Source organism: Micromonospora sp. NPDC049891, from assembly GCF_040660295.1.
Taxonomy (GTDB): domain Bacteria; phylum Actinomycetota; class Actinomycetes; order Mycobacteriales; family Micromonosporaceae; genus Micromonospora.
Map to the genome: position 1 here is coordinate 1 of NZ_JBFAML010000011.1, position 54,739 is coordinate 54,739.

Here is a 54,739-nt window from a genome sequence, read left to right on the forward strand (position 1 = left end):
GCACCAGCATCGGCAGGCAGCCCATCAGCGGGTTGGCCTTCTCCACCCGGTAGAGCTCGACGAGTTCCTTCTGCAGGGTCTCGCGGTCGTCGCGGTGCCTGGCCTGGAGTTCGGCGATCCTCGGCTGCAACGCCTGCATGGCCCGCTGCGACCGGATCTGCTTGACGAAGACCGGAAACAGGATGATCCGGACGGTGAGCACCAGGAAGACGATGCCCAGCACCCACGACCAGGTGGTGCCGAGCGCGGACGCGTCGCCGAGCAGCCGCTGCCAGGCGGTGTGCCAGAACAGCAGGATCGCGGAGATGGCGTGGTAGATCATGGACATGGAACACCCCTCGAGATGCGACTACGACTGAAGTGAGCAGGAACTGTCACCAGCGGTCGCCGACGAGCGGCAGAGATGGGTGAGGTGAGGTGAGGCTCAGGCGACCGCGAGGATCGCGGCGGTCGGTGCTCTGGGGCGGGCCCGGCCGGCAGCGTCCGGATCGCGGTGTCGGGGGACCCCCATGCGGCCGGAGCGCTCTCGCAGCATCCGACGGGTGATCCGCAGATCGGGATCGGCCATCGCCCCCGGGAGCAGGACCGCGGCGGCGAGCAGGGCGGTCAGCAGTACGCCGGTCACCGCCGCCGTGCCGGAGAGCATGCTGGCGGCACCGGCGTCGGCCAACACGCCGACGAGGTACCAGAGCACGCCGAGCCCGATCACAGGGCAACCATATCCGGCCCACGCCAACGTTGGTGTCCAGGATGTCGGCGGTGCCCGACGCGGCCGGGAGCGGTACGGGACACCGCGTCAACCGTGCGGGTCCGGTTCGGCACGAAGGGCGGCGGTGGCCCGTACCGCCTTGACGATCGCCGGGATCGCGCCGATCAGCAGGACCAGCGCCCAGACGAGCGCGATGACCGCGAAGACGAGGGCGCCCAGCGAGTCGAGGATGCTCACCAGGATCACCGGCACCAGGTGATGCAGGAACTCCAGCACCACAGTGCAGAGCAGGCTGGTCAGGATCAGCAGGACCAGGCCCTTGTTCTGCAGGAACTTGGGTTGGGCCACGATCAGCAGCCCGGCCCAGGCGAGCTTGAGCAGCAGCGCCAGGCCGAGCAGCACCGCGGCGTCACCGACCGGGAAGAACCCCCACAGCGCCAGGTACGCCAGCGTGCCGAACGGTGGGGCCAGGAACAACGACACCATGATCGTCAGCTCGATGAACGCGAACACCAGCGCCAGCAGGGCCACGATGATCAGGACGATGGAGAAGATCAGGGTGGCGACGCCCTGGATCCGGCCGTGCAGCCGGTCCGGCAGCACCAGGCCCAGACAGAACAACCCGGTCGTCCAGAGCGCCGCCGCGTCGACAAGCGCCAGGTAGCCGGTACCACGGCCGGACGGCTCGCTGACCTCCCGTACGTCACCGACCTCGACACCGAGGTCGGCGGCGCTGCCGGCCAGTTCCGCCCCGGCGTCACCGCCGCCCAGCAGCAGCCCGGCCCCCACCTCCACGCCGACCGCCAGCACCAACGCCAGCATCGCCAACAGCAGGAACGGCTTGCGCAGCGCACCCATCCCGACCTCCCGCCTCAGTCCCGCGCGATGGTGACGAGGCACCCGACCGGACAACTCACAAGCACCGTGGTTTCCCGATCGACGGCGACGCGGGCCACGGCACCGCTGCCGTCGGCGGCCGGATCCACCTCGTCGGTGACGGTGAAGTCGGCGTCACCCGGAGCCGAGGCCCGTACCCTGAACGCCTGCGGACTGCGCAGCACCAGGGTGCGCAACCCACCCGGATCGGCGATCCGCAGCTCACAGCGACCGTTGATGACCAGCTGCCCGGTGGCGTCGGCGCAGTCCGCGTCCACCCCGGCCGGATCGACGACGCTTCGCCCGCCGCCGGCCCGGCCCAGCAGGTCGACAAGCGGATGCCGGGCCGCCGGATCACCCTGGTCGTCGCGACCCGCGCCCACCGCCACCGCGAACAGCACCACAAGCAGTACGCCCAGCGTCGCCAGCAGCGCCTTCTGCTGCCCGCTCATGTCGGCACTCCGCTTCGCTGCGTGCCGTCATGAGGCACCACCGCGCTGAGTTGATGATGCGCTCGCTGCCGCTCGCTCATGTCGGCACTCCGCTTCGCTGCGTGCCGTCATGAGGCACCACCGCGCTGAGTTGATGATTCGCTCGCTGCCGCTCGCTCATGTCGTCCTCCGCTCACCCTCCCGCCGGCCGACCACCTGGTCCATGTCCCGGACCGGTGCCGGACCGTCGACACCGGAACTGTCGGTCATCGCCTGTCGTCCGGTGCGACCTCGGTGAACCGGAGCATGTCGATGCCGGCGAAGTAGCGGTTCGTGCTCTGCGTCTTGCCGATCGCGACCAGAGTGATCTCATGCGTACCGGGGCCGAGCCGCACCCGACCCACGTCGACCCAGTCGGTGATCCGCACCGTCGGGGTGAACCCGATGAACGGGTCGCCGACCTGCCGGCCGTCGATCAGGAAGACCGTGTTGGCGTAGTCGAACGAGGTGGTCAGTACGGCGGAGAACTGCCAGGTCGCCTCGGCCGGCAGCTCCATCGTCACGGTCACCCGGTCGTTCACCGCACGGCCGAGGAAGAACAACTGGGCGTCCTGCGACCAGGTCACCTCGCAGCAGTTCTCCTGCACCATCACGGTGGCCCCGGAACCTGACGGCGACTCGACCCGGGCCCCGGTCACAAGCGTCTCCGCCTCGACCGTCACCACCTGCGCCTGCGGTGGTGGCTCGTCGTCGCGGGCCACCAGGAACACCACCACCGCCGAGACCACGAGCACCAACGCCGCCGCCGCGGCGATCCAGGGCCAGGGCGTACGCTTCGGCGGCGCCACCGCGCGTACCTCGTAGGTGACCCGGCCGCTGGAGCGGGAACTCTCCTCCGGCGCCGTGTTCGCCGAGTACGCGAACCCGGTCATGTCGTAGCGCCGGGGCGGCGTACCCGCCGGCACGGCCAGGCGGACCAGGAACGACACGGAGCCCTGGCCCGGTACCACCCGCTGTGGCTCGGTGACGGTGAACCACGACCGTTGCGTGCCCTCGCCGGGTGCCACGTCGAACACCACGGTGTCCGGCGCGACGCCCGGGTTGGAGACGGTGAAGGTCAGCTCACCGGCGTTGCGGACGTCCAGGGTGAACTGCTCGGCGGCGGCGACGACTGTCCATTCGGTGGTCATGACGGCTCCTCGGGAGCGGTGACGGGGGAGGCGGGAGCGGGCGGGCCGACGGTGGGCGACGGCACGCTGGCCCGGCCGACCGCCCGTTCGGACGGCACATCCTCGACCGTGATCTCGGCGGTGACGGCGGCCGGCTTCTCCGCCGCCACGATGCGGTCGACCAGGGCCAGCTGGTCGGCGGCGTCCGTGGGCACCCGGACGACCAGGTGGAAGGGTCGTTCGGCCGGCTCGTCGAGGACGAAGCCGGTGACCCCGGTGGCCAGCTCCAGGGCGGTCCGCAGACCGTCCGGTGTGCCCCGCCAGGCGGCGAGTGCGGCGCCGTGCGCCACCAGATCGCGCAGCCGGTTCAGCGGCAGCGGCAGGGGGACGTCCCGCCGGGGCGCGGTGACCAAGTGGTCCATCGCCACCCACCGGGCCAGGTACGCCACCATCGGCGCCGGAGCCTGGTACGGCGCGAAGAGCGCGTCGACCTCGGCCAGCACCGCCTCGTCCGGGGCGTGCAACGCCTCCATCACGTCCAGCAGCGCCCACAGCACGCTGCCCGGCACGGCTGCCCGCTGGTAGGCCGCGGGCAGCAGCCGCTCAATTGCCGCTCGTCGCATCCTGCCGCACCACCTCGATGTCGTGCTCGCCGGAGCAGAGCAGCCAGGTGTCCGGGACGGTCACCACGTCGGCCGTGGACTGGTTGGCGCTGGCCGACCACTCCACCGCCTGGTCACTGCGGTGCACGCCACGTTCCCCGCCGGCCAGCACCAGGCGCTCCGTCGCGCCGGTGGCGGCGACCGCGTCCACCGGCATGAACCGCGTCCGGTCGCGTAGCGGCAGCCCGCAGTTGACCGACACCGACGTCCACTGCGGTTGGGCGGCGAGGGTGTCCAGCCGGAGCACCCCGCCGCTCTGCGTCGCGGCCAGCGCGAGCGAACCGCTGAAGGCGAGGTCCCGGCAGGTGCCGCCGAGCCAGCCCGCCGACAGCGCCTGCCACTTCACATCGGACTCGAACAGCCGGGCTCGGAAACAGCCCTGGCCGGGTTTGTTCGGGTCCGGTTCACCGGCACCGCTCCACAGCAGGGTGGCCGGCCCGTCGTACTGCACGGCGAGCACCCGGTTGTCGACGTTGGCCAGTCCCACGTGGCCGAAGCTGCCGGGGCGGCCGGCGTTGTTGGACAGGTACACCCCGAAACCGGCCTGGGCGGCCACCGCCACCCCGGCCGCACCGCGCTCGGAGACGAACGCCCGCACCGCGTAGAAGCCCCGGTCCGCGTCGGCCGGATCGACAAGGATCTGCAACGGCACCGCACCCGGCAGCAGGGACACCTCGTACAGGCCGGTGTCGGTGGCGACCAGCAGCGCTCCCGCGCCGTCCCGGTCGATCCAGGCCAGGTCACCGATCCGCGAGTCCAGGTCCGCCAGCAGCGACCACGTCTCGCCCAGGTCGGTGCTCAGGTGCACCCGGGAACCGCCGCCGGTGCGTACCGTCGCCACCGCCACCGAACCGGCCCGGGGCACGATGCCCGGTCGCACCGGCGCGGGCGCCGGCACCACCCGCTGCACGGTCTCCCCGTCGAAGCGTCCCGCCGGTTCCCAACCGGCCCCCGCGTTGGTGGAGCGGAACAGCACCGCTCCGCTGCCGGCGTACCAGGTGCGGGGCTGGTACTGGTCGGCTGCGAGGGTCCGCACCTGCTTGTCCGGTGCCTCGTCGACCTCGAAGCGCACCGACTCGACGTAGCGCACCCCCGGCTCGGCGTGCTCCAGCAGGCGGTACACGTTCGACGCGCGCAGCGGCTCGCCGAACGCCCAGCCGGTCGGGTTGAGCGTGGTCGGCAGCGGGCTGAGCGTCTGGTGCAGGCGGTCGTGGATACGCCGGCGTACCGCGTCGACGTCCTCCTCCCGGCGGACGACCACCCGGCCCCGGATCGACACCGCCTTGTACCGCGCCCAGGTGGACCGGCAGGTGGTGCCCAGCGAACGGCGGCGTTCCAGGTCCGCCTCGACCCGCAACCGGACCTCCTCCACCTCGTGGTCGCGGAGCACCGCCACCGGCAGTTGACCGCCGGGCCGCGCGTCGTCGGGCACGTGCGGCACCAGTACCACCTCCACCTCCCCGGGCCGGGCGAAGCTGTAGACGGCGGCCCGGGTGAAGGCACGGGCCCGGCTCACCCCGCCGGAGGCGGTGGCCAGCACCTCGAAGTCCCGGGCGGTCACCGCGCGCTGCTGGGCGAAGAAGGCGTACGGCCCGCGCAGCAGCACCGACTCCATCGCCTCCATCTCCCGCCCACCGGCCGCCGGCAGTGGGTTGACCACCTTCACCCCCGGCAGCGGGTCACGCAGGCTGGTCAGGGTGCCGGCGGCCACGTTGCCGGCCGGCCCACCGCCCGCGCGGTACCACAGCCGGACCTGCCGCCCGGCCGGTGGCACCGCCGCCACCGCCCCGTCGCCGAAGGCCAGCGTCCCGCCGTCGGGACGCAGGTCCAGCGCCGGGGCGAACGTGACAGTGCCGGAGCACCGGTCCACCAGGTACGCCTTGTCCTGCGGGCCGAGGCCGGCGAAGCTGTCCACCGGCCGCCAGATCTCGAAGGTGCGCCCGTCGTGTTCCCGAGCCGCGGCGCCCAGCTCCACCGAGCCGGCCGGCACCTCGACACCGAGCAGCAGGTCCAGCGGTTCGGCGGTACGCGCCAGCGGCGCGTGTCCGGCGCGCAGCACCTGCCCCGGCTGCCCGGTACCCACACCCAGCAGTTCCGCCTCCACCGGCTCGCAGTGGTGCATTCGGACGGTCACCTCACGCTGCCCGGCGGCGAGCAGCGCCGGCTCGCAGGTGACGAAGACCACCGGCCGTGGGTCGGCCCCCCGGGCGGCGGCCACCCGGGTGCCGGCCGGGATCCGCAGCAGCGCCTCGTCCGTGCCGGTGCGGGTGAACCGGACGTCCGCCCAGGCCGCCGCCGGTGGGTGCCGGGTCACCCCGAGCAGGTTGAGAAAGGAGACGTACGCCTTTTCCGGCAACTGGTTCAGCCGGTAGATCATCACCTCGGTGAGGTGCGCGAACGCCTCCAGCAGCGCGACACCGGGGTCGTGCGCGGACAGGTCGGTCCACCCGGGGCAGGACTGTCGGATCCGGTCCCGGGCCTCGGTGACCAGTTCAAGGAAGGTCCGGTCGTCCAGGTGCGGCACGGGCAGCGTCATCGTGCCTCCTCGGTGTCGGCATCGGGACCGGTCGTCGGCCCGGCGGACGGGTCGTCGGCGGCGGGCAGCAGGTCGACCGAGAAGACCAGCTGACCGGGGGTGAGGCTGGCCCGGATCCGGTAGTCCAGCCGGATCACCAGACGCCACGGGTCGTCCGGATCAGGTCCGGCGTCGACGTCGAGCACGTCGACCCGGGGTTCCCAGCGCGCGATGGCGGCGCGGACATAGTGGATGGCCAACCCGGCGGTGGTGTCGTCGTTGGGCGCGAAGACCAGCCGGTGCAGGCGTGAGCCGTACCCGGGTCGCATCAGCCGCTCGCCCGGCGTGGTGGACAGCAGCAGGAACAACGCCTGGCGTACCGTCTCGTCGCCGTCGGTCATCGCCAGGCCGCCGGCCGCGGTCAACCCGAGCCCACCGCCCTGACCCGGGTCGAAGCCGGCACCGACGAACCGGATCGCCCTCACCTGTCGGCCCCCACGAAACGCTGCCGGGGATCGCGTACCCGGTAGGTGAACTGACCCGGTGGGCTGCCGTTGGTGAACCCGGACAGGTGCGACAGCACGACCCGTCGGCCGCCGACGCGTACCCAGTCGCTGTAGCCGGCCCGCACCGCCTCGGTGCCGGTGCACGGCTTGACCGTGGTCCCGTAGTTCGGGCACGCGACGATCTCCCGGCCCTTCGGGTCGTCGGCGACCAGCACCGGTACGCCGGCCACCGTGACCCATTCCTGGGACGCCCGGTTGCGGACCCGGCCGTCGTGGCTGCACCTGATCACCGAGTCGCGGTGGATCCAGCGCATCAGCTGCCTCCTTCGTGGTGGGCGCGGGCGAGCACCCGGGCCCGTTCGGCCGCGGTCTCCGGGTCCTCGACGGTCTCGGCGTGCAGGAAGTCGACGCTGCGGGCCCGGACGACCATCGCCCGACCCGGCGCGGACAGCACCAGATCGGTCGCGGCGTGCAGGGTGGCCAGCTGCGGGGTCAGTTCCAGCCAGCTGCCGGCGTCGGTGCTCAGTCGCAGGCTGCGCGCCACGTCGTCGACGACCACCTGCTGACCACCGGCGGTACGCAGCGACCAGCGCCGGGCCCGCCCGTCGTCGATCCCGGTGTCGTACGGCTCGACGGTGCCGAACAGCGAGCCGAGCACCACTCCGGAGGCCGGCTCACCACCGGGCAGCACCACAAGCACGCTGTCCTGCGGATCGGGCAACGCGACAAGCCCCTTGCCCCGGCCGGCTCCCGGACACAGCACCGCCAGCCAGCCGGCGTCCGCGTCGCCGTACGCGGGCAGTTCCACCCGTACCCGGCCCAGGCCGTCCGGGTCGGTCACGTCGGTGACGGTGCCGAGAGTGACCACCGCCGGTGCCGGCGAACCGGTACGCGGTGCTGGTGGCGGCATTGTGGAGAAGCGGCTCAGGTGACCGTTCGCGTCGACGGTGTGGATCGCCTCCGTCAGCACGTACGTGCCGGCCACCGGCTCGGCCACCCCGGTCAGGCGGATCCGACGGCCGGGCCGTAGCGCGGGATTGCCCTCGGCCGTGCCGTCGGCGGTGACCAGGGCGGCGGCCCGGGTGTCGAGCCGGGCCTGGGCCAGCGCGGCGATCTCGTCGTCGCTGCGCCCCGGCTGGTCCAGGGCGGTACGGGTGCCGTCGGCGCCGACGTCGGCCGGATCGGGATCCACCGGGGTGCGCCGCCCGCAGCGGGGGCTGCCGACGCGCTGGGCGATCGCCTCGGCCCGCTGCGGGTGCCAGCCCAGCGCCGCGCTCTCCCCGGCAGCGCTGTCGGCGTTCACCGACAACCGCAGGCCGTGCACGTCGCGGCCCAGCTCCAGGGGGATCGCTTCGCCGTGGCCGTCCAGCGTGACCAGTCGCAGCACGTCACCGTCGAGGCTCAGGTGCAGCCCGGCCCGTCCGGCCACCTCCACCAGCAGATCCAGGTCGCTGGGCCGGTGGTGCGGCAGGCGGTCCAGCTGCGGCCCGTCCACCTCCGCCTCGACGCGCAGCCCGAGGTCGGCGCAGAGTTCCGAGGCCAGCTCGGCGGCGGTGACCGACTCGAAGACCCGGATCCGTTGCCGCTTGCGCAGCCGGTGCAGCAGGTCGTACCCGCGCACCCGCAGCGTGGCCGCGCCGTCGGCGGCGTACTCGACCTCGACGGCGGTGACCTCTCCGGTGAACAGTGCCTCGGGGTGCCCGTCGAGGCGGACGTCCAGGCTCGCGCCGACGTGCACCGGTCCCGTCAGTGCGGCGGTGCCGGGGCTGGTACGCAGCGCCACCTCGCACTGGGTGGGCCGGTTCAGGCGGGCGGCCACCCGTACCGAGGTGACCCGGCCGGCCACCGTGTCGGGCAGCGATCTGCCGTCGAGCAGCACGGTGAGCGCCCGGGGCGCGGCGGCGGTCACGACCCGGTCCCGGGAGAGGTGGCGGATGCTGTCGCCGCCGGTCCGGTGCCGGGCAGCGGCGGTACGGCGAGAGCGGTGCCGGCGGGCACGGCCAGCGGGTCGGTGATCCGGTTGTGCTCGGCCAGCAGCCGCCAACGCAGCGGGGAGCCCAGCGCGTCGTGGGCGAGCAGATCGAAGCGTACGCCCGACGTGTCGGTGTCGGCGGTGCCGTCGCCGGCGGCCACCACGGCCGTGCCCGGGGCGACGGTGGGGGTCTGTGCGGCGGACAGTTCCTCGGCGAAGCCCTCCTCGGCGCGGCGGGCGTCCTCCGCCACCCGGACCAGCTTGAGCCGCAGCCACGAGCGGCGCGGCGAGCCGGTGGCGGTGAACGCGTCGAAGCGCTCCGCCACGGCGACGATCACACCGGGCACGTTCCAGGTCTTGCCCCAGACCATCCGCACCAGCGGTGGACGGAGCCAGCCGTGTTCCACAGCCGAGTTCTCCGCCAGCATCCACAGTGGTCGGGTGAGCGCCCGGACGTCGGTGGGCCGCACCTGCCCCTCGGCGAAGTCGATGTCAAAGAGCAGGTCCAGCACGAGTTCGGTGCGCCCACCGCCGGTGAACAGCAGCGGATCGTCGGCCAGCCCGGCACCGGTGAGCTGGCCGTCCGAGCCACCCCGCTGACGCACCCCGGCGAGGCGGGTCACCTGCACGGTCTCCGGGTTGAGCAGACAGTCGATCCGTTCGCCGGTGTCGATGAGGAAGGCCACCCGTTGCATCAGTCACCTGCCTGTTCGCCGTCGAGCCGCCGCATCCGGTGCTCGTCGCCACCGACCGGCTCGGACACCGTCCACAGCGCCCGGTCGTCGGGCAGGGCCGGCCACGGGTCGGGCGCGGTACGCCCACCCCGCGCCGGCTGTGCCGACTCCAGTTCCGGCCAGCGCAGGTCCGCGCCCACGGGCCAGCGTCCGTCGCCGGTGGGAAGCCCACTGCCGGGCCAGCGTCCATCGCCGTTGAAAGGCCCGTTGGGGCGGTCGCCGGGTCGGATCCGGTGTCCCGCCCAGCCGTCCCCGCCCGGCAGGCGGATGTCGGCTGTCCGCTGGTGTTCGGCCACCAACCGGAGCACCGCGCGGTGCTCCGGTACGGCCCCGGTCGGGCGCGGCTCCGCAGTAGTCGGCGGCGGCCCGGCGTTCCACCGGTCCCGCCCGGCGGAAGGCGGGCCGGCCACGTCAGCGGGCTGGCCCGCTGGTCCGGCGGGCCAGCCCGCTGCCTCGACCTGCCGGCTCGCAGGGCCGGTGTGCGGGGCCGGTGTGGGCGCCGGGGAGTCCGGAAGCGAGGGCCCCGCCGTGGCCGGAGCTGCTCCGGGCCGCTGCGGAATGATGCGGAACCGGGCCCTGGTCGTGCCCCGGTCCGTCCCCGCCGATCTCCACGCCGGCTCGGCCGGGCCTCGATCCGGTGCGGGCGTCGCAGCCCCGTCGTGGGTATCCGTCGCGGCTGTTGCCGCCTCTTCCGCTCCCCGGACCCTCGTCGCGCGGCGCCACCGTTGGCGGACGTCGCCCGGCCCACCCATGCCGCCCGGCCCACCCGGACCGACTGGCGCGCCCGGACCGCCCGGCCCGCCCGGCCCGCCGGGTCCGGGGGGCTCCGGACCGAGTCGGGATGTTCCCCTGTGGTCCCTTTGCTCTGCTTCAATCGGCGCACCGGTCGACGTCCGGATACCGGACGGCGGGTGATGCGTGGGGTGAAGCAGAGCAAAGGACGTGGGGGAGTGGGTGGCGGGTGCCGGCCCGGAGGTCGGCGAGTGCTCGGTGGACCGCAGGTCCGCGTCGCCGGCCATTCCCGGATGAGCAGTCGTGCCGGGTCGGTGAGCGGGCCCGGCGGCTGCGCCGACCGACATCACGGGCGGATGCTCCGGACCGTCCGCGCCGCCCCCGGCCGAGGGACCGGCGCGATCCGCGTCCGGCCGGCCGCCGCCGTCCGACCCCTGGTGGTACGCCCGGGCCGGCCCGGACACGACGTCTGCCGGTGGGTCGAGGGCCAGGTCCCGCAGCAGGCCGGGGGCGTGGGCGGTGACCACCCGCAGCCAGTGCTCGGGCGGCTGCCCCGGTCGCCGAGGCCGATCACCGGGCTCAGCGGCGGCCCGACCGACAGGGCCCGACCGATCGACAGTGCCTGACCGATCGACAGTGCCTGACCGATCGACAGTGCCTGACCGATCGGACGATCTGACCGGCGGCACCGGGGCGGTGGAGTCGACCGCACCGGCGAGACGGTCCACGGCAGCCGCCGCGGACCGGAGGCGATCGGCCAGCCAGTTACGCGGGCGTCGGCGCGGCACCACCGGCCTCCAGTTCCAGGCTCTCGTAGCGCAGCGTCAGTGCCGCGATGGCGATCTCCTGACCGAGCGTGTTCAGGTGGGCGCCGCGCCAGTTGGTGGGCCATGCGTTGATCAGGTTCCAGCGCAGCACTTCCGCCGTGCCGGCGGCGTCGAGCAGTACCACCGAGACGTTGCGGCGGCTGACCGTGCCCCGGGCGACCGCGTGCACCCAGTCCCACAGCTCCCGCGACGCGGTGAGGCCGAAGTGCAGGGTGACCGGTCCGTACTCCACCTGGCCCGGGACCATCCGGATCCGGTCGTTGCCCTGCTCCCGGTACGGCACCGCCGGGATGTTCACCTCCAGGCCGCTGACCTCGGTGAAGTGGCCGTTCGTCACCCCGTTGACCAGGAGCTTGAAGTTGTAGGCGCGGTACGGGTCGACCGGGGTGCCCGGCTGTGGAGTGGCCGTGGTCGGCATGTCAGCCTCCAATCGTCTCGGTCTCGGTGCCGCCGGCCCACTGGCTCAGCTTGAACACCACGAACTCCGCGGGCTTGACCACGGCGATGCCGATGTGGGCGACCACCATGCCGGCGTCGCGGACGTCGGCCGGGTTGGTCTCCTCGTCGCACTTGACGAAGAACGCCTCCTCGGGAGTACGTCCCAGCAGCGCACCGTCGCGCCACACCCGGGTGAGGAAGGCACCGATGTCCCGCCGGATGGATCGCCACAGCGTGTAGTCGTTCGGCTCGAAGACCATCCACCGGGTGCCGTTGGCGATGGCCTGCTCGATGGCGATGGAGAGCCGCCGGACGTTGAGGTATCGCCACTCGCTTGCCTCGGCGGCGAGGGTACGGGCGCCCCAGACCCGGATGCCCTCGCCGGGGAAGTACCTGATGACGTTGACGCCCTTGGGGTTGAGCACGTCGTGCTCGGCCCGGGTGACCAGGTGACCCAGGTCGACCGCTCCCCGAACCGGCTCGTTGGCAGGTGCCTTGTGCACTCCGCGCAGGGCGTCGGTGCGGGCCCAGATGCCAGCGACGTGCCCGCTCGGCGGGGTGAGCACCAGGTCGCCACTGAGCGGGTCGCGGACCCGCAGCCACGGGTAGTAGAGGGCGCCGAAGTCCGACTGTCGGGGTCGGTGCGACACCGGACCGCTACCCCCGCCGCCGCTGCCGCCCCCGCCGCTGCCGCCACCGGCGGTTTCCGCCTCGGTGGTGTCGCTCGGCTTCGCCGGCCGGCCCGAACCGGGCGTGGCGACCCGGGTGAGGGTGGAGATGTCGTCGATGTCGGGTGCCGGGTCGCAGATGGCGACCATGGTGCGGGTGCGCTCGGCCAAGCTCAGCAGCGCCTCGTGGGAGACCGGGTCGTGGAAGCCGGGAGCGGCCAGGATGGAGATCTCGTCGACCGCCTCCAGCAGGTCCAGACCGGCGCGCTTGCGGCCGGTGCCGGAGACGGCGCCGCCCTCGCCGACGTTCACCACCCAGCAGCGGGTACCACCGTTGTCCAGGAAACCGAAGACGGCCCGGGCCAGCGGTGTGCTCTCCAACTGGTCACCGTCGGCGTAGAGCCGGAGGAAGTCGGTCCAGTTGTTCACCGCCAGGGCCTCGCCGAGATGGGCGTTACGGTCGGGCGCGACGCCGACGAAAGCCGCCGTGCTGGTGCCGACCGGTCCGATCGGCCGGGCACCACTTGGCACCTCCTCGACGTAGATGCCGGGCGAGAAGTAGGTGGGCATTGGTCCTCCCGTGCTTGTCGGTTCGGCGGATCAGTGGGTCGGCGGCGCGCAGACGATGACGATGTCGGCTTCGGTCGGGTCGACCTCGGCGGTGAGCACCTGTCCCCGGCCGGTGAGTCGGAGGCGGACCGGTGCCGGATGGTCCGGATCGTGGGGTACGCCGACGACCCGGAAGCGGCCCGCCGGATCGGTCCGCGTCGCGTACGGCTGGCCGACGACCTCGACCCGCATCTCGGCGAGCGGCTGCTCGGCCGGGCCGACCACGCGTCCGTCGAAGGTCAGCATCTCCAACTGCCGCAGCCGCAGCGGTCGTAGCACCGGTGCGGCCGGCTGGGTCGGATGGGTGACCTGGATCGGCACGTCGATGAGCAACGCCGGCCGGGGCGGTGCCGCGAAGGCCGCCCACAGGGCCGGGTCGCCGGCTTCCAGCACCAGCGTGCGCCCGCCCGTGCCGGTGGCCGCGACGAGCACCCGGTCCAGCGCGGTCAGGGCCTCCGGTCCGCCGGCGGCCAGCAGGTAGCGCACCGTGAGCCGGTACGGCTCAGGGCCGCCACTGCCCCGGGTCTGCCGGGCCGGCCGGATGTCCAGCGGCCACAGGGTCAACCGGCTCGGGTCGGCGTCGGGCCGGGGCGGGCCGACCGGGACGACGTCACCCGCCGCCCCGGCCAGCCACGCCGCCAACTCGGCGGTGGCGGTGGAGATCGGACCGTCGTCGGTCATCGCGGCGGCGTCCCCTGGATCCGGTACGCGATGGCCTCGTTCCACACGTGCGGGTAGACGCCGATCTCGAAGTACCGGGTGAAGCGGTTGATCGGCGCGCCCGTGTGGTCGTGGTACAGCAGCCAGACCGGCGCGATGGTGAACAGCACGTAGTTGGCCACGACCAGCGGGATGTACAGCGGGCCGAGCAGCCGGGCCTGGAAGATGTGCACGTCCTCGTGGCGCTGGATGCCGGGACCGGAGCCGGCGCAGACCGTGCCGAGCGTCGTGGCGTAGCGGGGGGAGACCCCCTCGACCACGTTCACCCGGCAGCTGTGCCGCGAGGTGGCCCGGTCCAGCGAGTGGCCGAACACCAGGTGCAGGGCCAGGTAGATCCCGCCGACGAGAGTGTTCAGCAGGCTCCAGGTGTGATCGACGACGAAGAGGAACACACCGCGTGGGCTGACCGCGTAGACCTCCGCCGCGGCGACGGCCCAGCCGAAGACCGCGCCGACGAGCAGGCCGATGCCCGCGCCGACGAGCAGCCCGACGCCGCCGCCGACGAGTTGGCCGAGCACTGCGCCCGCAGCGACGTGAACGGCGGCGCTGAGGATTCCGAAGACCATGGCCGGCTCCTCTCAGGCCCAGGAGCGGACGAATCGGGGCTCGTTGCCCTGAGCGAGCTGGATCGGCGTCGCCTGGCGGTTGCCGGGGGGCAGCTGGTTGATGCCCAGCGCGGCGGAGAAGATGACCAGGCCGTTGAAGAACGCGATGATCCACTTTTCGGCGCCCACCTCGGTGGCGAAGGCCGCGGTGAGGTACGACAGCGCGAGCGCGATGCCCAGCGCGATCCACTTGCGGGCCTTGTCGGCGCTCGGGCCGATCAGTCCGCCGATGACGTTTGTGGTGAGCAGCGTCGCGGCGCTGGCGCCGGTGAGACTGCCCAGGGCCGCCCAGGTGAAGAGATCGTTCATCGCCGATCCCCCTTCGGTGTTGCGTACTGCGGGGTGGAGTGTGGGTGAGATGCCGCCCACGCGCGGGCGACATGCCGGCGGTCAGCCGGCGTCCGGCGGGCCGGTATGCGTGGTGGCCGGCGTCACCGGTGTGGGTCCGCCGGCCGGGGGTGTGGCACTCTCGGGCGGTGCGCCGCCGGTACGGGAGCGGCGGAGCAGGAACGTCACCAGCACCGCGACGAGCAGCAGTGCCACCGTGCCGGCGACGACCAGCAGCCAGGGGAACCCGCCGCCGGAGTCCGCTCCGGCCGCGGTGGACGGTCGGGGCGGCGCCTCGGCCACGGCGCGCAGTTCGGCGGGCTTCTGTTCGTTGGGCTTGACCCGCCAGGTGACCGTCCGGTCGTTGACCTGACCGCCGGTGCTGGCGTCCAGGACGCGGCCGGGGAAGGTCACGGCGATCTCGAACGACATCAACAACATGAATCGTTCTTGATTCTTCGGGTCCTGTTCGGCCACTTTTCCGCCGTACTTCTTCGGGTCCAGCGGAAGGGTGAACACGTACCGGTCGTCGGCGCGGACGATGCTCAGACTTTCGCTGTCGAATTGGTTCAGCGGCACGTTTCGGTAGTTGATCAGGGAACCGAAGTGGGTGGCGTCCTCGTACCGGGTCTCGGGGCCGGCGGGTAGCGCTGGTATGTTCTGCCGGAGCTCGGCGAAGCCCGCCTCGACCGGCCTGTTGTTCAAGGTCAGGACGTTCCGCTCGGCGGTGAGGAGAAGTTGGCCGCTCACCGTGTCGTCGGCGTTGACGGTCAGCCCGGCATTGAGTTGCATGCAGCCGGAAAGGGCCGCCACCAGCACGAGACACGCCGCGCCACGGAGTGTCCTGACGCGCCAGAGCCCCGAATTCATGGGCTCAGTGTGTGCTCTCCCCGTCCGAGTCATCAGTCAGCGATCAGTCACATGCAAGTCGCCGATCTTACCGGGACCCCGTCACATTCGGCCGAGGTCGCGAACCGGGAAAATCGATATTCTGAAAGGTTGGTCGCAATTCGTGGTCGGCCGGGCGGGGTGGCCGTGGATAGGCTGCCGTCATGGTGTCCGTTTCCTGCGTGCTGTTGGTGGACCGGCACGGGCGGCTACTGATGCAGCTGCGCGACTCCCATGCCCGGTATCACCCGGACGTCTGGGGACTGCCGGGTGGGCACGCGGAGCCGGGGGAGACCCCCGAGCAGACCGCGCTGCGTGAGCTGAACGAGGAGACAGGGCTGCGGCCGACGGCCGGCACGCTGCTGGCCTTCGCCCGTCAGGAAGTCCCCGAGCACGGACGCGTCAAGCACTACTTCTGTGCGGCGACCCGGGCGGGACAGCGGGACGTGGTGCTCGGCGAGGGAGCCGCCCTGGTCTTCCTGCCCGCCGCCGAGATCCTCGACGAACGCCCGTACACCCCGGGTACCCGGGAGGTGCTGGCCCGTTTCCTGGGCTCGCCGGAGTACGCCCGGCTCACCGCACTGGCCGCGACCGACTGAACGGCCCGGGAGCCGTGCCCGGTGCGGCCCTCGGCACCGATTCGGGTGGCGTCGGGTTCGGTCAGGCGGGTCGAGGCGGATGCCAGTCGGCGTGGCGGGCCATGCCCCGTAGCGCCGTCCGGCTCGGTGTCAGGCGCAGCATCGTGTTGCGAACCGCGATGGCCGCCGGGTGTCGCAGTTCCTGCCCGAACCGGGCGGTGCGGGAGGCCGCGCGGGCGATGGCCTGGCTGCGGGGCCGGCGCAGCCGGTCGTACGCGTCAAGTGCCGCCGGCACGTCGACCGTCGGACCGGCCACCGCGCCCAGGGTGACCGCGTCCTCGATCGCCTGACAGGCGCCCTGCCCCAGATGGGGGGTCATGGCGTGCGCCGCGTCACCGAGCAGGGCCACCCGGCCGCGCACGTAGCCGGGCAGCGGTGTGGCCAGGTGGTACAGGTCGTTGCGCAGCACCTCGTCGGGCCGGGTGGTTGCGAGCAGTGCCGGTACCGGATCGTGCCAGTGGCCGAAGCGTTCGCGTACGTCGGCCAGCTCGTCGGCGGCGTGCCCGCCGGGCGGGGCGGTGATCGCGGCGTACCAGTAGACCTGCCCGTCGCCGAGTGGGACGGTGCCGAACTCGCTGCCGGGCCCCCAACTGACCGCCGCGGGGACCGGCTCGTCGAAGGCGATCGCGGCGCGCCAGGCGGTGGAGCCGGCGTACGCCGGTGGCGGGGTGTCCGGCCAGAGTCGGGTACGCAACGCGCTGCGCAGCCCGTCGGCGCCGACCACCAGATCGGCACGTACCTCGGTCGGCTCACCGTCGCGCTCGTAGCGCACGGTGCCGCTTGCCGGATCGGCGTCGCGCACCGTGCAGCCGGTCCACAGCACCTCGTCCGGCAACGCCTCGCGTAACACCCGGTGCAGGGCACCCCGGTGCACGCCGAGGGCCGTGGTGCCGAGCACGCGCTCCAACTCGGCCGCGTCCACCCGGGACAGCCAGCGCCCGTCCCAGCTACGGAGCCCGCCGGTGGCGCCGTCGCACCCCAGCCGGCGCACCTCGCCGCCGAGGCCGAGGGCGTCCAACCCGCGGACGGCGTTCGCCATCAGGGTGATGCCCGCGCCGACCTCACGCGGCTCGGGGGCCCGCTCCAGCACGGTGACCCGCCAGCCCCGTCGGTGCAGTGCGAGGGCGGCGGCCAGCCCGCCGATGCCCGCCCCGGCCACGACCGCTCGCCTCTCCGCCACGGAAACCACCCTTCTACTCCTGTAGAAGTGCATACTACATCCGTAGAACAAGAGAGTGGGGGAGCCGGTTGAGTGCGCGGGCGAAACGGATTGCCGTACTGGCCGACGCCGCCATCGCGCTGATCGCGGAGAGCGGCATGCGGGGTCTCACCCACCGGGCGGTGGACGCCCGGGCCGGCATGCCCGCGGGAACCACATCGGCGTACCTGCGCACCCGGCAGGCGCTGATCGAGGCGGTGGTGCAGCGCCTCGCGGACCTGGACCGCGCCGACCTCACCGGGCACGAGCTACCGAGCGGGACGCCATCGGTCCCGCCGGGGCCGTCGTTGTCACCGGCCGACCTCGACCGGCTCGCCGCCGGTATCGCCGGGGTGCTCGACCACTGGCTCTCCACCGCCCGGGCGCGCACCCTGGCCCGGTACGCGTGCCTGCTGGAAGCGGTGCACCGACCGCAGCTGCGCGGGATCCTGGAACACGGCGCGGTGCTCCGTGCGCAGGCCGAGGATCTGCTCGCCCGCGCCGGTGCCCCGGATCCCCGCCGTCGGGGGCACCGGTTCGTCGCCTTCGTCGACGGCCTGCTGTTCGACCGGCTCGTCGGGGCCGGCGCGCTCAGCGCACCGCCACCCGGCACCCCGGCCAGCCGCGCAGACCTCACCGACGCGGTACGGGATCTGCTGCGTGCCCTCGTCGACCGAGCGGCGACCGGGTAGGACTCAGGCGCTCTCGCGCAGCACCAGCGTCGACGGGAAGACGGTCGTCGCCGGCGCGGCGCGTTCCTCCAGCACCATCGTCGCGGCCGTGTTGATGATCTGCCGTACCGGGTGGCTGGCCGTGGTCAGCGCCACCGTCGCGGCGAGCGGGATGTCGTCGAATCCGGTCACCGCGACATCCTCGGGCACCCGGACGCCGTCGGCCCGCAGCCGGCCGATCACCCCCAAAGCGGTCGCGTCACTGATCCCGACGATCGCGTCGGTGTCCGGCCAGCGTCGCAGCACCTCCCGGGCGGCGGCGTGGCCGCGGGCCGCGCTGAAGTCACCGACCACCTCCCGAGCCGGCAGGCCGGCGTCGTGCAGCAGCCTCCGGTACGCCCGCACCGAGCGGTTCGCGCAGGCCAGCCAGCGGGGACCGGTCACCATGGCGATCCGTCGACGCCCAGCTTCGTACAGATGACGGACGATCGCCGAGGTGCCGCCACCGTTGTCGATGTCCACCGACGGCACCGTGGCCGAACCGATCCCGATCGACACGGTCCGGCCGCTCAGCCGCCGGGGCACCAGATCCAGCAGGGCGGTGGTCGTGTTGAGCAGCACCAGGCCCGCCACGCCCCGGTCGTCGGTCAACCGGGTCAGGCGTTCCGGTGCGCCCAACGGCACCCACTGCACCGCGACGCCCAGACCGTGCGGCGCGCAGGCCCGGGCCACCGCGCCGACCGCCTGGTCGACGTAGGGGTCGTCGAGGACGGCCGGGCCGGTGCCCGCCACCGCCACCAGCAGCCGTACGCCGGAACCGTGCACCAGAGCCCGGGCCGCCGCATTCGGCACGTAGCCGAGCAGGCTCACGGCGGTGCGTACCCGCTCGCGAGCGGTCGGTGACGCGAAGCCGTTGCCCGCGAGGACCCGCGACGCCGTCGAGCGGGACACCCCGGCGGCCCGGGCCACGTCGTCCAGGGTGGCTGCGCGGCGTGCTGCCGTCGTCATGAACGTTCTCCCCGTTGTCCGTGTCGCCCGCGTGGGGCCCCATCAGCATCATGCCGCCCGCGACGGCCGCTGGTAAGGACCGGACGTGGATTGTGGTGGTAGCGCTCCCAGGTGTGTGATCGTCGTAGCACCTGAGGAGAGGACCGGAACGTACGTGGACCCCGCCGTCACCACCCCTGTCACACCGCCGGCCAGTCCCGGCCCGTCCCGAGCCGTACTGGCCGCCCGCAACGGTGTGGCTGTCGTGTTCGCGCTCAACGGACTGGCCGTCGCCACCTGGTTCGCCAGGGTGCCGGCGATCCGCGACGGACTCGGCCTCACCCCGGGTCGTCTCGGCCTGCTCCTGCTCGCCATGTCGCTCGGGGCGATCCTCGCCATGCCCACCGCCGGCCTGGTCACCCAACGCCTGGGCGCGGCCCGGGCGGTGGCGCTGTCCACCCTGCTCGTCGCGCTCGGGCTGACCATCGCCGGGGTCTCGGCCGGCGTCGCCGCCTGGCTACCCGGGGTGGCGCTGGGTCTGTTCGCGCTCGGCTACGGCTCCGGCAGTTGCGACGTCGCGATGAACATCGAGGGTGCGGCGGTCGAACGGCGGCTCGGATGGACCGTGATGCCGCGCTTCCACGCCGCCTGGAGCCTCGGCTCGGTGGCCGGCGCCGGCCTCGGCGCGGGAGCCGCCCGACTGGGTGTCCCGGTTGCCGCGCACCTCGCTGTGCTGGCCGCGGTGGTGCTCGGCGGCACACTGCTCGGGGCGCGCGCGTTCCTGCCGGCCGAGCCGGCGGCGGCCGGCACCCCGGCCGGGCGTCGCAGTCGGCTGCTGGCCGCCTGGCGGGAGCCCCGCACCCTGCTTATCGGCCTGCTGGTGCTGGCGGCGGCTTTCGCCGAGGGCAGCGCCAACGACTGGCTCGCGGTGGCCTTCATCGACGGGTACGGCTTCAGTGAGGCGGCCGGCGCGGCGGTCTTCGGCGTCTTCGTGGTGGGCATGACGCTGGGCCGTACCGTCGGCACGGTGGCCCTGGACCGCTGGGGGCGGGGACCGGTGCTGACCACGACCATCCTGCTCGCCGTCGTCGGCGCTGGCCTGGCAGTGCTCGCCGGCTCCGGTCCGGTCGCGGTGGTCGGCGTCGCGCTGTGGGGGATCGGTGCCTCACTCGGCTTCCCGGTGGGGATGAGCGCCGCCGCCGACGAGGAGGAGCACGCGCACGTACGGGTCAGCGTGGTCGCGGTGATCGGCTACACGGCGTTCCTGGCCGGGCCGCCGCTGCTGGGCCTGCTCGGCGACCAGGTGGGCACGCTGCGGGCGCTGCTGGTCGTACCGCTGCTGCTGCTGCCGACTCTCCTGCTGGTCCCCGCGGCCCGCCCGCCCGCCGCCGGCGGCACGGGGGCGCCGGCGCGGGTGGGCTCAGCGGAGCCAGACGCGTAGCGGGCCGATGGTCCGGAATCCGTGGCGTCGTGCTGGCGCGAGGTCGGCATCCTGCTCGTAGCCGACGAGATGCCGACCCGCGCCGGCCGTGCACACCCCGGCCCACACCCGCTCCGGTGCGGTGTCGCGGGCGAAGACGTTGCTGACGCCCACCACCTCACCGTCGTCGTGCAGCACCGCTCCGCCGGACCAGCCGCCGTGGCCGTCCGCCAGGCCGAGGATCCGCACCCGGGGGTCGGCGAGCAGGCCGGGACGGAAGATCGAACCGCCACCGTGGGCGTGCGCCCACGCGGTCAGGTCGCCGACCGTGGTGACCGGCACCAGGGTCTCGTGACCGGCCGGACCGCCGGGCGGGCGGTGCAGCCACTGCGCCTCGAACAGCACGTCGAAGCCGTGCCCGGCGAGGTCCAGGTCGGCGTAGCTGTCCTTGACCGACGCCCCCGGCCCGGCGTCGATCCGCCGCAGCAGGTCCGCACCGAGGCCGGGCCGCAGGGTCACCGCATCCGGGTGGAACGGCGGCGAGCGGCGCGGTACCGACCAGGCATCGGCGTCCCGTACGCCGGGCCGGCCGTGCGTGCCGCAGACGAGGTCGCACCAGGCGGCGTTCTCCCGTACCGCCAAGTGGATCATCGCGGCAGCATACCGTGCCGGGGGATTCTCACCCGGCTCACAGGGATCTGCCAGGTGACGGTGCTGCACTGGGAGTCACGCCGAGGAGAGGAGCCGGGCATGGGCTGGTTCAGCCGGCGGTCACGAGCCGCGCAGGGCACCCCGACGAAACTCGACCGCGAGGGCACCCCCGAGGACCTCGCCGCGCTGGAGCAGTTCGCCACCAGCCGGCAGGGGGTGGAGTTCTACCTGGAACCGGAAACCACAGCCACCGACACCACGGTGATGGCCATCGCCCACGACGGCGAGTGGATCCGCCGCCGCACCGGCACGCCGCGCGCCGCCGGCGCCCTGGCCCGCAAGCACGCCATCCCGCTCTACGAGGCCACGAAGGTCGGGTACCCGGATCGGATGCGGGCCTGGAACCGGGCCCATCCGGAACGCCGCGTCCGCTGAGCCGGCCCGGGTCGTCCCGCTCAGCGGGCGATCGACGCCCGGGCCTCGTCGAGGGTCAGCGGCGGGCTGTGGCTGGAGACGTACCAGCCGATGTCGTCGTCGAGCAGTCGGCCGACCAGCGCGAGATCCGGTTCGTCGGTAGGCGTGCGCAGGTGCGCCGGCGGCGGGTACCAGCTGTCACCGAGCAGCATGACCCCCGAATCGGGTACCACCACGACTGTCGAGTCCGGGGCGTGCCGACCGCCGACATGGCGCACCAGCACGCCGGTGGGCAGCTCCACCTCGTCGGTGAAGACGCGGGTGGGCGGCAGCACCCGCAGCTCGTCCCAGGAGTCGACGGCGAGCGCGCGGGCCCGGAAGCTCGGCCCGAGCCGGCGGTTGCGCCGAATCTCCTCGCGTAGGTACCGGACGCTCCACGGCCGGGTCGCCTCGGCGCGTAGCAGGTCCGCGCCGCTGACGTGCCCGACTATCTCCACGTCCGGCCACGCGCAGGCGCCCCAGACGTGGTCCCAGTGGTGGTGGGTGTAGACCAGCCAGCGGGGCGCCGGTAGACCGGCGGCGCGCAACGCGGCCTGGATCTCGCGGGCGTGCGACGGGCTCTGCCCCGCGTCCACCAGCACGCTGCCCCGCTCGTCGGCGATCACCGCGACGCCGGCCTGCACCCACTCCGGATCGGGATCACCCGGGCAGAGCCACACCCGCCCGGCGAGATGTTCAAGCTGAACCACCACCGCACCCTAGCCCCCGCTCGCCGCCCCCGGCCTCGGCGATCATGCAGTTCTGGCACTGGACAGGCCAGGCATTAGTGGACGAATCAACGACCACAACTGCATGATCGCGAGGGCTGGGGTCAGTGGACGGCGACGACTGCGGCGTCGGCGGCGCCGCGCCAGAGGGTGCCGACCTCGGTGAATCCGGCGTCGTTGAGGGCGGTGAGGTGCCAGGAGGCCGGAGGGTTCCATTCCGGGCTGTGTCCCGACGGGTAGATGGCGTGACGTTGCCGCACCAGCGGAGCCAGTGTCGGGTCCTGCTCGGCCTGTTGCCACCACTGCGACCAGGACAGGACGGCACCGGCGGCGTACCTGGCCGCCCGGTGTTCCCCGGCGCGGGCGAGCAGCCGCTTGGTCAACTCGGGCAGGCCGTCGTCGGGCATGTGGTCGGCGTTGACGAACAGACCGCCCGGCCGGAGCACCTCGCGGATCTCCGCGTAGAGGGTGGCCAGCCGGTCCGCGGGCAGCCAGTGCAGCGCGGTGGCGGTGAGCACGGCGTCGTAGCGCCGGTGTGGCAGGGCCGCGACCCAGTCCGGCCGGCTCAGGTCGGCGGGAACGATCGTGGCCCGGTCGTCGAGGGAGGCGGTGGCGAGGGCGAGCAGTGCGGGGTCGAGGTCGACCAGGGTGACCTCGGCGTCGGGGAACCGCCGCAGGGCACGCAGTGAGATGGTGCCGGTGCCGCCGGCCAGGTCGAGCAGCCGAGGCGGGGTGGTCTCGCGGACGGCGTCGACCGCGTCGAGCATGGCGGCGAACCGGTGCTCGCGGTCCGGCAGGTACGCCTCCTGCTGGCGGTCCCAACTCTCCTGCCAGGCGGAGACATTGCTGATGTAAGGACTCATGACGAGCACGCTAGTTACTGTGCCGCCCGCGTGTCCAGCCTTGTTGCCAACCTTTTGCAACTACGAGAGAATGGCGAAGCGATGATCGGATCGGGTCGGACCGGGCAGCCGGTCCGACCCGGTTGCGCCTCGACCGGCACCCGCCGGCTCACCCGTGACGAACCTGCGCCTACGCCCGCAGACCGGCGGTGCCATGATGTCCGTGGCGAGGGCGAGGTGCCCGGCCGGAACGGACTGGAAGCAAGGTGGACCCCCAGCGCACCGCCGCGCACGAGATGTTCGACGCCGACGTGGCCTCCAATCGGCTCGGCATCGAGCTGGTGAGCGCCGCCGACGGCAGCGCAGTGGCCCGGATGCGGATCACCGACGGCATGGTCAACGGCCACCGCATCGCGCACGGCGGGTTCGTGTTCCTGCTTGCCGACACCGCGTTCGCGCTGGCCTGCAACAGCCACGGTCCGGCCACCGTCGCCGCCGGAGCAGACATCACCTTCGTCCGCCCGGCCCGGCAGGGCGACCTGCTCGTCGCTCGGGCCAGCGAACGCACCCGGTACGGCCGCAGCGGCATCTACGACGTCACCGTGAGCCGGGAGGACGGGGAGGTGGTCGCGGAGTTCCGCGGACAGAGCCGGACCCTGCGCCCGATGCCTGCGCCCGACGGCGGACCGGGGGAGCGGGACGGCGCACCAACAGCCGGCCAGGGACGCTGACCCGGGACCTGGCACCGCTGATCCAGCCGGCCCGCGTCGGCGGCCTACGCCTCGGATGTCGACGGGCGCGGTCGGTCCGGCCGCCCGGGACGGATCCCGTGCGCGCCGATCCGTGGTCGGCGCGAGCGTCGGGCAGGATGTCCCGATGGGACACGTCGTGCTCTTCCACTCCGTGTACGGGCTGCGGCCGGCGGTACTGGCGGCCGCCGACCGGCTGCGCGCCGCCGGCCACCGGGTGCACTCGCCCGACCTGTACGGCGTGCCCGCCGTCGACTCCGTGGCGGAGGGTTTCGCCCTGCTGGCGCGGGTCGGTGAGCAGACGGTTCTCGACCGGGCCCGCGCGGCACTCGACGGGCTGCCACCCGACACCGTGCTCGCCGGGTTCTCGATGGGCGCCGGGGTGGCTGGTGCGCTGCTGGCCGAACGGCCCGACACCGCCGGTCTGCTGCTGCTGCACGGCACCGGCGGCTCCCCGGCGGCCGTCCGTCCCGGCCTCCGGGTTCACCTGCACCTGGCCGATCCGGACGCCTACGACCCGCCCGACGAGGTCGACACGTGGCAGCGGGAGATGACCGCGGCCGGCGCGGATCTCGTGGTGCACCGGTATCCCGGGGCGGGGCACCTCTTCACCGACCCGACAGTTGCCGACCACGACCCGGTCGCTGCCGAGCTGACCTGGGACCGGGTCCTGGCCTTCCTGGACAACCGTTGATCCGGCGGTCGACCGGGGTGCTCCGGCGCAGGACCGCCGCGCCGGCACCACCCGGTTCGGGGACGCCTCGGCCGCCGAGGTGGCGCGGTCGACCCGCCGGCTGAGGACGGCTCGCACCGCTCGGGGCAGCCGGGCACAGGCGACCTGCCCCACCACCGGATCGGCGACGTCGTAACCGCCGGCCGGCAGGGGGACCAGCAGGCCGTCGCCGGTCAGGGTGTCCAGCTCCGCCGCCGCCCGGGCCCGCGGCCAGTCAAGGACATCGGCCAGCTCCGCCACGGTGCGGCCCGGCGCGAGCGCGGCGGCCATCAGGACCGCGCGCGCAGCGCCGTCGAGACGGTCCAGCCGGGCCTCGACGATCCGCCGGACGGACTCCGGCACGGGCAGCTGTCCGGGGTCGACCTCGGTGAGGGTGCGTACGTAGGCGACCGCCCGCCCGGGATTGCCACCGGTCAGGGGGATCAACCGGGCCGCCAACCCGGTCGGTCGGCCGGACCGGCGCAGCAACCGGCGCAGCAGCCGGCCGGTGGTGATCGAGTCGAGCGGTGACAGGCGCAGCCGGGCCACCCGTGGACCGGGCACGTCCAGCTCCTGGCCGCCGGTCGCGACCAGCACCAGCGGCAGGCCACGCTCGTCGGCCAGATCGACGAGGGCGGCCAGCTGGCGACGTAGCGCTGGTGCGGCACGGTCGAGGTCGTCGACGGTGACCACCACCGGTTGCCGCCGCGCCAGGCTCAGCAGCACCTCGCACCAAAAGGTCACCGCGCGGGCCTGAACCGGTTCGGCGGCCACCCCGAGCAGGTCGTCCACTGTGTCCAGGGCGGGCGTCAGCCGGTCGGTCGGCACCAGACCGGTCAGGGTGGCGGCGAGCCGGCGGCGCACCGTCTCGGGGTCGTCGCTGGCGCGCGCCCGGGCCACTGCGCGGACCAGGTCCGCGGCGGGCTCCAGTGGCCCCTCCGGGTAGGGCGGGCAGGCCGCCGGGCACCAACGCACCGGAACCCCGTCCAGGGTGGGCGTGGTCCGGACCAGTTCCCGCAGCAGACGGCTGCGCCCGCTGCCGGGCGGACCGAGGAGCAGCACCCGGCGTTCGCCGCGCCCGCGTACCGCCTCGGCGAGGTGCTCCCGGGCGACGGCCAACTCCCGTCGGCGACCGAGCAGGGGGCCGTCGTGCCGCGGTGGTCGGAGTCGCTCTGTGCCGGTGGCGTGCCAGACGTCGACCGGCAGTGCCTTGCCGGTCACCGGCACCGCGGGGACCGGGCGCTGCGCGATCAGCCCGACGACGGCCCGGTGGGTGGCCGGGCAGAGCGCCACCCCGCCGGGCGGGGCGTGCTCCTGAAGCCGGGCGGCCAGGGTGATGACCGCGCCGCTGGCCACACCGTGCCCGCCGTCGTGGCGGACCGCGAGGTCGACCACGGCCTCACCGGTGGCGACGCCGACCCGGACCCGCAGCCCCGGTGCCGGGGCCAGCGGCCGGCGGTCCAGCGCCCGCTGGATCTCCAGCCCGGCGCGCACCGCCCGGTACGCGTCCCACCCGTCAGCGCGGCGCGCGCCGAACAGCGCCATCACGGCGTCGCCGACGTACTTCTCCACCGCGCCGTTCCACCGTCGCAGCACCCGGGCGACGGTGCCGAAGTAGGCCCGTTGCAGGGCGCGGACGTCCTCCGGGTCGAGCCGGTCCACCAACCGGGTCGACCCGACGATGTCGACGAAGAGGACCGTGACGGTCCGCCGTTCCTCCGCCACGGGCCAACGCACCCGCCCGACGGCTACCGGACCAGCGACAACAGAACTGGGCATGGAGATCGCACCTGCCTCTCCCCCCGTGCGTGCCGACGATGTCCGGAGCCTGTCACCGCTGGTCTGACGGCGGATCGGCAGAACGACGTATGTCGGCCGGACGCAACCTTTGGTCGCAATGTCGACGCGATGAGTAGGACTGACGCGAGGCACCTGTAGAACGCGGACGGAACCTGTGACTAGGCTGCGAGCCATGGCCAGCGACGTGGACACCACACCGCTCGTGGGTCGGGACGCCCTGGTGGCGACGGTACGCTCCGCGCTGCTCGACGACGTGACGCCGGGACACACGGCGGCGGTGTTCCTGACCGGTGAGAGTGGCGTGGGCAAGACCCGGCTGCTGCGCGAGGTCGGCGACCGGTTGGGCGACGCGGGCGCGCTGGTGCTCACCGGGTCCTGTCTGGACATCGGCGACGCCTCGCCACTGCACCCGCTGCGCCAGGCGCTGCGCCGCCTCGACGCCGACCTCGCTCCGCCCGCCGCGGCGTCGGTCCGCGCCCTGCTCGGGGTGTTCGCCGAGGACCGGGCCGGCCCGGACGGCGCGGGCGCGTTGCTGGAGCGGGTGTCCCGCGGGCTGAATGTGATAGCCGGTGGCCGCCCGCTGGTGCTGGTCCTGGACGACCTCCAGTGGGTCGACCGGACGACCCGCCAACTCCTGCTCTATCTCCTTGCCGGCCTCGGTGACCTGCAACTGTCGGTGCTGGCGGCGGTGCGGTCGGAGTCGTTGCAGGGCGCGCATCCGTTGCGTCGGGTGCTCACCGAGCTGCGCCGGCTGCGTTCGGTGCGGGTGCTCGATCTGGCCCCGCTGGATCGCGCCGGCACCGAGGAGCTGGCCGCCGCCGTGATGCGTCGACCGCTGACGCCCGAGGCGGCGGAGCGACTGTGGCAGCGCAGCGGCGGCAACCCGTTCGTGGTCGAGGAACTCTCCCGGGAGCTGCGCGACGGTCGCGACGGGCTCTCCGACACCCTCCGCGAGGTCTTCCTGGCCCGGGTGGACGCGCTGCCCCGGCCAGCCCACCGGGCCGTGCACGCGGTCGCCGCCGGAGTCGAACCGGTGGAGCACTGGCTGCTCGCCCGGGTGGTCGGGATCCCGGAGCACGAGCTGCTCGACGCGGTCCGGGCGGCGGTGTCCCATCGGCTGCTTGTCGGCTCCGACGACGGCTACCGGCTACGCCACCGGCTCGTCGCCGAGGTGCTTGAGGACGAGCTGCTTCCCGCCGAGCGGGCGGCGTTGCACCGCCGCTACGCCGAGGCGTTGACCTCGGCACCGGCCGAGTTGCACCAGGCCCGGTTGGCCCACCACTGGCGGCTGGCCGGTGAGCCGGAGCGGGCGCTGCCCGCGGCGGTGGCCGCCGCCGAGGAGGCGGAGCGGCTGTACGGCTATGCCGAGGCGCATCGGCACTGGTCGGTGGCGGTGCAGTCGGCCGAGGGGCTGCCCGGTGTCGACCGGGCCACGCTGCTCGGGCGGGCGGCCGAGGCGGCCCACCACTGTGGTGAGTACGCCCGCGCCCTGGCCCTGCTGGAGGAACTGGCCAGCGCCGACACCGACCTTCCGGCCTGTGAGCTGCACATCCGGCGGGCCCGTTATCTGGCCGCCGCCGGCCGTTCGGCGCTGGCCGAGGTGGAGTACGAGCAGGCGCTCGCCGTCGCCGACTGCACCCCCGGGCAGCGGGCCACCGCCGCCGCGCGGCTGGCGGAGTTGCTGCTGCAACTCGGCCGGTACGCCGAGGCGGGCCAGCGGGCGCGGGAGGCGCTGGCCCTGGCCGAGCAGGTGGACGGGGCGACCACCGAGGTGGTGCTGGCAAGTGCCGCGCTCGGCTTCTCCGAGGCGTACCGCCAGGATCCGGACGCGGGCCTGGCGGTGCTGCGGCGGGCGCTGGCCACGGCCGAGCGGGCCGGTCGTCCGGAGGACGTCGCATTGGCCTACCTGCACCTGGCCGAGTTGCTGACCGGGCCGCTGAACATCCTCGAGGAGGGGGTGGTGGTCGCCCGCCGGGGTGCCGAGCGGGTCGCCGAGCTGGGGCTGGGTCGTTCCTACGAGACCCGGCTGCTGGCCATCGCCACGAACGGACTGTTCCGGGTGGGGCAGTGGGCCGAGGCGGAGAAGGTGGTCGCCTCGGCACTGCGGCACCGCCCCTCCGGCGCGGACGCCGTCGAGTTGCTGCTGGCCCGCTGCCGGCTGTCGGTCGGCTACGGCGACGTCGAGGCGGCCGACCGGGATCTGGACGCGGTGGCGACCATCCTGGCCGGCGGCGGCGCCCGGCACGTCATTCCGCTGCTCACCCTGCGGGCCGGGCTGGCCATGTGGCAGGGGCGGCACGACGTCGCGCGGCACGCCGTGCAGCGGGGTCTGACCGAGACCCGCTCGGACGACCTGGTCATCCTCGCGGTGCTGGTCTGGCACGGGCTGCGCGCCGAGGCGGAGGCCCACGCCAGCCGTACCGTCGCCGTCGATGACAACGCGGTACGCCGGCTGCGCGGGATCGCCGACCGGGTGGCGGCGCGCAGCGAGCGGGCGGCCCGGCCGGTGCGCTACGTGATCGACGGGTACCTGGCGTTGTGCGCCGCCGAGGTGAGCCGACTCGACGGAGCGGATCCGGAGCTGTGGGCGCGGGCGGCGGCGGAGTGGGACCACCGCAACCACCCGTACCCGGCGGCGTACTCGCGACTGCGGCAGGCCGAGGCGTTACTGGCCAGCCGGCGTAAGGCCGCCACCGCCGGGAAGCTGCTGCGCCACGCCTACCAGATGGCGCAGTCGCTGGGCGCGGTGCCGTTGACCGACGAGATCCGGACACTCGCCGGGCGGGCCCGGGTCGCGCTTGAGGAACGCGGCGCGGTCGGCGCGGCCACGCCGGACGAGTCGGGCGGCGAGGAACTCGCCGCACTCACCGCCCGGGAGCGTGAGGTGCTGGCCGCCGTGGCCGAGGGGTTGACCAACAAGGAGATCGGCCAGCGGCTGTTCATCAGCGAGCGGACCATCGGCGTCCACGTCTCGCACATCTTCGACAAGCTCCAGGTACGTACCCGGGTCCAGGCGAGCGCCATCTTCCTGCGTAGTCGAGCGTAGGTTTCGGATACGTCGTTCTACTGATGTCCGCGCAGCGGACGCCTGAAAGGCTGGGTCCGGCGTCGCAACGGGCACGACGACGCCGGCGAGCAGCCTGGAGGGGACATGAGCGAGCGCAGCGAGCGGATCATCAGGTTCAGCGCTGTGGTGCGCCATGCCGGCACGCGGCGGTGCGGGGGGTCGGCATGAGTGGGTGTGATGACCTGGTGTGGGGGCCGGTGCACCGGGACATCGTCGACCTGCTGGCCGATCACCCGACCGACGTGCCCGCCGTCGTCGACCATCTGACCAAGCTTCAGGACATGCTGGTCCGGCTGCCTCCGCTGCTGGACAGCTGCCCGTTGGCCGACTTCAACAAGCTGTACCTCACCATCACCTCCAGCGTGTTGGACGGGCTGTACGCCGACCGATTCGTCGACCCGGTCTTCCTGTCCCGGTTGGACGTCGAGTTCGCGGCCCGCTACTTCGACGCGTTGCGGATGTGGAGCGACTCCAGCCCGAGTACGCCCCGGGCCTGGGCGTGCCTGTTCGAGCGGATGCGCGGGCCGGACGCCCGACCGCTGCCCTCGGCGGCGGCCGGCGTCAACGCGCACATCAACTTCGACCTGCCGTTCGCGTTGGTCACCACGTTCGACCACCTGGAGTCCGAGCCGGTCGACGGCAGCGACCAGCACCGTGACTACCTGGAGATCAACAAGATCTTCGCCGACAAGATCCCCGGCCTGCGCCGGGGCTACCTGGAGCAGTGGCAACTGCTCATCGACATGCTCAACGGCGACATCGACGACTGGTACCAGGGCGAACTGATCGGTTACACGCGCGATGTCGCCTGGCGCAACGCGCAGCGGGTCTGGCGGTGCCGGCACGACCCGCACCAGCATGAGCGCGAGCGCAGGCGGCTCGACGACACCGCCGCCGCGCTCGGTCGGTTGCTGCTGTCGCCCCTCGGGGCGTTTCTGCAGTAGCCGGGACGGGGGGTCCCCGCGCCCCCGCCCACCTGAGGGGCGCGGGGACATCCGACCCGACCGGACGGCAACGTCCGGAGGTGGCCAGGAGGGCATACGGGGACCAGGGGGACCACGGGGGGACCACGGGGGGACACGGGGACCACGGGGAAACAGGGGCCGGCCGGCCCGGGGGGTGTCGGCCGGCCCCTGCGGGGTACGCCGCGACCATGACCGCTGTGTCCCGGCGCCGTCCTGCCGCCCGGCCGCGACCGCGCCCCGCCTCCCCACCCCGCCCCGCGCGCCCGGGAGACCGCGCCGGTCGGGGAGCCCGGGGATGACCGCCCAGGATTTCGAGTTCCGCTTCGAGCCACGGTTCCGCCGACCGCTGGCGTTGATCGGTGTCCGGCCCGGCAGCGCCTGGGTGCGGGTCGACTCCGCCCAGTTGCTGGTCCGGTTCGGGCCGTGGCAGCTGCGTACCGAGCGGCAGAACGTCGCGGGTGTGCAGAGCGGCGGCCCCTACCGCTGGTGGCGGGTGATCGGCCCACACCTGTCCGGCGCCGACACCGGTGTCACCTTCGGCACCACCACGGCCGCCGGGCTCTGTGTCCGATTCGTGCGACCGGTGCCCGCCCTGCTTCCCGGCCGATGGCCGCGCCATCCCGGGATGACGGTCACCGTGGCCGACCCCGCCGGGCTGGCCCGGGCACTTACCGAACCGGACGGCGGCTGACGGTGCACCGGACCGGCTGACCGTGGCCCGGGCGGGCGACGGCCTCGGTCTGGCTCCGAACGCCGCGATGCGGTGGTTCCGGCCGGATCACCACCTACGGCCTGTTCGACAACTGTGAGGCGGGGGCATGGGGGACGGGACGAGAGCGCGACGAGGCCGGGAACGCCGCCGCCCGGCAACCGGAGCACCGGAGCCGGCGCTGCGGGCCGCGCGGGATCCGACGCGCAGGGGGGAACGGGCGGGACGGGCGGTCACCGTACCCGAGCGGGTGGCCGTCCCGGCCGGGCCGGTGGCCCCGGAGAGCCGGCTGCGGCGGTGGTTGTTCGTCCACCGGGTGCAGCCGGTCGGACCGGAGACCGCCGAGGGACAGACCCGGGCGCACGCCTGGTGGCGGGTGATGTGCCTGACCGGCGTCGACTACTTCTCCACCCTGTCCTACCTGCCCGGCATCGCCGCCCTGGCGGCCGGTGCGCTGTCGCCTGTGGCGACCTTGTTGATCGTGGCGCTGACCCTGTTCGGAATGTTGCCGATGTACCGCCGGGTGGCCCGGGACAGCCCGCACGGCCAGGGCTCGGTGGCGATGCTGGAGCGGCTGCTGCCGTTCTGGCGCGGCAAGATATTCGTGCTGGTGCTGCTCGGTTTCGTCGCCACGTCGTGGATCATCACGATCACCCTCTCCTCGGCCGACGCCACCGTGCACGTGCTGCAGAACCCGTACCTGCCGGAGTCGTTCGGCGGCACCGGCGTCGCGGTCGGGGTGACAGTGGTCCTGCTGCTGATCCTCGGCGCGGTGTTCCTGCTCGGCTTCCGGGAGGCGGTGGCGGTGGCCGTCCCGCTGGTGGCCGCCTTCCTCGGGCTGAACGCGGTGATCGTGGGCGTCTCGCTTGTCGAACTGGCAGGTGATCCCCGTCCGCTGGCGGACTGGACGGCGGCGTTGACCACGGGCGGTGGGCCGGGCCAGGTGGCGCTGACCGCGGCGCTGGCGTTCCCGTTGCTGGTGCTGGGCCTGTCCGGGTTCGAGACCGGGGTCAGCATGATGCCGCTGGTGGCGGGGGAGGGGCCGGACGCCCAGGCCCGGCTGGCCGCCCGGATCCGTAACACCCGGCGATTGCTCACCGCCGCCGCGTTGATCATGTCGGTCTACCTGCTCTCGACCACCTTCGTCACCGCGGTGCTCATCCCACCTGAGGCGTTCGCCCCGGGCGGCGCCGCCAACGGGCGAGCGTTGGCGTATCTCGCGCACGAGCAGGTGGGTGAGGCCTTCGGTACCGCGTACGACGTGAGCAGCGTGCTGATCCTCTGGTTCGCCGGTGCGTCGGCGATGGCCGGGCTGATCAACATCGTGCCGCGCTACTTGCCCTCGTACGGCATGGCGCCGGAGTGGGCGCGTGCGGTGCGCCCGGTGGTGATCGTCTACACGCTCGTCTGCATCGTGCTGACCATCGTGTTCCGCGCCGACGTCGACGCGCAGGCGGGCGCGTACGCCACCGGGATCCTGGCGATGATGGTCTCGGCGGCGGTGGCGGTGGCCATCGCCGCCGCCGGTCGCCGGCAACGCGGTGTCGCCGCCGGCTTCATGGTGCTCACCCTGGTGCTGCTGTACGCCCTGGTCGAGAACGTGATCGCGAAACCGGACGGGATCGCCATCTCCGGGCTGTTCATTCTCGGCATCATCGCCGTGTCGCTGGTGTCCCGGGTGACCCGGACCACCGAACTGCGCGCGGAGCGGGTCGAGTTCGACGAGACGGCGCGGCGGTTCATCGCCGATTCGGTGGCCCACGACGGTCGACTGCACGTGATCGCCAACAAGCGGCACAGTGGGGCGGTCAAGGAGTACACCATCAAGGAGCGCGCACAGCGCGGCCTGAACCCGGTCCCCGGGGCGACCGACGTGCTCTTCCTGGAGATCGACGTGGTGGATCCCTCCGGGTTCCGTCACGTGTTGCGGGTGTGCGGCGTCGACGTGGGCGGCTACCGGGTGCTGCGGGCCAGCAGCCCGGCGGCGCCCAACGCCATCGCGGCCATCCTGCTGGCGCTGCGGGACGCCACCGGGGTACGCCCGCACGCTCACTTCGAGTGGTCGGAGGGGAACCCGATCGCGCACCTGCTGCGCTATCTCATCCTCGGCCGGGGGGACACTCCGCCGGTGGTGCGGGAGATTCTGCGCAAGTCCGAACCCGATCCCGCGCGTCGCCCTGGCATCCACGTCGGGGGGTGAGTAACCGCCCCGCTGTCCGGTGACGGCGGCCCCGGGTGGATGTGAAGCCGAATGGCTTACTCATTCACTTATGCCTGATTTGCGCTATGTGTCGCCGTACGGTGGCCTCTGGTGGCTGAGGCGATGTCAGCCACCCCGCGCCCGATTCGGTGCGGCCGTGTTTCCGCATGCACGAGAGGCAGGAACGCTGATGTCCACGTACCAAGGGAGCCCTGGGTCGACCCGACCCGGTCGGCGGTCCCGGTGGTTGCTGGCCGGTGGCCTGGTGGCGGGCAGCCTGGTGGCTGGGGCGGCGGGCCTGTCCGCCGTCACCGCCTCGGCCGCCGACCGTGACCCGGCGGCACCGAACCCGGGCCAGCCCGCCGCGATGTATCAGCACGACGTACCCGGAGTCGACGAGACACCGCACCGCCGGGGGAAGGACCGGCAGCGACCCGAGTGGCGGCACGATCCCGGCGCGTCCCCGAACAGGCCGGGGGACGCGGGCGACCGGTCGGCCGGCCACCAGGGGCGCTCACCGGACGGCAAGGTGGTGCCGGTGCCCTGCGACTCCGCCCGGCTCATCGCGGCGCTGGTCTGGGCGAACGCCGAGGGCGGTGCCACGCTGCGGCTGGCGGAGAAGTGCACCTACACCTTGACCCACGCGTTCCAGCAGCCCGACGAGTACGACGGCGGCATCCGCGACGCGCGGGAGGCCGCCGACGCCGCCGAGAACCCCGGCGACGCCGAGGCACCGCCGCGCAACCCCGCCGACGACAAGGCCGGCCTGCCCGTGATCTACCACGGGATCACCATCGAGGGCTCCGGCGCGACGATCGTCAGGGGGGTCAACACGCCTGACTTCCGCTTCTTCACCGTCCGTGACGGCGGCGAGCTGACCCTGCGGGACGTCACCCTGCGCAACGGTCGCTCGGCGGCGGAAGGCGGCAGCATCCACATCGTGCACGGTGCCACGGCGGTCGTCGAAGGGGTCACCGTCGTCGGCAGCACCTCGCTGTCGGCCGAGGGCGGCGGCGGTGCCATCTTCAACGACGGCAACCTCCAGATCAGCGACAGCAAACTGATCGGCAACCGGGCGGCCGGCACCCAGGGCAAGGGCGGGGGCCTGCTCAACGGCGGTGTCATGACCATGCACCGCACCGAGTTCCGGCACAACAGCGCGGTCAGCTACGGCGGTGGCCTGGCCAACTTCCGGGCCGCGGGTGACGTCTACTCCTCCACCTTCGTGCAGAACAACGCCGGGCAGGGCGGTGGCCTGGCCAGCTTCTCCGCCCGCACCAAGGTCTTCGACACGCTCGTGGCGCAGAACAGTGCCGACATCGGCGGTGGTCTGGCCAACTCCGACGCGGTGCTGGTGCTGCGGCAGTTGACGGTCCGCGACAACCTCGCCAGCGTCAAGGGCGGCGGTATCTCCACCTTCCAGGGCCTGCTGCCGCTCGACGACAGCGTGGTCAGCGGGAACACCACGCGTGGCAACGGCGGCGGCATCCACTCCGAGAGGTCGAACCTGCTCGTGCGGGGCAGCGACGTCAAGGGCAACGCGGCGGTCGGCAAGCGTTCGCAGGGGGCCGGGCTGTTCGTGACGGCGGGCTCGACCTCGCTCTACCGCAGCCGCGTGATCGGCAACCAGTCCACTCTCAAGGCCGGCGGTATCCAGGCCGAGCGGGCCCAGGTCAAGATCGATGACGACAGCGTCGTCGTGGAGAACAATCCGACCAACTGCGAGGGAAGCAAGGTGCCGGTGGCGCACTGCTTCCGCTGAACAGCCCCGGTACGACGAGGGCCCGTGTCCGAAGCCGGCACGGGCCCTCGTCGTGCGTCACGGCTCACTGAGAGGGCTGGGGCAGCTCGCAGTCGACCTTCGGGTTGGCGCCGACGTAGTTCAGCGGACCGGCGGCGATGGTGACCAGGATCGTGCCGACCTCGGCACAGTTGGCTTCCTCGTCGCTGTAGTAGCCGCGCTGGCCGGCGGCGATGGCGCCGATGACGAGCCAGATCACCACGAGGACTCCGAATATCGACGTGCCGCGCATGGCTTCCTCCACGATTCGGGGGTGGGTTGCAAGGTGTGGGCCTTGTACCCAGACGCGTCGAGCGGCTAACGGAGGCCGGCCCTGTGTCGCAGTCCCTGGCCGGCCTACGGCGGCGAGGGCGCCTCGGGTGGCCGGCCACGGCTGCGGCGGAGGTCGGCCAGCGCCACTCCGGCGAGCACCAGCAAGGCGGCGAGCGACGCGGTGAGTGGCGGCAGGAACAGCACCGCCGGTGCCGCGGTCACCAGGGCCAGCACGCCGCCCGGCCGCGACGGCGAGACCCGGTTGAACACCTCGCGTTCGAAGAAGGCCCGGCCGATCAGGAACAGCGCCGGACCGCCCAGGATGATCGCCGCCCAGGCGGGCGGGGTACGCGCGGGCAGGGCGTGCAGCACCAGCTCGAAGCCGGCCGCCGTGGTGACCACCCCGGCGACCATCAGCAGATGGCTGTACGGCGCGGTGTTGACGAAACGGTTCGGTGCCGTCGAGATCTTCATGGCCAGCGGCAGCAGTTCCCCGGACCGGTGCACGTAGATCCGCCACAGCAGCAGGGTGGTGGCGAAGGCCAGCACGAAACCGACGCCGTTCTCCGCCTGCGCGTGTTCCATGCTGTAGGCAATGCCGGTGACCAGGATCGTGTCACCCAGGGCGATCGTGTAGAACTGCTGGTACCGCTCGGCGAGGTGTTCGGCGGTCACCCGCAGTTGGGCGGCGGGCACGGTGCCGATCCCGGGCACCGGGTAGGCCAGCCGCAGCCCGAGGTAGTCGATGCCGAGGGCGAGCAGCCACAGCGCCATCCGGGCGTCCTCGGAGACGAACGCGCCGACGATCCACGGCACCGCGGAGACGGCGAACCAGGAGAAGACCCGAGCCGCCCGGCGCTGGATCATCCGGTCGCCGCGCACGGTCGGGATGAGGATCAGACCGCGTCCGAGATGGATGGCCACGTACGCGCCGGCGAAGATCAGCCCTCGGTCACCGAACGCCTTGGGGATCGCGGTGGCCATCAACAGCACGCCGAACATCACCGTGGCGATCAGTACCTTGATCTCGGGGCGTTCGGGGTCGTACAGGTCGGTGACGAGAGAGGTGAGCACCCAGGTCCACCACACGGCGGCGAGCAGGATCAGCGCCTGTCCGGCCTGGTACCAGGTGATCTCGTGGGCCAGGTCGCGCGAGATGAGCGCCAACGCGACGACGTAGACCAGATCGAAGAACAGCTCCAGCAGGGTGACCCGGCGGGGCGTGGACGGGCCGCGGGTGGGGGGCCGCCGTTGGTTACCGGGCTCTTGCTGGGCGAACGGCACGGACGACTCCCGGCAGTCGGCGACAGTTCGACGGGCCGGCTTCGCCACGGTGGGAGGTGGCGCGGTGGCCGCGCGGCCGGCGTACCGACCGTAACCACGCCCCGGCGGGATCGTGCCCTGAACGGTGCCGGTCACCGGAATGGCGTACCCAGGGGCCGCCGGTGCGGAATCCGCGAGGATGTTTCCGCGACCGGCGGCCCGGCGGGTCGTCAGGCGTCGCTGTCGGCCTGGGCGGCCAGCACCTTCGCCTGCTGGGGCCAGGTGACCAGGCTGGCCGTGGCGCGCAGCCCGGCGTTCTTGATGGTCTCCCGCAGCGCCGCCTCGTCCAGCTCGGCCAGCTGCCGGTAGGTCCGGATGCCCGCGCCGTGCAGCGCGGCCGCCATCTTCGGCCCGACTCCCTGGATACGCCGGAAGTCGTCGGCGTCGGCGGTGACCGGCTCGGCCGCCGCGACCGGCTCGGCGGCGGTGACCGGCTCGGCCGCTGCGACCGGCTCGGCCGTGGTTGCCGGCTCGGCCGCCGCGATCGGGTCCACCGGCGCGCTGGTGGCCGGATCGGTTGCGGTGGGGGCCACCGTGGGCTCGGTGGCGGTCTTCCGGCGCACCGGCGGGGTGGCGATCGCCGGGCGCGGTTCCGCGGTCGCGTCCGCCGTCGGTCCGTCGAGGACGGAAGTCGCTTCGCCATCGCCCGCGAGCGGCTCGGCGGGCCGCGTCGTCTCGGCGGGCTCGTCGGTCACCGGCTCCCCGGTGGTGACGGCGGTCGACTCGGCGGTGGCCGAGGGCCGGGCGGCGTCGGTCTCGGCGGTGACGACCGGGGCGTCGGTCTCAGCGGGCCCGGTCGCCGCCGGAACGGTGGCTTCGCTTGCCGAGGGTGCGGCGGAGGCGGATTCGGTAGTCGGTTCAGTCGTGGCGGTGGCCTGCTCGGTCCCGACGGCGGCCGGGGCCGATCCGCTCGCCTCAGCGGTCGCGTCACTCGCCGTACCGGCCGACGTGGGCGGTTCCGTCCGCCGGCCGCGCAGCAGCACCCAGCCCACCGCCAGCCCTGCCAGCAGCGCCACGAGCAGTATCAGCCAGCTCCCGAAGGACTCGCCCACGGTAACCCTCCCTGAGGTTCACGTCCGGATCGTCGCGAGAAAAACTCGCCGCAGCTTTGCACACGCGCGGCCGGGGCGACAGGCAGGCCAGGTAACAGTCCGTACGGGACGCGCGGAGGCTACGGCAGGTGTGCGGTACGGAACGGACGGTGGGTGGCCGTGGCGCGGGTGTGGACACGCCGCGGCCCCGGCACCATCTCCGGTGCCGGGGCCGCGACGAGGATCAGTCCTGCTCACCTCGGTAGGTGTAGAAGTCGTCGACGAACTTGCGCCGCAGCCGGGGCACCCGGCTGGTGACCCGGAAGTATCCCCGGGCGCCGAGAAGCGCGAGCCGGCCGAACACCGGCTGGTACATCCGGTCGTCGCCGTTGGTGCCGCTGCGCCCCAGCGAGTCGGCGACCCGGGCGAAGCCGTAGGGCACCATCGCCGCCTCGTAGTCGGCCACCGCCTGCACCAGGGTCTTCTCACCGGCGGTGGCGAGGATCAGTTGCCGCCGCAGCAGATTCGCGTCGCGCAGTGCGGTGTTGGCGCCCACGCCCCGACCCGGTGTCATGGTGTGGATCGCGTCGCCGAGGAGGGTGACCGTACTGCTCTTCCACGGCGGCACCGGCTCCGAGGTGGACACCCGGATCGGCAGGGCGCTGTCCGGGTCCGCCAGGCTGAGCAGTTCGCGCAGGTGCGGATGCCAGTTGGCGGTCAGCTCCAGGGCCACCTGGATCAGCTCCGTACCCCGGCGCCGCATCACGTCCGACGGGAACCGCCGGGCGGTGCTCCACACCACCAGGTTGATGTTGTCGCGGGTGGGGTCGTGGCCCAGCCCTGGCCAGTCGGCGAGCAGTTTCGCGTCAGCCGAGCTGGTTTCCGGCTTGAGGCGACCGTCACGGTCCCACTTGAACTCCATCACGTGCAGCACGCCCATCACCCCGCCGGTGCCGAAGATCAGCGAGATGCCCCGCTGCACGCTCTCCGGCAGCAGGGACCGGGTGTGCGCGGTGAGCGGCACCCGGGTGGCGATGTTGACCGTGCCGGCGTCCCGGATGACGGCGTGCGGCAGGTACTGGCGACGGACCGCGGAGTGCGTACCGTCCGCCGCCACGAGCAGGTCACCGGTGGCGGTGCCACCGTCGGCGAAGTGGGCGGTGACCGTGCCGTCGTCGTGCTGCTCGTAGCGGGTGAAGGTGCGGTCGAAATGCACCACGTCCTCCAGGCCGGTCAACAGCACCTGGCGCAGCGTCATCCGGGCCACGGACCGTTCCGTGTCGACCGGGTGCGTGTCCGGCCGCAGCGGGAAGGACGCCGTGTGCCGCATCTTCTCGCTGAGCACGTTGAAGTAGCGGGGCGAGCGGGCGCAGGTGGCCAGGTAGATCTCGAACAGCTCCGGCGGCAGGCAGTCACGTAGCGCCCGGCTGCCGGTGGGACCGATGCCCACCCGGTAGCCGAGCAGCCCCTCGCCTCTGGTCCGGTGTCGTTCGTAGACGTCGACGCTGATTCCGGCCCGGCGCAGCCCGTGCGCCAGGCAGAGGCCGCCGGTGCCTGCGCCGATGACCAGGACGTGCGGTGCTCGGGTCGCCATGTTCTCGCCCGGTCAGCCGGCCACGCGCGGCGCCGGAACGTCCGCGCCGTCCCAGCGGTAGAAGCAGTTGGCGATCGCGTCGCGGGGCGAGCGCCAGGTGGGCAGGTACGGCGAGGTGTGCGCGGACAGTCGCTCGTTGACCTGCTGGAACAACGGATGGTTGCGGGCCGCCGCGAGGGCGTCCGCGCCGACGTCGTCGGTCTCCATCAGGTGTACGCACAGGTCGTGCAGGCAGTACAGGGACCGGTGGCGAACCCCGGTCATGCTGGGCAGTTCGGTCTCGTCGGACTCGGCGAAGATCTGGGCCACGCGACCCTCCGCGCCCGGGATGATTCTGCTGACGATCACTAGACGGCTCATCGGATCCCTCTCACCGGTGGTTCGGCCCGGACGGACACCGGAGTCTCGGGCCGCTGTGGCCCTCACCCTGTCGTCCGCGCAGTCACCTCTCCGTCAACGTCCGGGATCGGTACGGTGACGCACCGTCATCGGGCCCGGAAAGGCGGCGCGCGTGACCAGGTGCCGGCGTGGTCCACCGGTCGGGCGGCTGGCGCGACGGATCGGGTCCAGGGTCTCGGCGAGCAGCGCGCTCATCGCCGGTGACGGTTCGAGTCGCAGTTCCCGCAGCAGCAGGTCCCGGTAGACGTAGAAGGCGTGCACCGCCTCGAAGGCGTTTCCCTCCGCGAGGTGGATGCGTACGACCAGCCGGTGCGGGGTCTCGCGCAGTGGCTCGGCGGCCATCGCCTCCAGCGCCGCCTCCAGCGCCTCGCCGTGCCGCCCGGCGGCCAGGTGCTGGCCGGCGACCTGTTCCAGCATGTGCAGTCGGAGCTGGCGCAGCCGTTCACGGTCGGCCAGGACCCAGTCGTCGTACCAGCCGGGCAGCAGGTCGTGCCGACCGGCGGCGAGGGCCTCCGTGGCGTCGCCCGGGGCGTGACCGTCCCGGACCCGGCCGGCCGTGTCGACGAGCAGGTCGACATCGACCCGGACCCGTGCGTCGAGGCGGACGGTGTCGGCGGCGGTGGTCAGCGGGCAGTAGGGATCCTGACGCAGCCGCCACAGTGCGGTCCGCAGTGAGGACAGCGCCCGTTCCTCGGTGGCTTCCGGCCAGAGCAGGCCGGCGAGGTGGGTACGGGTGGCGCCGGGGCGCAGCCCGATCAGCGCGATGATCCGTTGCAGGCCGCGGGGCACCACCACCGGAGTGTCGCCGTGCGTCAGGCGGAACCCGCCGAGCAGATGCAGCCGGATGTCGGCGTCCTGCGGCTGACCGGTGGTGGGTGTGGGCGTGGGCGGAACGGCGGCCACGGCGGCACCCCCTGCGGAACGCGTCGGTTGCGGGTCTCGGCCGGGTCCCGGCGTGGCCGCCGTGACGCCACTGTCGACTCGCTGGGCCGTCGCACGCGGGGTGCGCTGCCGGGTCTGACCGCCGTGAAGATTATCAATAGCAGTTACTCTGAGTCAACGATGTTGTCGGCAATGTAACGCTTCTGGTTCTGTGAAACCACCTCTGAACTGCCCAATCTTGCTGATCATGGTGGCCGTGCTCGCTCAGCTGAACCACAGCTTCCGTCAACTCAGCGTCACCAAAGGTTGTTCTTTCCGGGGGTGCCGGTGACGCCCGGGTGACGCGGTGGTCCGCATCGTGGCGGCAGCCGTCCGGGCACCTCCGGTGGCGTCGCCACCGGCCCCATGGGGGGGAGGACCAGCATGGACCGAACGCTGATCGTCGCGAAGGTGGTACCGACCGCCGAGTCGGCGGTCGCCGAGATCTTCGCCGAGTCCGACACGACCGAACTGCCCCGCCTGGTGGGGGTCCGGCATCGCTCGCTGTACCGCCTGGACGACCTGTACGTGCACCTCATCGAGACCGAGTCGGCCGGTGACGGTGCCGTGGAGGCGGTCCGGGAACACCCCGAGTTCATCAGGGTCAGCAGTCGGTTGAGCGCGTACATCTCGCCGTACCTGCCGGACTGGCGCTCGCCCCGAGACGCCATGGCGCGCTGCTTCTACAGTTTCGACGGGCCCCGGCCGTGACCGCCACCGCGCCCTCGGGCGAGACCCTGTGGTCCCGGTGCGGCGGCTGCGCCGCCTTGCTCTACCGCAAGCGGTTGCGTCGTAACCTCGACGTCTGCCCGGAGTGCGGCCTGCACGCCCGACTCGCCGCACCCGAGCGGGTCAGCCAACTCGTCGACCCCGGGTCGTTCCGGCCGCTGCCGGACCGCGCGGTCGAGGTCGACCCGATCGGCTTCGTCGACGTCCTGCCGTACCCGCACCGGCTCACCGCCGCCCGCGCCGACACCGGCCTGCCGGAGGCCGTGCTCTGCGGCACCGCCACGGTGGGCGGGTCGCGCTGTGCGCTCGCGGTGATGGACTTCCGATTTCTCGGCGGCAGTCTGGGGTGCGCCGTCGGCGAGCTGATCACCCGTACCGCCGAGCAGGCACTGGAAGCCGGCATCCCGCTGGTCCTGGTCACCGCCTCCGGCGGCGCCCGGATGCAGGAGGGTGCCCTGTCGTTGATGCAGATGGCCACGGTCAGCCAGGCGATGGCCGCGCTGCGCGAGGTCGGGCTGCTCACCGTCAGCGTGCTCACCGATCCCACCTACGGCGGGGTGGCCGCATCCTTCGCCACCAGCGCCGATCTGGTGCTCGCCGAGAGCGGCGCCCGGATGGGCTTCGCCGGCCCCCGGGTGATCCGTCAGGTGACCGGCCGCAGCCTGCCGGAGGGATTCCAGACCGCCGAGTTCCTGCTGCGGCACGGCCAGGTCGACATGGTGGTGCCCCGGCACGCGCTGCGCGCCCGGCTGGCGACCCTGCTCGCGGTGGCGGGCGTCGGCCGCCGGACCGCGAGCCGGTCCGACGCACCCGCCCCACCGTCCGAGCCGGCCCGCCCGGTCGAGGAGTCGCGGGCATCGTCCCGCGACGCCTGGGAGACGGTACGCCTGGCCCGGCACCCCGGTCGCCCCACCACGCTCGACTACCTGGAGACCGCCTTCGACGGTTTCACCGAACTGCACGGCGATCGGCTCGGCGCCGACTGCCCGGCGGTGGTCGGCGGGTTGGCACGGCTCGACGGCCGGCACCTGATGGTGATCGGCCACCAGAAGGGACACACCACCGCCGAGTTGGCGGCCCGCAACTTCGGCATGGCCACCCCGGCGGGACACCGCAAGGCGTTGCGGCTGATGCGACTGGCGGCCCGGCTCGGGCTGCCGGTGGTGACCCTGGTCGACACGCCGGGAGCCGATCCGGGCGTCGACGCGGAGGAGCACGGCCAGGCGGCGGCCATCGCGGAGAACATCCTGACCCTGAGCGTGCTGCCCACACCCGTGGTGACAGTGGTGACCGGGGAGGGCGGCAGCGGCGGTGCGCTCGCCCTGGCGGTGGCTGACCGGGTGCTGATGCTCCAGCACGCGGTCTACTCGGTGATCAGCCCGGAGGGCTGCGCCGCGATCCTCTGGCCCGGTCGTACCGCCGCCCCGCAGGCGGCCCGGGCCCTACGGTTGACCGCGCCGGACCTGTGCCGGCTCGGCGTCGTCGACGAGGTCGTACCCGAGCCGGACGGCTCCGCCGCCGACGACCCCGAGGCGACGGCGCGGGCCGTCCGTCAGGCGCTGCTGGCGAACCTGCTGCCACTGCTGGACGTGCCGGCGGTGACCCTGGTCCAACGACGACGACGGCGGTTCCGCCGCTTCGGCGCCGCGCGTGCCGGTGCCCGGGCGGGTGCCCGGTGAGCGCCACGGCCGGCACCGCGCCCGCCGTCACCGGTGACCCGGGCGCGACCGCCGCGCCGCACCCGGAGGCGGACCAGGCGGGTACCGGACGGGCTGACGGCAGGCACCTCGCCCGCACCGCACCCACGACCCCGGCCGGTGACGAGGTCGGGCACCCGGCCGACGGCGTCGCCGGTCCGGCACCCGGCCGGCAGCCGGCGGCCGAGGAAGCCCTGGCCGAGCTACGTCGACACGCCCGGGAGTTCATCGCCGACCTGGCCGACCCGGTACGCCGGCTGCGGCTACGCCTCGGCGACGCCGAACTGGAGGTGGAGTGGGAACGACCGGTCGGACCGGAGCCGGCCGTACCGTCCGGCCCCACGGGCGCCGCCGCTCCCGCCCCGCGGGCGCCGGCCGCACCGTCCGCGCCTGCGCCGGCTGCTGCCGCGACCCGCACCAGCGTCCGCTCGCCGATGGTCGGCACCTTCTACCGGTCGCCGCAGCCGGGCGCCGCGCCCTTCGTGGCCGTCGGCGACCTGGTCCGACCCGGGCAGGTCGTCGGCATCGTCGAGGCGATGAAGCTGATGAACGAGATCGCCGCGGACCGGCCCGGCCGGGTCGTCGAGGTCCTGGTGGCCGACGGACAACAGGTGGAGTACGACCAGCCACTTGTCGCCCTGGATCCGGTCTGAGGGTGGGATGCCGATGTTCTCCAAGGTGTTGATCGCCAACCGGGGCGAGATCGCGTTGCGCATCCTGCGCGCATGCCGGGAACTGGGCATCCGTACCGCAGTGGTCTACTCCACAGCGGACGCCGACTCGGCGGCGGTGCGGCTGGCCGACGAGGCCGTCCGGATCGGACCCTCGGCCAGCCGACGCAGCTACCTCAACGCCGCGGCGGTGGTGGAGGCGGCCCGCAAGGTGGGTGCCCAGGCGGTGCACCCCGGCTACGGCTTCCTCTCCGAGGACGCCGACTTCGCGGAGATCTGCGCGGACAACGGGCTGACCTTCGTCGGCCCGCCACCGCAGGTGATGTCCGCGCTGGCCGACAAGTCCTCCGCCCGCGCGTTGATGAGCCGTGCCGGGCTACCGCTGGCGCCGGGCGCGGTACAGCCGGTGCCGACGGCCGCCGAGGCCGCGGCCGTCGCCGCCGAGGTGGGCTACCCGGTCATCATCAAGGCCGCGGCCGGGGGAGGGGGCCGGGGGATGGCCGTGGTCCGCTCCCCGGCGGACCTGCCCCGGGCGTACGCGCGCACCCGCGCCGCCGCCCAGGCCGCCTTCGGCGACGACCGGGTGTACGTCGAGCGTTACCTGACCGACGCCCGGCACGTCGAGGTCCAACTGCTCTGCGACTCGCACGGCAACGGCGTGCACCTGGGCACCCGGGACTGCTCGGTGCAGCGCCGGCATCAGAAGCTTGTCGAGGAGGCGCCCGCTCCGGCGTTGTCCCCGGCGACGCTTGACGCCATCGCCAGCATCGCCCTGCGCGGCGCGCTCGACGTCGGGTTCACCGGTGCCGGGACCGTGGAGTTCCTGGTGGACGCCGAGGAGCGGTTCCACTTTCTGGAGATCAACTGTCGGATCCAGGTGGAACACCCGGTCACCGAGATGATCACGGGGATCGACCTGGTGCACGAGCAGTTCCACGTCGCCGCCGGCACCCCGCTGCGCTGGCGTCAGGAGGACGTCAGGTTCACCGGGGTGGGCATCGAGTGCCGGGTCAACGTGGAGGACCCGGATCGGGGCTTCGCGCCGACTCCCGGCCGCCTGGACCGGTTCGTGCCACCCGGCGGCCCGTTCACCCGGGTCGACACCCACGGCCACGCCGGTTACCTGGTGGGGCCCCACTACGACTCGCTGCTGGCGAAGGTCGCGGTCTGGGCCCCGGACCGTGACCTGGCGTTGAGCCGGCTCGACCGCGCGCTCAGCGAGTTCGAGATCTCCGGACCCGGGATGAGGACCACCATCCCGTTCGTCCGCCGGGTGCTCGACGACGCCGAGTTCCGCAAGGGGCGTCACTCCACCGGGCTGGTGGACCGCCTGATCGCCGCACCGAAACCCGTACACCCGAGGAGGAAACGATGACCGTCACCGACGGCCGTCCGCTGACCGCGGAGATAACCGGCATCCTGGTCACCAACTGCGGACTCGACCCGGACGCCGCCGCCCGCGCGCCGGCCGCCTCCCTGGAGGAGCTGGGCATGGACTCGCTCGCCCTGCTCGAACTCTCGGCCGTCGTCGCCGACCGGTGGCAGGTGAGCATCCCGGAGCAGGCCGCCCAGCTGAGCATCCCTGCCGTGGCCGAGCTGGTCGCCCGGCGGTCGGATCCGCCCGGGCACACCGAGAACAGCATCGTCATCGCCGCGCCGCTGGAGCTGGTCTGGTCGGTGACGAACGACGTGGCGGGTTGGCCGGACCTGTTCACCGAGTACGCGCGGGCCGAGATCCTGGACCGGGACGGCGACACCGTCCGGTTCCGGCTCACCATGCATCCCGACGAGAACGGAGTCGCCTGGAGCTGGGTCAGTGAACGCACCGCGGACCCGGCGACCCGGCAGGTGCGGGCCCGACGGGTGGAGACCGGACCGTTCGAGTACATGCGGATCCACTGGACCTACACCGAGCAACCCGACGGTGTCCGGATGACCTGGGTGCAGGACTTCGCCATGAAGCCCACCGCGCCTGTGGACAACGCCGGGATGACCGAGCGGATCAACACCAACAGCGCGGTGCAGCTGGCTGTGATCAAGGAGCGCGTCGAGCGGCTCGCCCGGCACCGGGCGACCACGCCGAGGACGAGCGGCACCCCGACGAGCGCGGCGCCGGCGACCGTGTCGACAGGGACGAGTGCGACAGGAGCAGACGATGAGTGACCTCGCCCTGGTGGCCGCCCGGGACGTGCCCGCCGACCGCCGTCGCGGTGGCGAACTGCGCGTCCTGCTCGGTCCGCGTACCGTCGGCAGCACCTCGGGTTTCATGGGCGTGGCCACCATGGCGCCGGGGGAACGGATCGCCGAGCACTATCACCCGTACAGCGAGGAGTTCCTCTACGTCGCCCGCGGCGCCATCACCGTCGACCTGGACGACGAACCGGTGCCGGTGGCGGCCGGCGAGGCGCTCTTCGTGGCCCGCAACGTCCGGCACCGGCTGCGCAACACCGGGCACGTACCCGCCGAGGTGATCTTCCACCTCGGCCCGCTGGCCCCGCGCCCGGAACTCGGCCACGTCGACACCGAACTGGTCGAACAGCGGGACCGGTCATGACCACCCGACGCACCGTGGTCACCGGCGTCGGGGTGGTGGCGCCCGGCGGGGTGACCCGGGACCGGTTCTGGAAGAGCATCACCGAGGGGCGTACGGCGACGCGGCGGATCAGCTTCTTCGACCCGTCGCCGTTCCGGTCGCAGATCGCCGCCGAGTGCGACTTCGACCCGGACGCCGCCGGGTTGACCCCCGCCCAGCGGCAGCGTGCCGACCGGTACGTGCAGTTCGCGCTGGCCTGCGCCGCCGAGGCGGTCGCCGACAGCGGGCTGGAACTCACCGACGCCGAACGTGACCGTGCCGGTGTCGTCCTCGGCACCGCCGTCGGCGGCACCATGGCGCTGGAACAGGAGTACGTGACGGTCAGCGACAGCGGCCGGCGCTGGTTGGTCGACGCGGCTCTCGGCGGGCCCTACCTTTATCCGGCGCTGATGCCCAGCAGCCTGGCCGCCGACGTGGCCTGCCGACACGGCCTGCACGGCCCGGCGCAGGTGGTCTCCACCGGCTGCACCTCCGGCATCGACGCCATCGGGTACGCCCATCAGCTCATCGTCGACGGCGAGGCCGACATCGTGCTCGCCGGTGCCGCCGACTCACCCATCTCCCCGGTGACCGTGGCCTCCTTCGACGCCATCAAGGCCACCAGCCCGGACAATGACGACCCGGCACACGCCTCCCGCCCCTTCGACGCCGACCGGCACGGCTTCGTGCTGGCCGAGGGGGCGGCGGTGCTGGTGCTGGAGGAGGCCGGACACGCCGCGCGGCGTGGCGCACACGTCTACTGCGAGGTGGCCGGCTACGCCAGCCGCAGCAACGGCTATCACATGACCGGGCTGCGCCCCGACGGCCTGGAGATGGGGCTGGCCATCACCGATGCCCTGCGGCAGGCCCGGCTGGACCCAGAGGACGTCTCCTACATCAGCGCCCACGGCTCCGGTACCCGGCAGAACGACAGGCACGAGACGGCCGCGTTCAAGCGGTCGCTCGGGCCTTCGGCCTACCGGGTGCCGATCAGCTCGATCAAGTCGATGGTCGGGCACTCCCTCGGTGCCATCGGTGCCATCGAGATGGCCGCGTGCGCACTGGCCATCGAGTTCGGGGTGGTGCCGCCGACCGCCAACTGGGCCACCCGGGATCCGGAGTGCGACCTGGACTACGTGCCCAACGAGGCCCGGGAGGTACCGGTGGACGTGGCGCTCTCGGTGGGCAGCGGGTTCGGCGGCTTCCAGTCGGCCATGCTGTTCCGCCGGTTGGCCCGGGACGTGACACCGTGAGCGCGCGTCTGGTCCGGATGGCCGGCGAGGTGACGGCATGACGGGCGGGCGGGCCGTGGTCACCGGCGTCGGGGTGGTGGCACCCAGCGGCGTCGGCGCGGACGCGCACTGGCGCTCGGTCCTGGCCGGCCGCCGCCGTACCGGGCCGATCACCCTGTTCGACGCCTCCGGCTACCCGACCCGGCTCGGCGGTGAGGTGGCGGACTTCGACCCGGCCCGGTACGCCGACAACCGGGCCCTGGTGCAGACGGACCGGTGGACCCACCTCGGTTTCGCCGCCACCGCACTGGCGCTGGCCGACGCCGCCCTGCCGGAGCGGGCCACCGATCCGTACGACTGGGCGGTGACCCTGGCCAGCGCCTCCGGCGGCAACCTGTTCGGCCAGCGGGAGCTGCAACGCCTCTGGTCGTCACCGACGCGCACCGTCGGCGCGTACCAGTCGATCGCCTGGTTCTACGCGGCGAGCGTCGGACAGCTCTCCATCCGGCACCAGGCGAAGGGTCCGTGCGGAGTGCTGGTGGCCGAGTCGGCCGGCGGGCTGGACAGCCTCGCGCACGCGGTGCGGACGGTGCGACGCGGCGCCTCGGTGGTGCTCGCCGGGGCGACCGAGTGCCCGCTGAGCCCGTACGCGCTTGCCTGTCAGCTCCGTTCCGGACTGCTCAGCGAGGTGACCGATCCGGAACGGGCCTACCGGCCGTTCGACGCCACCGCCAGCGGTTACCTGCCCGCCGAGGGCGGCGCGGTGTTCGTGGTGGAGGAGCTGGGTCATGCGCGTGCCCGGGGCGCGCGCATCTACGGCGAGGTGACCGGTTGGGGTGCCACCCACGACGCGGCGCACACCACTGTGGACAGCTCCGGCGACCAGCACCAGTACGCCCGGGCGATGCGGCTGGCCCTGGGCCGAGCCGGCGTCGAACCGGACGAGGTGGACGTGGTGGTCCCGGACGCTCTCGGGGTGCCCCGCTACGACCGGGCCGAGGCGAGCGCGCTGCGTGCCGTCTTCGGGGCCCGCACGCCGCCGGTCAGTACCCACAAGGAGTTGACCGGGCGGGCGCATCAGGGTGGGTCGGCCCTGGACGTGGCCACCGCGCTGCTCGCCTTCGCCCACGACACGTTGCCCGCCTCGGCCGGCCCGGACGTCGTGGCCGAAGGTTGTGAACTGGACTTCCTGCGGGCCGCCCGCCGCCCGCGTACCCGGGTCGCGTTGATCTGCGCCCGGGGCTTCGACGGATTCAACAGTGCGTTGGTGCTGCGCGGTGCGCCGCCGGCCGGAGAGGAACCGTGATGATTGCATCGGAGCGCGAGGAGCGGGCCGGCGAGCACCGGGCCCGGGTGGTCTTTCTGGTCCGGGTGCCCGACGAACGCACCGAGGACTTCCTCCGGGCCTACGAGGCGGTCCGGCACCTGGTCGCCGACGGGGTGCCGGGCCACCTGGTCGACCAGGTGTGCCGTTCGTCGACGGACCCGGAGCAGTGGCTCATCACGAGCGAGTGGAGCAGCCTGGCCGACTTCGAGGCGTGGGAGCGCAGCCCGGAGCACCGCGAGCTGGTCCGGCCGATGCGCGAGTGTTTCACCGACGCCCGGTCACTGCGTTTCCACATCCACGCGCAGACCCCGGTGCCGGCCTGACACCCGCACGGGAAGCTGCACGCTGGGTGTTGATTCACTCACCTAAGGTCGACACACGGAATCGATCATCCCCGTCGGGTGACCCGGCGGCAATCCGGCCAGTCGCCCTTCTCGGGCATCCATTTGCATGAAGCAATGTTCATCCGGCCTGCCGTAGGGTTCCGGCAGTGCTCCGAGGAGGCGACCTGCGGCTGGTACGCGCCGCGGCGACGTCGATGGTGGAGGTGGGGATGTCATGACCGGACCGCTGTTCTCGCCGAGCGAGGTCGACCGGGGGACCCTCGCCGACCTGTCGCCCTCCGTGGACCGGCGGCCCTCCGCCGACCCGCGTAAGGAGGTTCGCCGATCGGGCGACCCGGCTACGGTGCGCGGTGGGGGATCTCGAACACGCTCTCAGCGCGCCCCGAGGTCGACCTCGGCCAGGTAGACGCAGCTGCGCCCCTCGTGCGAGGAGTAGTAGCTGACGTGCAACCGCTCGTCGTGCCAGACCAGGCCGGGGTAGCTGGAGTCGCCGCCGGAAGGCAGCGCCACCAGCTCCCGCAGCCGGCCCCGTGCCACGTCGACGGCGCAGATCGCGGTCCGCACCGAACCGTCGTGCAGCCGTACGCCGGCGACCAGGGTGCCGTCGGGCAGCCGGCACAGCGCCGGACCTCCCACCCGTACCCCGAGGTCCGTCCAGGTCCACTCCCGATACGGCGGGCGGGCCCGGCCGAGCTGGGCGGTGGCCGTACCACCGTCGCGCCGCAGCAGGCAGGTGGCGGTGCCGTCGGGGTCGAAGACCAGCCCGGACTCGTTCGGATAGCCGCCGGAGAACAGCGTCCGCACCACCGGTCGCAGGTCGAAGCCGTCCTCGCTGCGGTACAGCCGGACGAACCGGGGCTCCCGGGTGGCATAGCCGATGCCGTACATCGCGTCGCCGCGCCACGCGGCCTGCCAGACCCAGACGTCCGGTTCGCCGATCGGCCGGGGTTCGTCCCACCGATGACCGTCGTCGCTGATCGCGGCGACCGTCCGGAACCGCTTCGGCGTGCCGGTCGCGGCGGCGGCGAGCAACTGCAACCGTCCGTCGGGACGCGGTACGAAGCGCGGGTCGCGCAGGTCGACACCGGTCTGTGCGAGCACCGCCGCGCTCTGCCAGGACCGACCGTCGGAGGAGGTCAGCACCCGCAGGACACCGTCGTCGGACAGGTGGGACCGGCCCTGGCGGAACGCGCAGAACCAGTGTCCGGCGTGCCGGACCAGATCGGTGAAAGCACTGTGCGGGGCGGTGTCACCGATACGGCGTAACGCGCGCACCTCGGTGGTCGCCGGACGGATGATCACGGGCGTCGACGGTACGCGGAGCGGGCGACACAGGTGTGGCGGTGGGACGAACAGCGTACGAACGCGGCTGCCCGGCGGTGCGGCGCCGGTGCGGACGCGGCCGACCTCGCGGTCCGGTGCCGGTGCTCACCGGGACGCCCGGGTGCGTCGCGCGGCGACGTACCGTCGGGCCTTCTCGGCGGTCCCGCAGTCGTCCATGCTGCACCAGCGGCGACTGCGGTTCTTGCTCTCGTCGATGAAGACGAAGCGGCAGCCGCCGCATCCCTTGATCCGGTCCAGGGTCCCGGTGGTGAGCAACTGGACCGCCGCGTGCACCACCGGACGTAGTGGCCGGTCGGCCGTGTGGTCGTCCCGCCAGGTCCAGACGAAGCTGCCGGCCCGGTCGAGCCGCGCGTGACCGAGCGCCTCCGCCTCGTCGTCGCGCAGGCGGGCCAGGGCGGACCTGCTCGGGTCCCGGCCGGTGGCCAGCGCCCGGAACACCTCGTCGAGGCGGTCGCGGGTCCGCTGTGATCGTACGAAGGCGGCCTGTGTGGCGTCCGGGTCGTCCCGCTGGAGGCGGAGCGACCTGGCCATCTCCGCGTCCGTGAGGACGCCCGCGTACCCGGCCCAGGCGACCAGCTCGGGGTAGCCGGTGAGCACGTCGTCGTCGGGGGGCCCGACGGGCGGACCGGTGCGGGTGTTGACGAAGTCCAGCGCGAGGTTGCCGCCCACCAGGCGCAGTCTCCGGACGTCCTCGAATGTTTCCATCAAAAGCGACTTTACCAGTTGACCCTGGTTCGAGCGCTGCCTAGTGTTACCGCCATAGCTTCGTTAGCAGGTAACACTGGAGGGTGCATGGGACGCGGGCGGGCAACGGTTGTGCTCATCGGACTGTCGGGCGGGACCTTCCTCTACACCACGGCCGAGGCGCTGCCCATCGGGCTGCTGCTGCCGATGGCTGCGGACCTGACCGTGTCACCCGCGGACGTGGGCATGCTCGTCACCGCGTACGGCGCGGTGGTGATGGTCGCCTCGGTCCCGTTGACCGCACTGGTCCGCCGCGTCCCACGCCGGCGACTGCTGTCGGCGCTGCTGGCCGGCTTCGTCGTCAGCAACGCGGTGACGGTGTTCGCGAGCACCTTCGCGTGGTTGCTGGCGGCCCGGGTGGCGACCGCGGCGACCCATGCGTTGTTCTGGGCGGTGGTGGTGCCGGCCGCCGCGGAACTGTTCCGGCCCGGACTCCGTGGCCGGGTGGTCGCTGTGGTGTTCGCCGGTGGCAACGTCGCCCTGGCCCTGGGCGTGCCGGCCGGCATCTGGCTGGGCGAGCGGGCCGGCTGGCGGGCCGCGTTCCTTGCGGTGGCCGGGTTCGGCGCGATCGTGTTCGTCGTGGTCGCCTCGCTGCTGCCCTCGACGCGGCCCGACCAGGGGCACGCCACCCGGGGCGCCACCCCTGACGCGCGCCGTTTCTGGCTGCTGGTCACCGTGGCCGTCCTGGCCACCGCGGGCGCGATCGCCGCCTACACCTACGTCGCCCTCTTCGTCACCGAGTACAGCGCGATGCCCGCCGCCTCGGTCGGCGCCATCCTGCTCGCCCGCGGTGTCGCCAGCGTGCTCGGCATCCTCGCCGTCGGGGTGCTCGTGGACCGCAGCCCCTGGCTCGCCCTGATCGCGACCGTCGCACTCCAGTCGCTGGCACTTGTCGGACTGTCCGCGCTGGGTCACCTGCCCGGCGCGGCGGTCGGCCTGATCGCGTTGGCCGGCCTGGCCTTCGCCGCGTTCACCGCGGCCCTCGGTGGCCTCGTGCTTCAGGTGGCGCCGGGGCGCTCGGATCTCGCCGCCGCGACCGTGTCCGCCGCCGTCAACGTCGGCATCACAGGTGGCGCCTTCGTCGGCGGGCTCGCGCTGCCGCGCCACGGAGTGCACAGCACCGTACTGATCGGTGCTGTGCTCAGCGCGGTGGCCCTGCTGCTGGTGCTCAGCGAGCGACTGACCCGGCGCACCGCCCCCGCGCGGCAGGCACCGCCGGAGCCGACCGGTTCCGCCGATCCGGCCGCTGCGGCACCTGGTGAACGGGACGTCTCCTTCGGTCGTGCCGGGTGAGCGTCACCCTCCCGCCTCGGGTGGTGCCGTCTGCGCCTGGTGCGCCGCCGCGAGCCGTTTCGGGGCGCGGGCGTACCAGGCTTCCACGATCAGCTCGGTCAGCTCGGGAAGGTCGATCCGGTCCAGCCGGACCAGTACCGACGGGTAGCCGTCGAAGTGTGGCGTGGTGAAGAAGAGGCCGGGGTCGTCGGCGAGCAACGCCTCCTTGACGCCGAGGTCCGCCACCCGGACCCCGAGGATGGGACCGTCCGGTGCGGCCGAACCGAGGTCGTGGAGTTCCTTGCCGCGCAGCGGACGTTCCCAGACGAATGGCTTGTCCTTCACCCGCCAGGCGGCCACCCCGTCATAGGAGGGCCGCTCGCTTGTCTCCGGCAGGCCCAGCGCGATCCGGCGTACGTCGTCCCAACTGGCCACCTCCAGACGGTACGCCAGGTGGCGGGCGCGATGGGTCCCACGGGACACCCGAGCTCTGGTCCGCCCGGAACTCGCCCGCCACCCTGCCGGCGTTCCTGAGCACGTACTGGCGTAGCGGTCGCCGGTTCGGCGATCGTGGACCGCATGGAGATCACGCCCGGTCCACCCCCGGTCTGTCTGGCCGACTTCGCCGGACTGGCCCGGACGGTGCTGCCGCCGCAGGTCTGGGACTACGTGGACGGTGGCAGCGGTGCCGAGGTGACCCTCGGTGGGAACCGCAGCGCCCTGGACCGGGTCGGCGTGCTGCCGAGGGTGCTGACCGGGGTCACCAACCCGAGCCTGCGGACCCGGTTGCTCGGCCGGGACTTTGCGATGCCGGTGGGGGTGGCGCCGATGGCGTACCAACGGCTGGTGCATCCCGACGGCGAGCCGGCACTTGCCGCCGCGGCCCGCGTCGCCGACGTGCCGTACCTGGCCAGCATCCTCGGCAGCACACCGATCGAGCAGGTCACCGCCACCGGCGCCGAGGTCTGGTTCCAGCTGTACTGGTTGCGCCACAGGTCTCTGGTGGCCGATCTGCTGGCGCGGGTGCGCGCTGCCGGTTGCCGGGCGCTCGTGGTCACGGTGGACGTGCCGGTGCTCGGCCGACGACTCCGGGACCTGCGCAACGCCTTCCGACTGCCGCCCGAGCTGGTCCCGGCGAACCTGCCGGGTGGACGAGACGACCTGGCCCACGGCGGTACGCCGGGCGTGAACCCGCTGTCCGCGCCGTCTGATGCGGTCTTCACGCCGGCGCTGAGCTGGGCGGACCTGCGGTGGCTACGGGATCGGTGTGACCTGCCGCTTGTCGTCAAGGGCATCCTCGACCCGGCCGACGCGGTGCGGGCCGTCGAGGCGGGTGCGCAGGCGGTGATCGTGTCCAACCACGGTGGCCGGCAGCTCGACGGGGTCCCGGCCAGCGCCACCATGCTGCCCGAGGTGGTGGCGGCCGTCGGTGACACCTGCGAGGTGCTGCTGGACAGCGGGATCCGCAGCGGCGTCGACGTGCTGCGCGCGTTGGCGCTGGGTGCCCACGGTGTCCTGGTCGGTAGGCCGATGCTCTGGGCCCTGGCGGCCGGTGGACAGCCCACGGCCGGCACCGCGCTGTCCCTGCTCGCCGACGAGCTGCGGGACGCGTTGGCCCTGGCCGGCTGCGCCGATCCGGCGACCGCCCGCGAGCTGCGCACGGTGCCGGTGGGCTGACCGGTGCCGGTGCGGCGACTCATCGCGTTCACCGGTTCGCAACCTGTGACCGCCGCCCTGCCGTCGTCCTGGATGGATGGTCATAATGGGCGGCATGGTTGCCTGGGAGTACGCCCTGCTGGTCCGCCGCTACCAGGGGCAGGGCCGCAATTTTCATGTCTCGTTCGTCTGGTACGGCCCGGACGGGTCACGTAAGGACATCACGGCGTACGGCGACACCGCCATCGCGCACCTCAACCGCGCCGGACGGGACGGTTGGGAACTCGTCTCCGCCGCCGAGGACGTGAACAACGTGCAGGGCAGCACCGAGGTGCACCGCTACCACCTCAAGCGTCCGCTCGCCTGAGGCACTGCCACCGTCGACCCGCCAAGGCTCGGGATCGCGTTGACGGCGTGTCCTGAGTCTCGTCACGCTATTCGCATACGTCGATGCGACAGCGCAGGGGGTACTCATGGTGCGGAGCAGGGTGGTGGCGCCGTTGGCGGCGCTCGCCGCGGTAGGCGCGACACTCGTCGTCGGGGCGACGCCGGCTCAGGCGGACCCGCCGGGCGGGACGCTGCGCGGCGTCTACTACAGCTACGACTTCTGCCGGTCCTACGGTGCCTCCGGCGTCGCCGAGGGCCGGTGGGA

Annotated in this window: 56 protein-coding genes and 2 pseudogenes (1 of these 58 cut by a window edge); 25 read left to right on the forward strand and 33 right to left on the reverse strand. The window is 72.9% G+C overall.

The window, feature by feature from the left end; translation table 11 throughout:
* The 12 genes from yidC to AB0I71_RS16235 all read right to left on the reverse strand — a co-directional run.
* A partial coding sequence (gene yidC, locus AB0I71_RS16180) for a membrane protein insertase YidC (protein ID WP_357585256.1) occupies positions 1-328 on the reverse strand: 328 nt, incomplete at its 3' end.
* Positions 329-424: 96 nt separating this feature from the next.
* The gene (locus AB0I71_RS16185) at positions 425-709 is read right to left on the reverse strand and encodes a DUF6412 domain-containing protein (RefSeq protein WP_357585257.1); all 285 of its coding nucleotides are present in this window, start codon (positions 707-709) and stop codon (positions 425-427) included.
* An 87-nt stretch (positions 710-796) separates the two neighbouring features.
* On the reverse strand, positions 797-1,567 hold the full coding sequence (locus tag AB0I71_RS16190; RefSeq protein ID WP_357585258.1) for a hypothetical protein: 771 nt from the start codon (positions 1,565-1,567) through the stop codon (positions 797-799).
* A gap of 14 nt (positions 1,568-1,581) precedes the next feature.
* Entirely contained in the window at positions 1,582-2,037 is a 456-nt protein-coding gene (locus AB0I71_RS16195) for a hypothetical protein (protein ID WP_357585260.1), read from the reverse strand.
* Positions 2,038-2,282: 245 nt separating this feature from the next.
* Positions 2,283-3,206 carry a hypothetical protein gene (locus AB0I71_RS16200; RefSeq protein WP_357585262.1) on the reverse strand — a complete coding sequence of 308 codons (924 nt, stop codon included), beginning with the start codon at positions 3,204-3,206 and terminating at the stop codon, positions 2,283-2,285.
* Positions 3,203-3,808 carry a phage tail protein gene (locus tag AB0I71_RS16205; RefSeq protein WP_357585264.1) on the reverse strand — a complete coding sequence of 202 codons (606 nt, stop codon included), beginning with the start codon at positions 3,806-3,808 and terminating at the stop codon, positions 3,203-3,205. The genes AB0I71_RS16200 and AB0I71_RS16205 overlap by 4 nt, the downstream gene beginning before the upstream one ends.
* Positions 3,789-6,383, reverse strand: coding sequence for a putative baseplate assembly protein (locus tag AB0I71_RS16210; protein ID WP_357585266.1), 2,595 nt, complete (start codon positions 6,381-6,383; stop codon positions 3,789-3,791). The genes AB0I71_RS16205 and AB0I71_RS16210 overlap by 20 nt, the downstream gene beginning before the upstream one ends.
* Positions 6,380-6,847, reverse strand: a complete 468-nt coding sequence (locus AB0I71_RS16215) for a GPW/gp25 family protein (protein ID WP_357585268.1) — start codon at positions 6,845-6,847, stop codon at positions 6,380-6,382. Before AB0I71_RS16215 ends, AB0I71_RS16210 begins: the two co-directional genes overlap by 4 nt.
* Positions 6,844-7,182: a hypothetical protein gene (locus AB0I71_RS16220; protein WP_357585270.1), complete on the reverse strand. Its 339-nt coding sequence runs from the start codon at positions 7,180-7,182 to the stop codon at positions 6,844-6,846. The genes AB0I71_RS16215 and AB0I71_RS16220 overlap by 4 nt, the downstream gene beginning before the upstream one ends.
* Positions 7,182-8,777 (reverse strand): phage baseplate assembly protein V, encoded by a 1,596-nt coding sequence (locus tag AB0I71_RS16225; RefSeq protein WP_357585272.1) that lies wholly within the window; start codon positions 8,775-8,777, stop codon positions 7,182-7,184. Before AB0I71_RS16225 ends, AB0I71_RS16220 begins: the two co-directional genes overlap by 1 nt.
* Positions 8,774-9,535, reverse strand: a complete 762-nt coding sequence (locus tag AB0I71_RS16230) for a hypothetical protein (protein ID WP_357585274.1) — start codon at positions 9,533-9,535, stop codon at positions 8,774-8,776. Before AB0I71_RS16230 ends, AB0I71_RS16225 begins: the two co-directional genes overlap by 4 nt.
* Entirely contained in the window at positions 9,535-9,984 is a 450-nt protein-coding gene (locus AB0I71_RS16235) for a hypothetical protein (RefSeq protein WP_357585276.1), read from the reverse strand. Before AB0I71_RS16235 ends, AB0I71_RS16230 begins: the two co-directional genes overlap by 1 nt.
* 615 nt (positions 9,985-10,599) lie before the next feature.
* On the opposite strand from AB0I71_RS16235, the gene AB0I71_RS16240 reads away from it, so the two are divergent.
* Positions 10,600-10,932 (forward strand): hypothetical protein, encoded by a 333-nt coding sequence (locus AB0I71_RS16240; RefSeq protein WP_357585278.1) that lies wholly within the window; start codon positions 10,600-10,602, stop codon positions 10,930-10,932.
* A 139-nt stretch (positions 10,933-11,071) separates the two neighbouring features.
* Here AB0I71_RS16240 and AB0I71_RS16245 read toward each other — a convergent pair whose 3' ends face one another.
* The 6 genes from AB0I71_RS16245 to AB0I71_RS16270 all read right to left on the reverse strand — a co-directional run bounded on the left by AB0I71_RS16245 (position 11,072) and on the right by AB0I71_RS16270 (position 15,370).
* Complete coding sequence (locus AB0I71_RS16245) at positions 11,072-11,551, reverse strand: phage tail protein (RefSeq protein WP_093402636.1); 480 nt, start codon at positions 11,549-11,551, stop codon at positions 11,072-11,074.
* Position 11,552: 1 nt separating this feature from the next.
* Positions 11,553-12,809, reverse strand: coding sequence for a phage tail sheath subtilisin-like domain-containing protein (locus AB0I71_RS16250; protein ID WP_357585280.1), 1,257 nt, complete (start codon positions 12,807-12,809; stop codon positions 11,553-11,555).
* Positions 12,810-12,839: 30 nt separating this feature from the next.
* On the reverse strand, positions 12,840-13,529 hold the full coding sequence (locus tag AB0I71_RS16255; protein WP_357585282.1) for a carboxypeptidase regulatory-like domain-containing protein: 690 nt from the start codon (positions 13,527-13,529) through the stop codon (positions 12,840-12,842).
* Entirely contained in the window at positions 13,526-14,134 is a 609-nt protein-coding gene (locus tag AB0I71_RS16260) for a glycine zipper family protein (protein WP_357585284.1), read from the reverse strand. Before AB0I71_RS16260 ends, AB0I71_RS16255 begins: the two co-directional genes overlap by 4 nt.
* Before the next feature lie 12 nt (positions 14,135-14,146).
* Positions 14,147-14,482 (reverse strand): hypothetical protein, encoded by a 336-nt coding sequence (locus tag AB0I71_RS16265; protein WP_357585286.1) that lies wholly within the window; start codon positions 14,480-14,482, stop codon positions 14,147-14,149.
* Positions 14,483-14,563: 81 nt separating this feature from the next.
* Positions 14,564-15,370, reverse strand: a complete 807-nt coding sequence (locus AB0I71_RS16270) for a DUF3153 domain-containing protein (protein WP_357585288.1) — start codon at positions 15,368-15,370, stop codon at positions 14,564-14,566.
* Positions 15,371-15,552: 182 nt separating this feature from the next.
* On the opposite strand from AB0I71_RS16270, the gene AB0I71_RS16275 reads away from it, so the two are divergent.
* Positions 15,553-15,987, forward strand: coding sequence for an NUDIX domain-containing protein (locus AB0I71_RS16275; RefSeq protein ID WP_357585290.1), 435 nt, complete (start codon positions 15,553-15,555; stop codon positions 15,985-15,987).
* Positions 15,988-16,048: 61 nt separating this feature from the next.
* Here the strand turns inward: AB0I71_RS16275 and AB0I71_RS16280 are convergent, their stop codons facing one another.
* On the reverse strand, positions 16,049-17,206 hold the full coding sequence (locus AB0I71_RS16280) for an FAD-dependent oxidoreductase (RefSeq protein ID WP_357585292.1): 1,158 nt from the start codon (positions 17,204-17,206) through the stop codon (positions 16,049-16,051).
* Between the two features lie 68 nt (positions 17,207-17,274).
* On the opposite strand from AB0I71_RS16280, the gene AB0I71_RS16285 reads away from it, so the two are divergent.
* A complete protein-coding gene (locus AB0I71_RS16285; protein ID WP_357585294.1) occupies positions 17,275-17,916 on the forward strand; it encodes a TetR/AcrR family transcriptional regulator in 642 nt (213 codons plus the stop codon).
* Between the two features lie 3 nt (positions 17,917-17,919).
* Here AB0I71_RS16285 and AB0I71_RS16290 read toward each other — a convergent pair whose 3' ends face one another.
* Positions 17,920-18,903 carry a LacI family DNA-binding transcriptional regulator gene (locus tag AB0I71_RS16290; RefSeq protein WP_357585296.1) on the reverse strand — a complete coding sequence of 328 codons (984 nt, stop codon included), beginning with the start codon at positions 18,901-18,903 and terminating at the stop codon, positions 17,920-17,922.
* A 154-nt stretch (positions 18,904-19,057) separates the two neighbouring features.
* Between AB0I71_RS16290 and AB0I71_RS16295 the strand changes: the two genes are divergently transcribed.
* A complete protein-coding gene (locus tag AB0I71_RS16295) occupies positions 19,058-20,323 on the forward strand; it encodes an MFS transporter (protein WP_357585298.1) in 1,266 nt (421 codons plus the stop codon).
* On the opposite strand, the gene AB0I71_RS16300 is transcribed toward AB0I71_RS16295, so the two are convergent.
* Positions 20,303-20,953: a hypothetical protein gene (locus AB0I71_RS16300; RefSeq protein WP_357585300.1), complete on the reverse strand. Its 651-nt coding sequence runs from the start codon at positions 20,951-20,953 to the stop codon at positions 20,303-20,305. The two genes, AB0I71_RS16295 and AB0I71_RS16300, sit on opposite strands and share 21 nt — an antisense overlap.
* 99 nt (positions 20,954-21,052) lie before the next feature.
* Between AB0I71_RS16300 and AB0I71_RS16305 the strand changes: the two genes are divergently transcribed.
* Positions 21,053-21,388 (forward strand): hypothetical protein, encoded by a 336-nt coding sequence (locus AB0I71_RS16305; RefSeq protein ID WP_357585605.1) that lies wholly within the window; start codon positions 21,053-21,055, stop codon positions 21,386-21,388.
* A gap of 20 nt (positions 21,389-21,408) precedes the next feature.
* On the opposite strand, the gene AB0I71_RS16310 is transcribed toward AB0I71_RS16305, so the two are convergent.
* Both AB0I71_RS16310 and AB0I71_RS16315 read right to left on the reverse strand, forming a co-directional pair.
* A complete protein-coding gene (locus AB0I71_RS16310; RefSeq protein WP_357585302.1) occupies positions 21,409-22,116 on the reverse strand; it encodes an MBL fold metallo-hydrolase in 708 nt (235 codons plus the stop codon).
* Between the two features lie 122 nt (positions 22,117-22,238).
* Positions 22,239-22,997 carry a class I SAM-dependent methyltransferase gene (locus AB0I71_RS16315; RefSeq protein WP_357585304.1) on the reverse strand — a complete coding sequence of 253 codons (759 nt, stop codon included), beginning with the start codon at positions 22,995-22,997 and terminating at the stop codon, positions 22,239-22,241.
* Positions 22,998-23,272: 275 nt separating this feature from the next.
* On the opposite strand from AB0I71_RS16315, the pseudogene paaI reads away from it, so the two are divergent.
* A pseudogene (paaI, locus tag AB0I71_RS16320) lies at positions 23,273-23,635 on the forward strand (hydroxyphenylacetyl-CoA thioesterase PaaI); the annotation flags it as partial.
* Between the two features lie 217 nt (positions 23,636-23,852).
* A complete protein-coding gene (locus tag AB0I71_RS16325; RefSeq protein ID WP_357585607.1) occupies positions 23,853-24,419 on the forward strand; it encodes a dienelactone hydrolase family protein in 567 nt (188 codons plus the stop codon).
* 612 nt (positions 24,420-25,031) lie between these two features.
* Here AB0I71_RS16325 and AB0I71_RS16330 read toward each other — a convergent pair.
* Positions 25,032-26,411: pseudogene (locus AB0I71_RS16330) on the reverse strand (adenylate/guanylate cyclase domain-containing protein); the annotation flags it as partial.
* On the opposite strand from AB0I71_RS16330, the gene AB0I71_RS16335 reads away from it, so the two are divergent.
* The 5 genes from AB0I71_RS16335 (at position 26,410) to AB0I71_RS16355 (ending at position 34,940) form a co-directional block, all read left to right on the forward strand.
* Positions 26,410-29,283 (forward strand): AAA family ATPase, encoded by a 2,874-nt coding sequence (locus AB0I71_RS16335; RefSeq protein ID WP_357585306.1) that lies wholly within the window; start codon positions 26,410-26,412, stop codon positions 29,281-29,283. The pseudogene AB0I71_RS16330 and the gene AB0I71_RS16335 sit on opposite strands and share 2 nt — an antisense overlap.
* A gap of 185 nt (positions 29,284-29,468) precedes the next feature.
* On the forward strand, positions 29,469-30,248 hold the full coding sequence (locus tag AB0I71_RS16340; protein WP_357585308.1) for a DUF5995 family protein: 780 nt from the start codon (positions 29,469-29,471) through the stop codon (positions 30,246-30,248).
* A gap of 316 nt (positions 30,249-30,564) precedes the next feature.
* Positions 30,565-30,960: a hypothetical protein gene (locus tag AB0I71_RS16345; RefSeq protein WP_357585310.1), complete on the forward strand. Its 396-nt coding sequence runs from the start codon at positions 30,565-30,567 to the stop codon at positions 30,958-30,960.
* A gap of 127 nt (positions 30,961-31,087) precedes the next feature.
* Entirely contained in the window at positions 31,088-33,178 is a 2,091-nt protein-coding gene (locus AB0I71_RS16350; RefSeq protein ID WP_357585312.1) for an amino acid transporter, read from the forward strand.
* Between the two features lie 190 nt (positions 33,179-33,368).
* Positions 33,369-34,940, forward strand: coding sequence for a hypothetical protein (locus tag AB0I71_RS16355; RefSeq protein WP_357585314.1), 1,572 nt, complete (start codon positions 33,369-33,371; stop codon positions 34,938-34,940).
* A gap of 64 nt (positions 34,941-35,004) precedes the next feature.
* Here AB0I71_RS16355 and AB0I71_RS16360 read toward each other — a convergent pair whose 3' ends face one another.
* The 6 genes from AB0I71_RS16360 to AB0I71_RS16385 all read right to left on the reverse strand — a co-directional run bounded on the left by AB0I71_RS16360 (position 35,005) and on the right by AB0I71_RS16385 (position 40,481).
* A complete protein-coding gene (locus tag AB0I71_RS16360) occupies positions 35,005-35,211 on the reverse strand; it encodes a hypothetical protein (protein WP_093402652.1) in 207 nt (68 codons plus the stop codon).
* 104 nt (positions 35,212-35,315) lie between these two features.
* Positions 35,316-36,650 carry a low temperature requirement protein A gene (locus tag AB0I71_RS16365; protein ID WP_357585316.1) on the reverse strand — a complete coding sequence of 445 codons (1,335 nt, stop codon included), beginning with the start codon at positions 36,648-36,650 and terminating at the stop codon, positions 35,316-35,318.
* A 74-nt stretch (positions 36,651-36,724) separates the two neighbouring features.
* Positions 36,725-37,606, reverse strand: coding sequence for a helix-hairpin-helix domain-containing protein (locus tag AB0I71_RS16370; RefSeq protein ID WP_357585318.1), 882 nt, complete (start codon positions 37,604-37,606; stop codon positions 36,725-36,727).
* A 223-nt stretch (positions 37,607-37,829) separates the two neighbouring features.
* A complete protein-coding gene (locus AB0I71_RS16375) occupies positions 37,830-39,179 on the reverse strand; it encodes an NAD(P)/FAD-dependent oxidoreductase (protein ID WP_357585320.1) in 1,350 nt (449 codons plus the stop codon).
* 12 nt (positions 39,180-39,191) lie between these two features.
* Positions 39,192-39,539 (reverse strand): TcmI family type II polyketide cyclase, encoded by a 348-nt coding sequence (locus AB0I71_RS16380; RefSeq protein ID WP_357585322.1) that lies wholly within the window; start codon positions 39,537-39,539, stop codon positions 39,192-39,194.
* 93 nt (positions 39,540-39,632) lie between these two features.
* On the reverse strand, positions 39,633-40,481 hold the full coding sequence (locus AB0I71_RS16385) for a BTAD domain-containing putative transcriptional regulator (RefSeq protein WP_357585324.1): 849 nt from the start codon (positions 40,479-40,481) through the stop codon (positions 39,633-39,635).
* A 402-nt stretch (positions 40,482-40,883) separates the two neighbouring features.
* On the opposite strand from AB0I71_RS16385, the gene AB0I71_RS16390 reads away from it, so the two are divergent.
* The 9 genes from AB0I71_RS16390 to AB0I71_RS16430 are packed head-to-tail and all read left to right on the forward strand — an operon-like array spanning position 40,884 to position 49,050.
* Positions 40,884-41,210 carry a TcmI family type II polyketide cyclase gene (locus AB0I71_RS16390; RefSeq protein WP_357585326.1) on the forward strand — a complete coding sequence of 109 codons (327 nt, stop codon included), beginning with the start codon at positions 40,884-40,886 and terminating at the stop codon, positions 41,208-41,210.
* Complete coding sequence (locus AB0I71_RS16395) at positions 41,207-42,907, forward strand: acetyl-CoA carboxylase carboxyltransferase subunit alpha (protein WP_357585328.1); 1,701 nt, start codon at positions 41,207-41,209, stop codon at positions 42,905-42,907. The genes AB0I71_RS16390 and AB0I71_RS16395 overlap by 4 nt, the downstream gene beginning before the upstream one ends.
* Entirely contained in the window at positions 42,904-43,578 is a 675-nt protein-coding gene (gene accB / locus AB0I71_RS16400; protein ID WP_357585330.1) for an acetyl-CoA carboxylase biotin carboxyl carrier protein, read from the forward strand. The genes AB0I71_RS16395 and accB overlap by 4 nt, the downstream gene beginning before the upstream one ends.
* Before the next feature lie 13 nt (positions 43,579-43,591).
* Positions 43,592-44,971 carry an acetyl-CoA carboxylase biotin carboxylase subunit gene (locus AB0I71_RS16405; protein ID WP_357585332.1) on the forward strand — a complete coding sequence of 460 codons (1,380 nt, stop codon included), beginning with the start codon at positions 43,592-43,594 and terminating at the stop codon, positions 44,969-44,971.
* The gene (locus tag AB0I71_RS16410) at positions 44,968-45,759 is read left to right on the forward strand and encodes an SRPBCC family protein (protein WP_357585334.1); all 792 of its coding nucleotides are present in this window, start codon (positions 44,968-44,970) and stop codon (positions 45,757-45,759) included. Before AB0I71_RS16405 ends, AB0I71_RS16410 begins: the two co-directional genes overlap by 4 nt.
* Positions 45,752-46,150 (forward strand): cupin domain-containing protein, encoded by a 399-nt coding sequence (locus tag AB0I71_RS16415; protein ID WP_357585336.1) that lies wholly within the window; start codon positions 45,752-45,754, stop codon positions 46,148-46,150. Before AB0I71_RS16410 ends, AB0I71_RS16415 begins: the two co-directional genes overlap by 8 nt.
* A complete protein-coding gene (locus tag AB0I71_RS16420; protein ID WP_357585338.1) occupies positions 46,147-47,421 on the forward strand; it encodes a beta-ketoacyl-[acyl-carrier-protein] synthase family protein in 1,275 nt (424 codons plus the stop codon). Before AB0I71_RS16415 ends, AB0I71_RS16420 begins: the two co-directional genes overlap by 4 nt.
* A gap of 37 nt (positions 47,422-47,458) precedes the next feature.
* Entirely contained in the window at positions 47,459-48,706 is a 1,248-nt protein-coding gene (locus AB0I71_RS16425; RefSeq protein WP_357585340.1) for a beta-ketoacyl synthase N-terminal-like domain-containing protein, read from the forward strand.
* On the forward strand, positions 48,706-49,050 hold the full coding sequence (locus tag AB0I71_RS16430; protein ID WP_357585342.1) for an antibiotic biosynthesis monooxygenase family protein: 345 nt from the start codon (positions 48,706-48,708) through the stop codon (positions 49,048-49,050). Before AB0I71_RS16425 ends, AB0I71_RS16430 begins: the two co-directional genes overlap by 1 nt.
* A gap of 393 nt (positions 49,051-49,443) precedes the next feature.
* Here AB0I71_RS16430 and AB0I71_RS16435 read toward each other — a convergent pair whose 3' ends face one another.
* Both AB0I71_RS16435 and AB0I71_RS16440 read right to left on the reverse strand, forming a co-directional pair.
* Positions 49,444-50,373 (reverse strand): sialidase family protein, encoded by a 930-nt coding sequence (locus AB0I71_RS16435; RefSeq protein ID WP_357585344.1) that lies wholly within the window; start codon positions 50,371-50,373, stop codon positions 49,444-49,446.
* Positions 50,374-50,499: 126 nt separating this feature from the next.
* Positions 50,500-51,120 (reverse strand): ABATE domain-containing protein, encoded by a 621-nt coding sequence (locus AB0I71_RS16440; RefSeq protein ID WP_357585346.1) that lies wholly within the window; start codon positions 51,118-51,120, stop codon positions 50,500-50,502.
* An 87-nt stretch (positions 51,121-51,207) separates the two neighbouring features.
* Between AB0I71_RS16440 and AB0I71_RS16445 the strand changes: the two genes are divergently transcribed.
* Positions 51,208-52,452 carry an MFS transporter gene (locus AB0I71_RS16445; RefSeq protein WP_357585348.1) on the forward strand — a complete coding sequence of 415 codons (1,245 nt, stop codon included), beginning with the start codon at positions 51,208-51,210 and terminating at the stop codon, positions 52,450-52,452.
* A 3-nt stretch (positions 52,453-52,455) separates the two neighbouring features.
* Here the strand turns inward: AB0I71_RS16445 and AB0I71_RS16450 are convergent, their stop codons facing one another.
* Positions 52,456-52,866 (reverse strand): MmcQ/YjbR family DNA-binding protein, encoded by a 411-nt coding sequence (locus tag AB0I71_RS16450; RefSeq protein ID WP_357585350.1) that lies wholly within the window; start codon positions 52,864-52,866, stop codon positions 52,456-52,458.
* A gap of 144 nt (positions 52,867-53,010) precedes the next feature.
* Between AB0I71_RS16450 and AB0I71_RS16455 the strand changes: the two genes are divergently transcribed.
* The 3 genes from AB0I71_RS16455 to AB0I71_RS16465 form a co-directional block, all read left to right on the forward strand.
* A complete protein-coding gene (locus AB0I71_RS16455; protein ID WP_357585352.1) occupies positions 53,011-54,108 on the forward strand; it encodes an alpha-hydroxy acid oxidase in 1,098 nt (365 codons plus the stop codon).
* 85 nt (positions 54,109-54,193) lie between these two features.
* Positions 54,194-54,454 carry a hypothetical protein gene (locus AB0I71_RS16460; protein WP_164450148.1) on the forward strand — a complete coding sequence of 87 codons (261 nt, stop codon included), beginning with the start codon at positions 54,194-54,196 and terminating at the stop codon, positions 54,452-54,454.
* Between the two features lie 106 nt (positions 54,455-54,560).
* A protein-coding gene (locus AB0I71_RS16465) for a hypothetical protein (protein WP_357585354.1) crosses the window boundary here: on the forward strand, positions 54,561-54,739 show its 5' portion. Its footprint extends 70 nt past the window's final position; 179 of the gene's 249 nt are visible here — the first part of the coding sequence; the start codon lies at positions 54,561-54,563; its stop codon lies off the right edge, out of view.

Excerpts from the sequence above, each read along its gene's own strand:
- AB0I71_RS16190 (WP_357585258.1), bottom strand. The coding sequence starts at position 1,567 with ATGGGTGCGCTGCGCAAGCCGTTCCTGCTGTTGGCGATGCTGGCGTTG.
- AB0I71_RS16195 (WP_357585260.1), bottom strand. The coding sequence starts at position 2,037 with ATGAGCGGGCAGCAGAAGGCGCTGCTGGCGACGCTGGGCGTACTGCTT.
- AB0I71_RS16200 (WP_357585262.1), bottom strand. The coding sequence starts at position 3,206 with ATGACCACCGAATGGACAGTCGTCGCCGCCGCCGAGCAGTTCACCCTG.
- AB0I71_RS16205 (WP_357585264.1), bottom strand. The coding sequence starts at position 3,808 with ATGCGACGAGCGGCAATTGAGCGGCTGCTGCCCGCGGCCTACCAGCGG.
- AB0I71_RS16210 (WP_357585266.1), bottom strand. The coding sequence starts at position 6,383 with ATGACGCTGCCCGTGCCGCACCTGGACGACCGGACCTTCCTTGAACTG.
- AB0I71_RS16220 (WP_357585270.1), bottom strand. The coding sequence starts at position 7,182 with ATGCGCTGGATCCACCGCGACTCGGTGATCAGGTGCAGCCACGACGGC.
- AB0I71_RS16230 (WP_357585274.1), bottom strand. The coding sequence starts at position 9,535 with ATGCAACGGGTGGCCTTCCTCATCGACACCGGCGAACGGATCGACTGT.
- AB0I71_RS16240 (WP_357585278.1), top strand. The coding sequence starts at position 10,600 with ATGAGCAGTCGTGCCGGGTCGGTGAGCGGGCCCGGCGGCTGCGCCGAC.
- AB0I71_RS16245 (WP_093402636.1), bottom strand. The coding sequence starts at position 11,551 with ATGCCGACCACGGCCACTCCACAGCCGGGCACCCCGGTCGACCCGTAC.
- AB0I71_RS16250 (WP_357585280.1), bottom strand. The coding sequence starts at position 12,809 with ATGCCCACCTACTTCTCGCCCGGCATCTACGTCGAGGAGGTGCCAAGT.
- AB0I71_RS16255 (WP_357585282.1), bottom strand. The coding sequence starts at position 13,529 with ATGACCGACGACGGTCCGATCTCCACCGCCACCGCCGAGTTGGCGGCG.
- AB0I71_RS16260 (WP_357585284.1), bottom strand. The coding sequence starts at position 14,134 with ATGGTCTTCGGAATCCTCAGCGCCGCCGTTCACGTCGCTGCGGGCGCA.
- AB0I71_RS16265 (WP_357585286.1), bottom strand. The coding sequence starts at position 14,482 with ATGAACGATCTCTTCACCTGGGCGGCCCTGGGCAGTCTCACCGGCGCC.
- AB0I71_RS16270 (WP_357585288.1), bottom strand. The coding sequence starts at position 15,370 with ATGAATTCGGGGCTCTGGCGCGTCAGGACACTCCGTGGCGCGGCGTGT.
- AB0I71_RS16275 (WP_357585290.1), top strand. The coding sequence starts at position 15,553 with ATGGTGTCCGTTTCCTGCGTGCTGTTGGTGGACCGGCACGGGCGGCTA.
- AB0I71_RS16290 (WP_357585296.1), bottom strand. The coding sequence starts at position 18,903 with ATGACGACGGCAGCACGCCGCGCAGCCACCCTGGACGACGTGGCCCGG.
- AB0I71_RS16300 (WP_357585300.1), bottom strand. The coding sequence starts at position 20,953 with ATGATCCACTTGGCGGTACGGGAGAACGCCGCCTGGTGCGACCTCGTC.
- AB0I71_RS16305 (WP_357585605.1), top strand. The coding sequence starts at position 21,053 with ATGGGCTGGTTCAGCCGGCGGTCACGAGCCGCGCAGGGCACCCCGACG.
- AB0I71_RS16315 (WP_357585304.1), bottom strand. The coding sequence starts at position 22,997 with ATGAGTCCTTACATCAGCAATGTCTCCGCCTGGCAGGAGAGTTGGGAC.
- AB0I71_RS16325 (WP_357585607.1), top strand. The coding sequence starts at position 23,853 with ATGGGACACGTCGTGCTCTTCCACTCCGTGTACGGGCTGCGGCCGGCG.
- AB0I71_RS16335 (WP_357585306.1), top strand. The coding sequence starts at position 26,410 with ATGGCCAGCGACGTGGACACCACACCGCTCGTGGGTCGGGACGCCCTG.
- AB0I71_RS16340 (WP_357585308.1), top strand. The coding sequence starts at position 29,469 with ATGAGTGGGTGTGATGACCTGGTGTGGGGGCCGGTGCACCGGGACATC.
- AB0I71_RS16345 (WP_357585310.1), top strand. The coding sequence starts at position 30,565 with ATGACCGCCCAGGATTTCGAGTTCCGCTTCGAGCCACGGTTCCGCCGA.
- AB0I71_RS16350 (WP_357585312.1), top strand. The coding sequence starts at position 31,088 with ATGGGGGACGGGACGAGAGCGCGACGAGGCCGGGAACGCCGCCGCCCG.
- AB0I71_RS16355 (WP_357585314.1), top strand. The coding sequence starts at position 33,369 with ATGTCCACGTACCAAGGGAGCCCTGGGTCGACCCGACCCGGTCGGCGG.
- AB0I71_RS16360 (WP_093402652.1), bottom strand. The coding sequence starts at position 35,211 with ATGCGCGGCACGTCGATATTCGGAGTCCTCGTGGTGATCTGGCTCGTC.
- AB0I71_RS16375 (WP_357585320.1), bottom strand. The coding sequence starts at position 39,179 with ATGGCGACCCGAGCACCGCACGTCCTGGTCATCGGCGCAGGCACCGGC.
- AB0I71_RS16380 (WP_357585322.1), bottom strand. The coding sequence starts at position 39,539 with ATGAGCCGTCTAGTGATCGTCAGCAGAATCATCCCGGGCGCGGAGGGT.
- AB0I71_RS16390 (WP_357585326.1), top strand. The coding sequence starts at position 40,884 with ATGGACCGAACGCTGATCGTCGCGAAGGTGGTACCGACCGCCGAGTCG.
- AB0I71_RS16405 (WP_357585332.1), top strand. The coding sequence starts at position 43,592 with ATGTTCTCCAAGGTGTTGATCGCCAACCGGGGCGAGATCGCGTTGCGC.
- AB0I71_RS16410 (WP_357585334.1), top strand. The coding sequence starts at position 44,968 with ATGACCGTCACCGACGGCCGTCCGCTGACCGCGGAGATAACCGGCATC.
- AB0I71_RS16415 (WP_357585336.1), top strand. The coding sequence starts at position 45,752 with ATGAGTGACCTCGCCCTGGTGGCCGCCCGGGACGTGCCCGCCGACCGC.
- AB0I71_RS16420 (WP_357585338.1), top strand. The coding sequence starts at position 46,147 with ATGACCACCCGACGCACCGTGGTCACCGGCGTCGGGGTGGTGGCGCCC.
- AB0I71_RS16425 (WP_357585340.1), top strand. The coding sequence starts at position 47,459 with ATGACGGGCGGGCGGGCCGTGGTCACCGGCGTCGGGGTGGTGGCACCC.
- AB0I71_RS16430 (WP_357585342.1), top strand. The coding sequence starts at position 48,706 with ATGATTGCATCGGAGCGCGAGGAGCGGGCCGGCGAGCACCGGGCCCGG.
- AB0I71_RS16440 (WP_357585346.1), bottom strand. The coding sequence starts at position 51,120 with ATGGAAACATTCGAGGACGTCCGGAGACTGCGCCTGGTGGGCGGCAAC.
- AB0I71_RS16445 (WP_357585348.1), top strand. The coding sequence starts at position 51,208 with ATGGGACGCGGGCGGGCAACGGTTGTGCTCATCGGACTGTCGGGCGGG.
- AB0I71_RS16455 (WP_357585352.1), top strand. The coding sequence starts at position 53,011 with ATGGAGATCACGCCCGGTCCACCCCCGGTCTGTCTGGCCGACTTCGCC.
- AB0I71_RS16460 (WP_164450148.1), top strand. The coding sequence starts at position 54,194 with ATGGGCGGCATGGTTGCCTGGGAGTACGCCCTGCTGGTCCGCCGCTAC.